Below are 53,656 nucleotides of genomic sequence, written 5' to 3'. Positions count from 1 at the left end.
CAACCGCGTCCTCGGCACGCTCCTGGCCGGGCCGCTGAAGCTGATGGAACGGATCCGCCCGCCCGCAGCGCAGCGGCGCGACGATCTTCCGGGCGGCCGCCCCCTGGCCTGACGCGCCGCCGCCCCAGACGATCCAGCCCCCTGTGCTTCTTCTTGGTAAAAATACCCTCGGGGGTCCGGGGGCTGGCCCCCGGTCGCTGCCTTGCCACCGGCGCAGCAGCTGATAGCACTGAAAGAAACGGAGCCGATCCATGACAGATACCATGCGCGCCATAGAAATCACCGAAGCGGGCGGACCGGAGGTCCTGCGCCTGACCACGCGGCCCGTGCCGCGCCCCGCCGCCGGGCAGGTGGTGATCCGCACCGCCTACGCCGGGGTCAACCGACCGGATGCGCTGCAGCGCGCGGGCAGCTACGCCCCACCCCCCGGCGCCTCGGACCTGCCCGGGCTCGAGGCCTCTGGCGAGGTGGTGGCCGTGGGTGCGGGGGTGGACTGGCCGCAGGTCGGCATGCAGGTCTGCGCGCTGCTGCCCGGTGGCGGCTACGCGGAATACGTGGCCACGCCCGCCGCGCATTGCCTGCCGGTGCCCGAGGGCATGGACCTGAAACAGGCGGCCTGCCTGCCGGAAACCTTCTTCACCGTCTGGACCAATGTCTTCCAGCGCGGCGGATTGCGCGCCGGCGAACGCTTCCTCGTGCACGGCGGGTCCAGCGGCATCGGCACCACGGCGATCCAGCTCGCGGCGCATTTCGGCGCGCGGGTCTTCGCCACGGCGGGATCGGCGGATAAATGCGCGGCCTGTACCGGGCTCGGCGCCGAACGGGCGATCAACTACCGCGAGGAGGATTTCGTCGAGATCCTGCGTGCCGAGGGCGGCGCGGACCTGATCCTCGACATGGTCGGCGGCGATTACCTGCCCCGCAACGTGAAGGCCCTCGCCGACGACGGGCGGCTGGTGCAGATCGCCTTCCTGCAGGGCCCGAAGGTGGCGCTGAACTTCGCGCAGGTCATGACGCGCCGCCTGACGATCACCGGCTCGACCCTGCGGCCGCAGAGCGACCTGGCCAAGGCCCGCATCGCCGAGGCGTTGCGCGCCGAGGTCTGGCCGATCCTTTCGACCGGGCGGATCGCGCCGGTGATGGATTCCGAGTTCCCGCTGGACAAGGCCGCCGAGGCGCATGCGCGGATGGAAGGCTCCACCCATATCGGCAAGATTGTCCTGAAGGTGGCGTGACCGGCTCGGGTGGGTCTGTGACCCACCCATGCAGGGCGCAGGCGGGTCACCGACCCGCCCTGCGGGTTCAGCGCCAGTCGAAGAAGCCGGGTCCGGCCCGCTCCAGAAGCTCTGCGGCAAGGGCGCGGCCCATGGCGGCGCCCTCGGCTACGGGGCCGCTGCGTGTGCCGGCGTGGGCGACGGAACCGTCGGGCCGCAGGACCTGCCCGCGCAGGTGCAGCCTGTCGCCGTCAAGCTCTGCCAGCCCGGCAATCGGCGTCTCGCAGGACCCGTCCAGCGCGGCAAGGAAGGCGCGTTCCGCGGCAAGGCGCTGCGCCGTGGGGGTGTCGTGGATCGCGGCCAGCATCACCGCCACGCGGGCATCCTCGGCGCGGCGTTCGATCCCGATGGCGCCCTGCGCGATGGCGGGCAGCATGTCCTCGGGTGCGATCGGGGTGGCGGGCACCTCGGTCAGCCCCATGCGCTTCAGCCCGGCGCAGGCGAGGAAGGTTGCCTGTGCGACCCCGTCTTCCAGCTTCTTCAGGCGGGTCTGCAGGTTGCCGCGGAACTCGACCACTGTCAGGTCGGGCCGCCGGTGCAGCAGTTGCGCGCGGCGGCGCAGCGACGAGGTTCCTACCACCGCGCCCTGCGGCAGCCCCGCGATGCCGCCGCCCGCCGGGCTGATGAAGGCGTCGCGCACGTCCTCGCGCGGCAGGTAGCAGTCCAGCACAAGGCCCGGGGGCTGCTCGGTCGGCATGTCCTTCATGGAATGCACGGCGATGTCGATATCGCCCGCCGCCAGCTGTTCCTCGATCTCGCGGGTGAACAGACCCTTGTTGCCGATCTCTTTCAGCGGGCGGTCGGCCTCGATCATGGCGCGGTTGTCGCCGGTGGTCTTGATCACCACGATCTCGAAGGCCTCTTCCGTCAGGCCATGGGCCGTGGCGAGGCGTGCGCGGGTTTCATAGGCCTGGGCCAGCGCCAGCGGAGAGCCGCGGGTGCCGATGCGAAGCGGGGCGTCGAGGGTGGGCAGATCGGTCATGGGCCATGGCTTAGCGCGGGTCGCGGGGAAAGGGAACACGGGCTTTGCCCTGCGACACCTTGGCCCGGAGGAGGCCCGGGTTACCTTGCCCGGGGGCGCGCGGCTTGACACGCGCGCGGGCAGGGCCGAGACCCGTGGCCAAGAGAGAGGTACAGAGCATGACGAAAACCATCCTGCGGGCCCTCGCGGGCGAAACCCTTCCGGTGCCGCCGATCTGGATGATGCGGCAGGCCGGGCGTTACCTGCCCGAATACAAGGCCACCCGCGCCGAGGCCGGGGACTTCCTGTCGCTGTGCTACAACCCCGAGCTGGCCACCGAGGTCACCTTGCAGCCGCTGCGGCGCTACGGCTTTGACGCGGCGATCCTGTTTGCCGACATCCTGCTCTTGCCGCAGGCGCTGGGGGCCGACCTGTGGTTCGTCACCGGCGAGGGGCCGCGGCTGTCGACCGTGACCACGCAGGCGGATTTCGACAAGCTGGGCCGGGGCGAGATGATCCACGACAGGCTGTCGCCGATCTACCAGACGGTGCGCAACCTGTCGCAACGGCTGCCGGAGGACGTGACGCTGATCGGCTTCGCCGGGGCGCCCTGGACCGTGGCGACCTATATGATCGCCGGGCAGGGGACCAGGGACCAGGGGCCGGCGCATGCGCTGAAATCCGAGAACCGCCCGCTCTTCGAGGCGCTGATCGAGCGGCTGACCGAGAGCACCATCGACTACCTGTCGGAACAGGTGAAGGCGGGCGCCGAGGTGGTGAAGCTCTTCGACAGCTGGGCCGGATCGCTGAACGGCGAGGACTTCCGCCGCTACGCGCTGGAGCCCGCGCGGATCATCACGCAGGAGCTGAAATCGCGCTTCCCCGGCCTGCCGGTCATCGCCTTCCCGCGCGAGGCGGGCGAGGGCTATATCGGCTTCCACGAGGCGACGGGCGCCGATTGCGTGGCGCTGGACAACTCCGTGACGCCGGAATGGGCGGCGGAAAAGGTGCAGGTTTCGGGCTGCGTGCAGGGCAACCTTGCCAGTGCCCATATGGTCACCGGCGGCGAGGACCTGGTGCGCGAGACGCGCCGCGTGGTCGAGGCCTTCTCGGGCGGCCCGCATATCTTCAACCTGGGCCACGGGATCACGCCGGACGCGAAGCCGGAGAACGTGCAGCTGATGATCGATACGGTGCGCGGGACGTGAAGGCGGTGGGGGCTCTGCCCCCGCTTCGCTCCCCCGGGGATATTTGGGGACAGAAGAAACGGGGGCGCCTCGGGCGCCGGGTGGCCCTTCGCCTGGCCGTTCGGTTTCTACCGGCGGCCCCAGCGGACGCGGCGGCCGGGGGCGGGCGCGGATTTCTGCTGTTCGCGGATGAAGACGAAGAGGCCCGCGCCGACGATCAGGGCGCAGCCGGCCCATGTGGCGGCAGAGGGCCATTCGCCGAAGACGGACCAGCCCCAGAGGATGGCCAGCGGCAGGCCGATGTATTCGAAGGGCGCGATCACGGCGGCATTGGCCATGCGGTAGGCGGCGCTGAGGCAGTAGCCCACGACGCCCGAGCATAGCCCGAGGCCCAGGAAGACCGGCCAGTCGCCCGGCGCGGGCCATTGCCAGGCGCGCAGCAGGAAGGTCAGGCTTTCGTTTGTCGTGGCCTCGGCGAAGCGGCCGTCGCCCGCCACGAGGAAGAAGCCCGCCGAGACAATGAGGAAGGTGCCCTGCGTGTAGACCGCCATGGCCGAGGCCCGGGTCGTCACGCCAAGGCGGCGCGTCAGCACCTGCATCAGCGCGTAGAGCAGCGCCGCGATCACCGGCAGCAGCAGCACGAGGCGCGAGACCCCGGGGTCGGACGTCCACGGCTGTTGCATGAGGGCGACGCCGATCAGGCCGATCAGCACGGCGGTCAGGCGCGGCGCGCCGACCTTTTCGCCCAGCATCGGGATCGACAGCAGCGTGATAAACAGCGGCGCCACGAAGAACAGCGCCGTGGCCTGCGCCAGCGGCAGCACCGCGACGGCGGCGTAGAAGGTCATGTTGGCGCCGACCACCAGTGCGCCGCGCAGGGCGTGGATGGCGGGGGTCTTCGTGCGCAGGATGGAGGGCCCGCCTTCGGCCATGACGAAGCCCATGGTGAAGACCAGGCCGATGGCGGAGCGGAAGAACACCATCTGGTGCAGCGGGTATCCCGCCGACAGCACCTTGATCAGCAGGTCGTTCACAGAGATCACCGCGACGCCGAGGCAGATCAGCGCGATCCCCAGCGTCGGGCGGTCCGTGGCTTGGGTCATGCCCCCGGGCTACGCGCTGGCGCGGCGCCGCGCTATCCCGAAAGCGACAGAAACTGGCAGCTGCACAGATCCTGTGCCTTGCATGGCGAACCGATCCGTCTAGTTTTCGCCCACACTTGAGAACGGAGGCCCGAGGATGGCCATGGTCGATGTCCGCGATGTGCGGAAGGTTTACGACGGCGGGTTCGAGGCGCTGAAGGGCGCCTCTCTGCAGATCGAAGAGGGCGAGATCCTTGCCCTGCTCGGCCCCAACGGGGCGGGCAAGACAACGCTGATCTCGGCGATCTGCGGCATCACGGTGCCGAGTTCGGGGTCGATTTCCGTGGGTGGCCATGACGTGGTCACGGATTACCGCGCCGCGCGCAACCTGATCGGGCTGGTCCCGCAGGAGATCAACCTGGAACCCTTCGAGAAGGTCCACAACACGGTGCGGTTCTCGCGCGGGCTGTTCGGCAAGCGCCACGATGCGGAGTTGCAGGAAAGGCTGCTGCGGCAGCTGTCGCTGTGGGGCAAGCGCGATGCGCAGGTGAAGGAGCTGTCGGGCGGCATGAAGCGCCGGGTGCTGATCGCCAAGGCGCTGGCGCATGAGCCCCGGGTGCTGTTCCTCGACGAGCCGACCGCGGGCGTCGACGTGGAACTGCGGCGCGACATGTGGAACATCGTGGCCGAGCTGAAGGCGCAGGGCGTGACGATCATCCTGACCACCCATTACATCGAAGAGGCCGAGGCCATCGCCGACCGCATCGCTGTGATCAACAAGGGGCAGGTGCTGTTGGTCGAGGACAAGGCCAGCCTGATGACCCGCATGGGCCGCAAGGAGCTGCGGATCGACCTCTACGAGCCGATCGCGGAGATCCCCGGGACGCTGGCGGACCATGACCTGACCCTGTCGCAGGACGGGCAGGCGCTGACCTATGCTTATGACACGCAGGCCGACCGCACCGGCATCGGGCGGCTGATGGCAGCCCTGTCGGAGGCAGGGCTGGCGGTGCGCGACGTGTCGACCGCGCAGAATTCGCTGGAGGATATCTTCGTGAAACTCGTCGCCGAGCAGGCCTCCGGTCAGGAGGATGCGGCATGAACTGGACCGCCGTCCTGTCGATCTACCGCTTCGAGATGGCGCGGTTCTTCCGCACCATCCTGCAAAGCTTCATCTCTCCGGTGATCTCGACCTCGCTGTATTTCGTCGTTTTCGGCGCCGCCATCGGGTCGCGCATCGACGAGGTCGAGGGCGTCAGCTATGGCGCCTTCATCGTGCCGGGCCTGATCATGCTGAGCGTCATGAGCCAGGCGATCTCGAACGCCTCCTTCGCGATCTACTTCCCGAAATTCATCGGCACGATCTACGAATTGCTCTCGGCGCCGATCAACTTCCTGGAAATCGTGCTGGGCTATGTCGGCGCGGCGGCGACCAAGGCGCTGTTCATCGGGGTGGTGATCCTTGCGACCTCGGCGCTTTTCGTCGACCTGCAGATCCTGCACCCGGTGGCGATGCTGGCCTTCCTGGTGCTGACCTGCATCAGCTTCTCGCTTCTGGGCTTCATCATCGGCATCTGGGCAAAAAGCTTCGAGCAGCTGCAACTGGTGCCGCTTCTGGTGGTGACGCCGCTGGTCTTCCTTGGCGGGTCCTTCTATTCGATCTCGATGCTGCCGCCGGCATGGCAGACGGTGACGCTGTTCAACCCGGTGGTCTACCTCGTGTCCGGCTTCCGCTGGAGCTTCTTCGGCATGGCGGATGTGCCCGTGGGCCTGTCGCTGCTGGCAATCCTCGGCTTCACGGCGCTCTGTCTCGGGGTGATCTGGTGGATCTTCCGCACCGGCTGGCGAATCCGCAGCTGAGGGCGCCGTCCGGGGCGGGCGAGACCCGCCCCGTGGGGTGTCGTGGTGCCTGGCCCGGTCAGTCCAGAAGCATCGTTTCGACAGGGGCGGGGCGCGGCGCGGGGTCCGGCTGGGACAGGCTCTGCGACAGCAGCATTGCGCCGCCCAGCAGGGCGATGGAGGTCACGGGAAGGATAAGGACGAGGGGGTTCACGGCGGCTTTCTCCGGCGGGTGGCGTGTCAGGTGATACGCAGCGCCGCCGGGGATCCGTCGCCGGTTATGCCGTCGCGACCTGACCGCGTCCGCGCAGGGCCATGTCCGTGACGATGCCGCCCGCCCACATCGCGCAGAGCGCAACCCATGCCGTGCCCGCAAAGACCGAGGCCCCGGTGACGCCGTTGCCGATGGCGCAGCCGCCCGCCAGCATCCCGCCGAATCCCATCAGCGCCGCGCCGATCATGGCGTTGCGCATGGGGGTCGGGCCTTCGAACCCCTGGAACCGCAACTCTCCGGCCAGCAGGGCTGAGAGGAAAGAGCCCAGCACCACGCCGGGCACGAGGCCGATGTCGAATTCCAGTGCCGCATGGCGGTCGAGGAAGAACATCAGCGTATTGGCGGAGGGGCCGGTGAAGGTCAGGCTTTCGACGGCGACCGGCTCGAAGGCGGACAGCGACAGCGCGTAGGTCAGATACCACCCCAGTGCCACGGCAAAACCCACGCCCGAGGCGAAGACCAGCCGCCGCGCGCCGATCCGGTTGCGGCGCGACAGGACCAGTGCCAGCAGCGCCGTGGCCAGCCCAAGCACCAGCCCGGCGCCGTCGGGCAGGTGCAGGGCGGGCAACAGGTCGAGGTTGCGGCCGCCCGGCGTGATCCAGAGCGCGGCCAGCCGGTCGCGCAGCGGTGCCAGCCAGCCGGTCAGCGCCATCTGCGCCACCACCGCGAAGATCAGGCCCGACACGACCGAGCGCAGGTTTCCGGTTGCCGCCAGCACCAGCAGGCGGCCCGAACATCCGCGCGCCAGCACCATGCCGGCGCCGAACAGCAGCCCGCCGATCACCGCGCCGGACCAGCTGCCGGGGACGGCCAGCATCCGCGCGTCGCCGACCTCGAACAGGCCCAGCAGGCGCGCGCCCTGCACCCAGACCAGCGCGGTCGAGAAGGTCAGCAGCCAGACCGCCACCTTGTCGCCCAGCCCGCCGCGCGCGAATTCGACCACCGCCGCCCGCAGGCAAAAGCGCGAGCGCTGCGCCGCCACGCCGAAGACGACGCCGGTGATCAGTCCGAAAAGCGCCGCCGTGGGCGCCTCTCCGATCCGGTCGAGCAGCGGAACGATGTCCATGAGGGCCTCCTGTCCCGAGGGAATGCGGAGGATATGGCAGGGGCAGGGCGCCCGCGTCTTGATACAGATCAGGAAAGGCGAATGTTTTCCCGCTGTCCCGCTGTCCCGCTGTCCCGCTGTCCCGCTGTCCCGCTGTCCCGCTGTCCCGCTGTCCCGCTGCCGGGCTGGCGCTTCGGTGTCGCGCGATCCGGCAGGCGGGCCGCGCCCGGTCGCAAAGGCGGCGTTGCCTGGTCAGTCCAGCGGTTTCGCCAGATACAGCGCCTGTCCCCGGGGCAGCATGCGGTGGTCGCGCAGGGCCTGCCAGCCGCAGGCGCGGGCGATCTGCGCCACGTCGTGGGCCAGCACATGGTAGGGCGGGCGCAGGGCATGGGTCACCACCCCGTCGGGCTGGCGCACCGGACCGGCGGCGGCCTCGGCATCGGGGGCGAGGAAGACGGTGAAGAAGACCGTTTCCAGCGCGGGAAAGCGGCGCAGGTTCGTCAGCGCGCGCGGCAGGTAGCCCGGCGGCAGATGCGGGAAGACCGCGAAGGCGATGGCATGGGTGATCGTGTCCGGCAGGCCGGGGAAAGCGAATTCCGCATCCTCGATCAGGTGGCTTTCCGGCAGGCGTCCGGGGTCGTCCAGTTCCATGGCGTGCCCGGCCAGCAGCAGTGCCCGCGAGGCGTCGGTGGCGTGGTAGTGGCCGGGGTCGAGCCAGGGCACCGCCTTGCAGCCCAGCCGCAGGGCGCCTGCGCCGATATCCAGCAGGTGGTGATGCGGCTTCAGACCGTGATCGCGCAACAGGGCCATCTGCGCCCGGCCGGTTTCATCCCAGCGCCCGCCGACGATGGCGCGGTGACGGCCCTCTGCGATGGCCTTGGCGTGGAAATCCTGTGCGTCATACGGGTTGATCATGACGCGGCCTCTGCGCCCGCCGCATGCGCCCGTCAAGCGAAACCGCATGCAGGCCCGCCTTTGTGAGGCGCGCCCGACATGCACTGTCGCTTCCGGCGCAGACTCGCGGTGCCCGGCGGGCCTATCTGTAGGGCCGTGAGGGTCTGGCAGAGGTCTGGAGGCGCGGCGATGACGGAGGGAAGCGACGGGCTGCAGGGGGATGCCGCCGCGAACGGGCTGGCCGGTCTTGCGGGGGTGCTGGCGGCCATGCCGGTCGTGGCCAATGCGGACCACGCCCCGCTGGAAGGCGGAGAGGATCCGGCCTTCGGCACCCTGCGCTGGCGCACGCTGTTCAGCGCCGACCGCACCGCCACCAGCGGCATGACCATGGGCGTCGCCGAGTTCGGCCCCGGGGGCACGCTGCTGCCGCACCGCCACGGCCCGGCAGAGATCTACTACGGCCTCTCGGGGCGGGGCACCGTCACCGTGGACGGCGTCGCGCATGACCTGACGCCGGGCGTGGCGCTGTTCATTCCCGCCGAGGCCGAGCACGGCACCGTGGCGGGCGACGCGGGGCTGCGCTTTCTCTACGTCTTCCCGCGCGACAGTTTTGCCGAGGTCGAATACAGGTTCAGCGCGTCCACGGCCTGAGCCTTGTGCGCTGGCGCAGGCAAAAGCCTCTCGCCAGTGCCCGGTTCCCGGCGTAATGCAAAAGCCATGACACCGGTTCCCCTGCACGAGGCGCGGGCCCTGCCGATCTGGCGGCGCCCGCGCACGCTCCTTTTCATGATGGCCATTGCCATGCCGCTCAGCTTCGCCACCTGGTCGGCGCTGCTGAACAACTTTGTCATCGAGGTCGCGGATTTCGACGGTGGCGACATCGGCTGGCTGCACACGGTGCGCGAGATCCCGGGCTTCCTCGCCATCGGGGTGATTCTGGTGATCATGGTGATGCGCGAGCAGGTGCTGGCGCTGCTGTCCCTAGCCCTTCTGGGGGTGGCGACGGCGGTGACCGCGTGGTTCCCGACCATGGGCGGGATCCTCTTCATCACGCTCTTCAGTTCCATCGGGTTCCACTACTACGAGACGGTGAACCAGTCGCTGCAGCTGCAATGGCTGCGCAAGGAGGTGGCGCCGCAGGTGCTGGGCTGGCTGATCGCCGCCGGATCGGGCGCCACGCTGGTGGCCTACGGGCTGATCGTCATGACCTGGGAGGCCTTCGGCCTGTCCTACAACACGGTCTACATGGCCTCGGGCGGGGTGACGCTGCTGATCGTGGCCTATTGCGCGCTGGCCTTCCCGCAGTTCGAAAGCCCGAACCCGCAGGTCAAGAAGTTCATCCTGCGCAAGCGCTACTGGCTGTATTACGCGCTGCAGTTCATGTCGGGCGCGCGGCGGCAGATCTTCGTGGTCTTCGCGGGCTTCATGATGGTCGAGCGGTTCGGCTTCGAAGTCCACGAGGTGACAGCGCTCTACCTGATCAACCTCGTCGCCAACATGATGATCGGCCCGGTCTTCGGCCGCGCGGTCTTCAAGTTCGGCGAGCGCAACACGCTGACCTTCGAATACATCGGGCTGGTGGGGGTCTTCCTTCTGTATGGCGGGATCTACTGGTTCGGCTGGGGCGTGCTTCTGGCCTCGATCCTCTATGTCGTGGACCACATGTTCTTTGCCATGGCGCTGGCGCTGAAGACCTACTTCCAGAAGATCGCCGACCCGGGCGATATCGCGCCCACCGCCGCCGTGGCCTTCACCATCAACCATATCGCGGCGGTCTTCCTGCCTGCGGCGCTGGGGGTCCTCTGGCTGGTCTCGCCGGGCTCCGTGTTCCTTCTCGCGGCGGGGATGGCGGCCACCAGCCTGTGTCTGGCGCTGCTGATCCCGCGCCACCCCGAACCGGGCAACGAGACGATCTTCTGCCGGATGCAGGCGGCTCCGGCGGAATAGGCGACGGCAGCGGGGGCTCTGCCCCCCGGCCTGCGGCCGCCCCCCGGGATATTTGCGGACAGAAGAAGGGCGGGACGCGGTTCTCTGGAGGGCTGGGCCTTCTCGGCCTCCCGGCGCGGGATCAAGGCGATGTCGCGCATTCTGCCGGTGGCGCGGCGCATGGCCTGGGTCCAGGCTTCGCAGCGCTTGACCTTCGCCCCCGCTGCGCCTACCCGCTGACCAACCCCAGACGGAGTCCCGCCATGCCCACCTTCACCGCTTTCACCAAGCTTTCCGACAAGGACGCCGCCGAGGCCCTGGGCGAGGCGATGGAGGGCATGGACCCGGAACCCACCGGCGTCGGCGTCTTCGAGATCGAGGACGGCTCCGGCACCTGGGAAGTCGGCGGTTATTTTCTGGAAGAGCCGGACGGCGTGGAACTGGCGCTGCTGGCGGCGGGCTTTGCCGCGAAGCCCTTCGTGGTCTCCGAAGTGCCGGACACCGACTGGGTCGACAAGGTCCGGCGCGAGCTGACCCCGGTCGTGGCGGGGCGCTTCTTCGTCTACGGCAGCCATGACGCCGACAAGATCCCCGAAGGCTCGGAGCCGCTGCTGATCGAGGCCGCCATGGCCTTCGGCACCGGGCACCATGGCACCACGCAGGGCTGCCTCGAATCGCTGGACGCGCTGGCCGCAGAGGGCTTCACCGGGCGCAGCGTTGCGGATATCGGCTGCGGCACGGCGGTTCTGGCCATGGCGGCGGCGCGGATCTGGCCGGATCCGGTCATCGCCTCGGACATCGACGCGGTTGCCGTCGAGGTGGCCGAGGCCAACGTGCGGGCCAACGGGCTGGAGGGGCGCGTGACCTGTGTCGAGGCGGCAGGCTTCGACGTGCCGGCGCTGGCGGAGCGGGCGCCCTACGACCTGGTCTTCGCCAATATTCTCAAGCAGCCGCTGATCGATCTTGCGCCCGACATGGCGGCGTATCTTGCCGCCGGGGGTTATGCCATTCTCTCGGGTCTGCTGACGCGGCAGGCCGAAGAGGTCGTGGCCGCCTATGCAAGCCAGGGCATCCACGAGAAAACCCGCCGCGTGATCGGCGACTGGGTCACGCTGACCTTGCAGAAACCGGCGTGATGCAAGGCGCGCTTGCGTCGAAACTGCGTTAAATTGAAGGCGTCGCCCAAGTATCGCCACAATCAGGGGCTAATTCTCGACATATCCGGTGGGGGCCGGAGCATACGAGACTGCCATGAGCGACGCCCTTACCAATTTCCGCAAGCGTGACGCGGCGCTGCGCAAGAAACACCTGCGCATGGCGCGCGGGTATCGCAACAGGCTGAAGAGCGACGGCCTGATCGTTCAGGAACCCGACGACAAGCTGGGCGATATCGGCCTGCGCCTGCTGAGCTTTGCCCTGGTTGTCTTCATGGGCTTCAAGGTGATGGTGCTGACCGGGCTCGGCGCCGAGGCCTACAGCCTGCATCTGGCACATCTGGCAGAGGGCTCTGTCTACGAGCGCGCCGGTGCCTGGCTGATGCAGATCGACCCGGTCACCCGGGCGCTTGCCGCGCTGGTTGCACCGCTTTTCGCCTGATCCGCACAGCCTTGCCCGCGACAGTTGAAAAGGCCGCATCCTGCCCTCGGGCGATGCGGCCTTTTTCTGCGGGGCAGACGTGAAAAAGGGTCCGGTTCCGCCAACGAACTCGGCGGAACCGGACCCTGTCTGGCTGCCCGCTCAGCGGCGGGCGATGGTCTCGATGTCGCCGCGGGTCAGGCCGATGTCTTCCAGCTCGCGATCCGACAGCGCCATCAGCGTCTTGCGGGTCAGGCGCCGGTCGTTCCAGGCGGAAAAGGCGGCAAAGGCCGAGGCGAGCAGGCTGCGCTTGGGCTCGGTGGTCCCGTAGGTCCGCACTGCGGCGTTGAACAGGCCGCCGATGCCAGCGGCAGAGCCCGCGTTGGCAATGGGGCGATCAGAGTAATAGGCCATGGGGCTCTCCTTCATCAGGGGTGGCGTTCGTTTGCAAAGCGCACATAGATTGGGCGATTTGCTCCGGCAAGGCGCGCAAAATGCATAGGCGCCATGCAGTTCCGTCATGCCGTCGGAGGAGGTTAAGCCGCTGTTATGACTGGCAGAAATCCGCCTGAAAACATGTCGTTTGCGGACCATGAAGTGGCGCGAATGGACAAGGTCTGTCGCGAAGGGGTGACGGAGCGTCGCCTTTGACCTTTCACGCATTGGCCTTGGCGTTTGTTCTTCTTTCGTGCTAGTCGTGGCGCAATAACAACAAAGTGAGGCAGCGATGCGGATACTGGGCATCGATCCGGGGCTGCGGAACCTCGGCTGGGGGCTGATCGAGTCGCAGAACGGCAAGCTGAGGCATCTGGCGAACGGCACCTGCCGCACCGCCAAGGGCGATCTGGCACAGCGGCTCTTGTCGCTGCACCGGCAGCTGTCCGAGGTCTGCGCCCGTCTCGCGCCGGATACGGCGGCGGTCGAACAGACCTTCGTCAACAAGGACGCGGTGGCGACGCTGAAGCTGGGCCAGGCGCGGGCGATCGCGCTGCTGGTGCCGGCGCAGTTCGGCCTGGCGGTCGGGGAATACGCGCCCAATCAGGTCAAGAAGACGGTTGTGGGCGTGGGTCATGCGGACAAGGCGCAGATCCAGCACATGGTGAAGATGCAGCTGCCGGGCGCCAGTTTCGACAGCGCCGACGCGGCGGATGCGCTGGCCATCGCCATCTGCCATTCCTTCTACGGCGCCGGCACGGCGCTGCGGGTGAAGGCATGATCGGGCGCATCGCGGGGCAGGTCGTCTACAAGGGCGAGGATCACGCGCTGATCGACGTGCGCGGCGTGGGCTACGTGGTCTATTGCACCGACCGGGTGCTGGGGGGGCTGGCGCCGGGCGAGGCGGCGGCCTTGTTCACCGACCTGATGGTGCGCGAGGACCTGTTGCAGCTCTACGGCTTTCCGACGCTGGTGGAAAAGGAATGGTTCCGCCTGCTGATGACGGTGCAGGGGGTCGGCGCCAAGGCGGCGCTGGCGATGCTGGGCGCGCTTGGGCCGGACGGCGTCAGCCGCGCGCTGGCACTGGGCGACTGGACCGCCATCAAGGCGGCGAAGGGCATCGGCCCGAAGACCGCCCAGCGGGTGGTGAACGAGCTGAAGGACAAGGCGCCGATGGTCATGGCGATGGGGGCGGGCGCTGCCGTCGCCGCGCCGTCTGCGGCCCCGGACGCAGATGCGGTGATCGAGCCCGCCGCGCCTGTCGCGCCCGCCCCGATGCCTTCGGCCTCGGCCCAGGCCGAGGCATTGTCGGCGCTTGGCAACCTGGGCTATGGCCCGGGCGAGGCGGCGGGCGCCGTGGCACAGGCGGCGGGCGAGGCGCCAGAGGCGGACACCGCGGCGCTGATCCGCGCGGCGCTGAAGCTCTTGGCGCCGAAGGGCTGACGGCGGGGACGGTGGGTCGCGGACCCACCCTACGAAGTGAGGCGGGGACAGCGGGCCAAAGACCCGCGCCGCGCAGAGTGAGGCAAGGCCATGGAACCGGACCCGACACTGAGGCCCGAACCGATCCCCGAGGATCGCGACCGCGCGCTGCGCCCGCAGATGCTGACCGACTTCGTCGGCCAGGCCGAGGCGCGCGCCAACCTGCGGGTCTTCATCGACAGCGCCCGGCAGCGCGGCGAGGCGATGGACCACACACTGTTTCACGGCCCGCCGGGCCTTGGCAAGACGACGCTGGCGCAGATCATGGCGCGCGAGCTGGGGGTCGGCTTTCGCATGACCTCGGGCCCGGTGCTGGCCAAGGCGGGCGATCTTGCGGCGATCCTGACCAACCTCGACGCCCGCGACGTGCTGTTCATCGACGAGATCCACCGCATGAATGCCGCCGTCGAAGAGGTGCTTTACCCGGCGATGGAGGATTACGAGCTGGACCTCGTGATCGGAGAAGGACCGGCAGCGCGCACGGTCAGGATCGAGTTGCAGCCCTTCACGCTGGTCGGGGCTACGACCCGGCTGGGCCTGCTGACGACGCCCCTGCGCGACCGCTTCGGCATCCCGACGCGGCTGAATTTCTACACGGTGCCCGAGCTGGAGGTCATCGTGAACACCAACGCGGCCAAGCTGGGCGTGCAGATGCAGGGCGACGGTGCGCTGGAGATCGCGCGGCGTTCGCGCGGGACGCCCCGGATCGCCGGGCGGCTGCTGCGGCGGGTGGTGGATTTTGCCGTGGTCGAGGGCGGAGGTGTGGTGACGCAGGCGCTGGCCGACAATGCGCTGACGCGGCTGGGTGTGGATTCCATGGGGCTGGACGGTGCGGACCGGCGTTACCTGCGGCTGATCGCCGAGAACTACGGCGGCGGCCCGGTGGGGATCGAGACGCTGTCGGCGGCGCTCTCGGAAAGCCGCGATGCGCTGGAGGAAGTGGTCGAGCCCTACCTGCTGCAACAGGGGTTGATCCAGCGCACCCCGCGCGGTCGGATGCTGGCGGCCAAGGCCTGGACGCATCTTGGACTGGCCGCGCCGAGGCCGCCGGGGCAGGGCCAGTTGTTCGGGGACTAGCGCGCCGTTGCGCGCCCGGCGCCCCCCGGCTCAGCGATAGCCCGCGCGTTCGATGCGGCGGGTGCGGCGTTCCTCTCCGGACTGGTAGATCAGCACCCAGGCCAGCGCGATGAACATCGGGTGCGTCAGGCCGCCCGAGAGCAGGATCGCCGGGATCCAGATCAGGAAGACGATGATCGACAGGATGGGCCGCCCGGTCAGAAGGATCGACAGGGGCGGCAGGAAAAGGGCCAGGACATAGTTCATCTGTGCAGGCTCCGGACTTGGCGGCGGGCCAGGGGCGCGCCGAATGTTACGATTGTTTACATTAGATAGCGCGGAATCGCCGCCTGTGAAGGGGCGGCGTCCCGCAATGACCCGAAACCGGCCCCTGCGCGGCGCCCCCGGTGAGGGGCGGACAGGGGCGGAGGGCGGGCGCGATTGAAAGGGCATGCGCTATCCGCCCGGCCGCCGCTTGCCATCGCCATGCTCTGCCCCCACCTCGATGGCGTGGCGTGGCGTGGCGTGGCGTGGCGTGGCGTGGCGTGGCGTGGCGTGGCGTGGCGTGGCGACGGGCCGGGGCGTCGGGGGGGCGATCACATGGCCGGGCTTGATCGCAGCCGCGTATTGCGGTATATGCGCGCCCGTCGACAAGGCGCAAACGCCGCGAGCAGGGATCGGGCAGGGTCGGGTTTTCACCGGCCCTTCTTGTTTTTGTGTGTTGTCCCGTATCGTGGGCGCCTTCAGTGACCAAGCCAGACCGGCGGAGACAACCGCCCGGCCAGTAAAACCGTTGAAAAGGAACATGGAGCCACATGGCTAACGCAACCATGGAGGAATTCGAGGCCCTCCTTAATGAAAGCCTCGAAATGGACACGCCGGATGAAGGTTCGGTGGTCAAGGGCAAGGTCATCGCCGTCGAAGCGGGCCAGGCCATCATCGACGTCGGCTACAAGATGGAAGGCCGCGTCGATCTCAAGGAATTCGCAAACCCGGGCGAGAACGCCGACATCTCCGTCGGTGACGAAGTCGAGGTCTTCCTGCGCGCCGCGGAGAACGCCCGTGGCGAAGCCGTCATCTCGCGCGAGATGGCCCGCCGCGAAGAAGCCTGGGACCGTCTGGAAAAGGCCTATGCCGACGACGCCCGCGTCGAAGGCGCGATCTTCGGCCGCGTCAAGGGTGGCTTCACCGTCGACCTCGGCGGCGCCGTGGCCTTCCTGCCCGGTTCGCAGGTTGACGTGCGCCCCGTGCGCGACGCCGGCCCGCTGATGGGTCTCAAGCAGCCGTTCCAGATCCTCAAGATGGACCGTCGCCGTGGCAACATCGTTGTGTCGCGCCGCGCGATCCTCGAAGAAAGCCGCGCCGAGCAGCGCGCCGAAGTCATCGGCAAACTGCAGGAAGGCGATGCGGTTGACGGCGTGGTCAAGAACATCACCGAGTACGGCGCATTCGTCGACCTCGGCGGCGTTGACGGCCTGCTGCACGTGACCGACATGGCATGGCGCCGTGTGAACCACCCCTCCGAGATCCTGTCGATCGGCGAGACCGTGAAGGTCCAGGTCATCAAGATCAACAAGGAAACCCACCGTATCTCCCTCGGCATGAAGCAGCTGCAGGAAGATCCGTGGGATCTGGTGGCGGTCAAGTACCCGCTGGCCTCGGTCCACAAGGGCCGCGTGACCAACATCACCGATTACGGCGCATTCGTTGAGCTGGAAGCCGGTGTCGAAGGCCTCGTTCACGTCTCGGAAATGTCCTGGACCAAGAAGAACGTGCACCCCGGCAAGATCGTGTCGACCTCGCAGGAAGTCGACGTCATGGTGCTGGAAATCGACCCGACCAAGCGTCGCGTGTCGCTGGGCCTCAAGCAGACCATGCGCAACCCGTGGGAAGTCTTCTCCGAGACCCACCCCGAGGGCACGCAGGTCGAGGGCGAAGTCAAGAACATCACCGAATTCGGTCTGTTCATCGGCCTCGAAGGCGACATCGACGGCATGGTTCACCTCTCCGACCTCAGCTGGGACCAGCGTGGCGAAGAGGCGATCCAGGAATACCGCAAGGGCGACATCGTTCAGGCGGTCGTGTCCGAGACCGACATCGAGAAAGAGCGTATCTCGCTCTCGATCAAGGCTCTGGGCGGCGACAAGTTCGCCGAGGCGACCGGCGGCGTGCGTCGCGGTTCCATCGTGACCGTCGAAGTGACGGCCATCGAGGACGGCGGCATCGAGGTGGAATACGAAGGCATGAAGTCCTTCATCCGCCGCTCCGACCTGTCGCGGGATCGTGCCGAACAGCGCCCCGAGCGTTTCTCGGTCGGTGACAAGATCGACGTCCGCGTCACCAACATCGACATGAAGACCCGCCGTCTGGGCCTGTCGATCAAGGCACGCGAGATCGCCGAAGAGAAAGAGGCCGTGGAACAGTTCGGCTCCTCCGACTCCGGTGCGTCGCTGGGCGACATCCTCGGCGCGGCTCTGAAGCGCGACGAGTAAGCGACCCCGCTTCTCTGGAACACGGAAAAGGCCCCCGCGCGGGGGCCTTTTTCTTTGGTTCCGCCCTGTGCGGTGCCGCGCAGGCTGGCCATCCCGCGCCGCGGCAGGAGGCGGGGATCTGCGATTCCCTCTCGCCAAGGCCTGCCGATTTTGCTTTCCTCCAGAGCGGATTTTGCGGGAGGACATCATGTCGAGATTTCTGGCACTTGGTCTGGCACTCGGTCTTGCGGCGCCCCTTGCGGCGCAGGAGCAGATCGTCATTCCCGATGACAGCACCGAATACCGGCAAGAGCGCGCGCCCGCCGGCGGCACCGGGCTGACCATGAAGGCGGTTACGGTCAAGGGCCAGAACCAGCTGCGCGGGCGCTACGGCTCTGCCTGGCAGGCGGCCGAGGTGCAGCAGCGCGCGGCCATGACCTGCGACGAGGCCGGGATGCGGATGATCTACTTCAAGCCGGGCAAGACGGATGAGCAGGGCCGCACGGAATTCGCGGCGGTCTGCCAGTAGCGCGGGGCAAATTCCTTCGAAGGAATTTGCAAATCCCGTCCACGGGATTTCGCCCCGCCCCGTGCGGGCGTTCTATTCTATCAGCATGCGGACAGGGACTGATTCTGGCGCGCCGCCCTGATCGCCGGCCCCGGTCCGCATCGGGCGCCAGCCCGGGCTTCGGAGGCTGCGGTGGACCGGCATCGGTGCCTCGCGGCACCGCATGTCCTTTGCCGCTCTGAATGCGGCGCCACCTGGCGGCGGCCCGGGCCCTCGCAAAGGGGGGGCAGGGGCCTCGACGGCCCCTGCCCGGGACTGGTCAGTGGGCCAGCTGGTCGTGCAGAATGTCCGTGCCGCTCCAGTCTGCGGGATAGTAGGTCGGCCAGTTGGTCAGTTCCTTGAGCACTTCGGCCCGATCGTCGCCGGTATAGATGTGGTAGTGCGACACCTTCTCGGGCGCGATGCGGTGATCGCTGAACTGGATGAAGCCCGGCGCCTCGGCGTCGCCACCGGCCTTGCGGAAGATGTAGCGCACGCCGCGGCTGCCGCTGTCGTAGGTCAGGATCTCGTATCCGTCCGAGACGTAGTCCGCGCCATAGCTGCCCTCCGGGCTGGAGAAGGTCACGCGGCCGTTTTCGATGTCGATGGCGTTGACCTCGGTTGCGTAGCCGACCTCGTAGTACGCGCGGTAGGCCTCGGCGGTCTTCTCGCCGGACTCGGCCTTCTTCGCCATCGCCGGGTCGAGCGTGCCGTCCAGCAGGTAGGGCAGCACGGACTGCCAGGCGCCCTCCCAGTCGGAAAGGGCGCGCGGGGCGACCTGTGAATCCTCGAATTGGCCGGCGTGAACCCGCTCGGCGGCTTCGTCCGCGTGGTCGTGCCCATGGTCGTGTCCGTGATCGTGGCCGTGGTCGTGACCGGCGTGGTCATGGGCCTTGTCCGTCGTTTCTGCCATCAGCGTCAGGGGCAGGGCGGCGAGGGCGGCAGCGGCCATCAATCGCGTGAAATGGGGGGTCATGTCGGTCTCTCCGATATGTTATGAAATAACATTGCACTGAGTAGCCCGAGAAGGCCCGCTCTGCAAGCCGCATTCGTCGCGGCCTGGCCGCCCGGCCGTCCCTCCCGCGCCCGAATCGCCCGCCGGAAGGCATCGCCCGGGTGCTTTACGGCGCGCGCCGATTGCGGGCGCAGAGGGCGTCAACCCTGCCAATCGCGGGCGACGAGGCCCCAAACCGCTGCAAGACCTTGCTTTTCCGCCCTTTATGACTGTTTCCGTTTCGCATGTCGCTGCGTATAGTTCGCCAAAGCTGCGGGAGAACCCGCGCCGCCTCAGGGGGAATGTGCCAAGATGATCCGCTCCGAACTTATCCAGAAGATTGCGGACGAGAACCCGCACCTGTATCAGCGGGATGTCGAGAGGATCGTGAACACGATCTTCGAGGAAATCACCAATGCCATGGCCCGGGGCGACCGGGTCGAGCTGCGGGGCTTCGGGGCCTTTTCGGTCAAGAAGCGGGATGCCCGGACCGGCCGCAACCCTCGCACCGGCGAGGCCGTGGAGGTCGAGGAAAAGCATGTCCCCTTCTTCAAGACCGGCAAGCTTCTTCGGGACCGCCTGAACGGAAAGTGACGCATGCGCTATATCCGCTATGCCATCTACGCCATCCTCCTGATCGTCCTGACGGTTGTCTGCGTGGCGAACCTGGAGCCGGTGACGCTGAGCACCCTGCCCGAGGGTCTGGCCGCGATTCCCCAGATCGGCTGGCTTGGCGTGTCGGTGCAGCTGCCGCTTTTCGCGGTGGTGCTGGGCGGGCTGCTGCTGGGCTTCGCGCTGGGTGAGCTTTTCGAGTGGCTGCGGGAATACAAGTACCGCTCGGAAGCCAGCCGCAAGGGCAGCGAGGTCCGCAAGCTGGAGCGCGAGCTGAAGAAGACCCAGGCCGAGCGTGACAAGGACAAGGACGAGGTCCTGGCGATTCTGGACCAGTCGCGCTGAGCTTGCGGCGGGTGGGGTGACCCCCCGCCCTGCGCCCGATCGTCCTGTCTGACGGCGCGGGCTGACGAGGCTTGCGTTGAAAGGGGGTCGGGGGCTCTGCCCCCGCGCGTGCGCGCTCCCCCGAGGTATTTTGAGACCAAAGAAGCAGGGGACTGCATGGCGGATGTGCGCGTCAAGATCTGCGGCCTGAAGACGTCTGACGACGTGGCGGTGGCGGCAGAGGTCGGGGCGGCCTATGGCGGCTTCGTATTCTTTCCGAAAAGCCCGCGGCATCTGGAGATCGCCGAGGCGCGGGCCCTGGCGCAGGCGGCGCCGGTCGGGCTGGCGAAGGTGGCGCTGGTCGTCGATGCGGATGACGCCCTGCTGGATGCGCTGTGCGCAGCGGTGCCGCTGGACATGCTGCAGCTGCACGGGCGCGAGACGCCGGAGCGGGTGTCCGAGGTGCGGGCGCGCTACGGCCTGCCGGTGATGAAGGCGGTGGGGGTCGGTGGCGCGGCGGATCTTCCGGCGCTGGATCGCTATTCCGCCGTCGCGGATCAGATCCTTGTCGATGCCAAGCCGCCGAAGGGGGCCGAACTGCCCGGCGGCAATGGGCTTGCCTTCGACTGGCGGTTGCTGGCCGGGCGGCGCTGGACGCGGCCCTGGATGCTGGCGGGGGGTTTGACGCCCGAGGTGGTCGGGCGGGCCGTCGAGCTGACCGGGGCGCCGCAGGTGGATGTCTCTTCGGGGGTGGAGGTTGCGCGGGGCGTCAAGGACCACGGTCTGATCCGCGCTTTCGTGAAGGCCGCGCAGGCCGTGCCGGTGCCGCGCCTGTAAGCCGCCTTGCCGGTTGCGGGGGCTGCGGGCGGATTATTGCGGCATCAGCGGGCCTGCCGCGGGATCCGGGCGCCGGTTATGTGGGACCAGAGGTGCGGAGACGTCCTCTGTCGGGGGCCGCGCAGGGGACCCGGGTCCGGGGCGTCACAGGATGTCGAGCACGCGCTCTGGCGGGCGGCCGATCACGGCGCCCTTTTCGGCAAAGGCGAGGGGGCGTTCGATCAGCTTCGGCTCTTCCGCCATGGCCGCCAGCAACGTCGCTTCGTCGCTGTCGGGGGACAGGCCGCGCGCCTTGAAGGCCGGTTCCTTGATCCGCATCATTTCCATCGCCGTCAGCCCCAGCCGGGCCTGCGCCGCGCGCAGCTCTGCCAGGGTGGGCACGTCCTCGAGGTAGCGGCGTTCGGTCACCGCGACGCCGCGGGCCTGCAGCAGCGCCAGCGCCTCGCGCGATTTCGAGCAGCGCGGGTTGTGCCAGAGGATCACAGCCATTCCGACCGCCCTGTTCCGACCGCCTGCGCCACCGAGGCAAAGCCGTCCCGCGCCAGAAGCGCGTCGAGGCCCTGCGCGATCTCCTGCACGAGGCTCAGCCCGCCGTAGACCAGCGCTGTGTAGAGTTGCACCGCCGAGGCCCCGGCGCGGATCTTGGCATAGGCCTGCTCTGCCGAGCTGACGCCGCCCACGCCGACCAGCGGCAGGGTGCCGCCGGTCAGCTCTGACAGCCGCGCCAGCACCCGGGTCGAGCGTTCGAAGAGCGGCGCGCCGGACAGGCCGCCCGCTTCCGAGGCGAAGGCCGAGTGCAGGCCGTCGCGCGCCAGCGTAGTATTTGTGGCGATGATGCCGGAAATGCCGGTCTCTGTCGCGACTTCGGCCACATCCGACAGCCCGGCCTCGTCGAGGTCGGGGGCGATCTTCAGGAAGACCGGAATCGGGCGTTCCAGCCCGGCGCGGGCCGCCATGACGCCCTCCAGCAGCGCCACCAGCGCCTCGCGGCCCTGCAGGTCGCGCAGCTTCTCGGTGTTCGGAGAGCTCACGTTGACGGTCGCGAAATCGAGATTGGGCCCGCAGCGTTCCAGCACCCGGGCGAAATCGGCGGCGCGGTCGGCGCTGTCCTTGTTGGCGCCGAGGTTCAGCCCCAGCACCATGTCGCGCGGACGGGTCATCAGGCGCCCGGCGATGGCCTCCATCCCGTCGTTGTTGAAGCCGAAGCGGTTGATCGCCGCGCGGTCCTCGGTCAGGCGGAAGAGGCGCGGTTTCGGATTGCCGGGCTGCGGGCGCGGCGTCGCGGCGCCGACCTCGATAAAGCCGAAGCCCGCGCGCGACAGGCCCTGAAGCGCGGTTGCATTCTTGTCGAAGCCCGCCGCCAGGCCGATGGGGTTCGGCAGCGCCAGGCCCGCCAGCGCGCAGCGCAGCCGGTCCGAGGTCACAAGCCCGGGCGCGGGGGCGGCGCCGATCTGCAAGGCGCGGATCGCGAGGCCATGGGCCGTTTCCGGGTCCATGCGGCGCAGGAAGGCCAGCCCGGCCTGTTCGACGATCTTCATGCGAAGCCCTCCGGGAACCTGTGGGCGCCCGCCTCCAGCGGCAGGGGCTGGCACCAGACCACATCCTCCAGCCTGAGCGGCCCGTAGAGATGCGGGAATTCCGCCCCCCCGCGCGAGACTTCCCACGTCAGCGCGGCGCCCAGGCGGTCACTGTCCAGCGCGGCGAGGAACAGCCCCTCGGCCCCGGCGAAGTGCTTGGCCGCCGTTTCGCGCGCCTGTTCGGCGGTGGAGAAATGGATGAAGCCGTCGGCGACGTCGACGGGCGCGCCGGGGGTCTCTTTGTCAGAGCGCAGGGCGGCCCATTCCTCGGCCCGGAGAATCTTGTAGATCAGCATGGCCCGCTTTTGGCCCGGACCGTGCCGGGGGGTCAAGCGGGCCGTCGCGCCGGATCGCAGGCCCTGTGCCGGGGGCGTCCGGCAGCAGGGGCGGGGCGTGGCGGTGGGGCCGCTTGTCGCGTCGTGGACCCCGAGGCCCGGGCGGCCATCTGCCATCCGTGCCCAAAGCGCGCCGAGGAGGCCGGGCGTCCGGCCGCGACGGCGGCCAGCGCCGAGGCGCGGCCGCCGCAGGTGGTGGCAGCGCCTGGGCCGTCGGGGTCAGGCCGTTGTCGAGGGCGGCACCCTGCGGGGTGAACCGCAGGCCACCCTCCGGCGGTCCTTCTTCCCGACGGCAGGGGCGCGCGGGATGCCGCCCCGGCGCCCCAAGGGGCAGGGCGGTCATGCCGCTGTCACCTGCCGCAGCGATACCGCGCATCATCCTTTGACTCTTTGGTCCAACCGGGGTCTGCTGTTTCACATTACACAACCCAACGGAGAGGTTCCCATGATCCGTCTTATGTCCGGCGCTGCCGCACTGGCCCTGATGGCCGGAGCCGCACAGGCCGACTATTCCTTGACCATCCTGCATACCAACGACTTTCACGCGCGCTTCGAGCCGATCTCGAAATACGACTCGGGCTGTTCGTCCGAGGATAACGACGCGGGCGAGTGCTTTGGCGGCTCGGCTCGCCTGATGACCGCGATTTCCGAGGCCAAGGCGCGGACCAACAACCACATCCTCGTGGACGGCGGCGACCAGTTCCAGGGCACACTGTTTTACACCTACTACAAGGGCAAGCTCGCCGCCGAGATGATGAACCAGATGGGCTACGACGCGATGACCGTGGGCAACCACGAATTCGACGACGGCCCCGAGGTGCTGCGCGGTTTCATGGATGCCGTCGATTTCCCGGTGCTGATGTCGAACGCCGATGTCTCGGGCGAGGAACTGCTGGCCGACGTTCTGATGAAGTCCACGGTGATCGAGCGGGGCGGCGAAAAGCTGGGGCTGATCGGTCTGACCCCGCAGGACACCGACGAACTGGCCTCGCCCGGTCCGAACATCATCTTCACCGATCCCTCGGACGCGGTGCAAGGTGAGGTCGACAAGCTGACCGAGCAGGGCGTGAACAAGATCATCGTGCTGTCGCACTCGGGGTATGGCGTCGACCAGCGCGTGGCCCAGAACACCACTGGCGTCGATGTGATCGTGGGGGGCCACTCCAACACGCTTCTGGGGACCATGGACGGTGCGGCGGGCGCCTATCCGACCGTGGTGAACGGGGTGCAGATCGTGCAGGCCTACGCCTACGGCAAGTATCTGGGCGAGCTGAACGTGACCTTCGACGACGAGGGTGTGGTGACCGAAGCCTCTGGCGGCCCGCTGCTGATGGATGCCTCGGTGACCGAGGACGAGGCGGTCAAGGCGCGCATCGGCGAGGCCGCGGCTCCGCTGGACGAGATCCGCAACGAGGTCGTGGCCGAGACCTCCGAGGCCGTCGAGGGCAACCGCGACGTCTGCCGCGCGATGGAATGCTCGATGGGCAACCTGGTGGCCGATGCCATGCTGGACCGCGTCAAGGATCAGGGCGTCGAGATCGCCATTGCCAACAGCGGCGGTCTGCGCGCCTCGATCGACGCGGGCGAGGTGACCATGGGCGAGGTCCTGACGGTGCTGCCGTTCCAGAACACCTTGTCGACCTTCCAGGTGACCGGCTCGACCGTGGTCGAGGCGCTGGAAAACGGGGTCAGCCAGATCGAAGAGGGCGGCGGCCGCTTCCCGCAGGTGGCGGGCCTGACCTTCACCGTCGATCCTTCGGCAGAGCCGGGCAGCCGGATCTCCGAGGTCATGGTGGGCGGCGCGCCCATCGACCCCGAAAAGATGTACGGCGCGGTCTCCAACAACTACGTGCGCAACGGCGGCGACGGTTACGCGATGTTCGTGCAGGCCGAGAATGCCTATGACTTCGGCCCCGACCTTGCCGATGTGACGGCGGAGTACCTCGCCGAGAATGCGCCCTACACGCCCTATACGGACGGTCGCATCAAGATCATGGAGTAAGCGTCCTTCGGGAGTGCTGATTTCGGAACGCCCCCGCAGGCTGCTGCGGGGGCGTTTTTCTATGGGGCGGTGGATTGCGCTACAGAGCCTTCCGCGCGTTCGCTGCGGGCATCCCCGCCAGACTGCCGCAACATGTCCCTGATCTCCAACGACCTGATCCCCCACCCAGCGCGGAATCAAGGCCGCAGGCCGCCGCGCATCGCCGGGCCTCCCCCCGGCCCGGCGATTTGTCCGATGATGGTGCTCCGTTCGTAGGGTCTACGGACTTGGCTGGGATAAAGTGCGAGGCTCAGCCGTTGGATCGCCGATCCGAGGCCCGGCGATGCGCGGCTCGGCACCCGCGGCAGAGCGACGCCCAAAGCGCTTTTCAGAGCCGTTTACGAAATTATGCAAACCGGCCGGTAAAGCGCTTTGAACCGGCCGGTTTACCCCATAACGAAAGGTTAATTCAGGCCACGGCCTTCTCTTCGGCCCACTCCCAGGGCCGCACGAAATCGCCGAGCACCTTGCCGACCTCGGCCTCGGTCGCGCCATTGGCCTCGACCTGCGCCACCAGACCACGGGTCTTGTCGTCGATTACCGAAGCGACCCGCGCCGCACAGCCCGTCTTTTCCAGAGCGCCGTTGTAGATACGCGTGATCGCCAGCTTGCGCAGGTCGGGCTTGAAGATCTTGCCGACCGCCGTCTTGGGGAGTTCCGGCAGGATCGTCAGGTGCTTGGGATGCGCCGCCCGCTCGTGGACATGCACCTTCGCATGCTCCAGAAGCTCTGCCTCCGTGACCTCGGCGCCCTCCACCAGCTCCACATAGGCGCAGGGCAATTCGCCGGAATGCGCGTCCGGCTGGCCGATGGCGCCGGCAAAGGCGACGGCGGGGTGGGCCAGCAGCGCCTCCTCGATCTCGGCGGGGTCGATATTGTGGCCGCCCCGGATGATCAGGTCCTTGGCGCGCCCGGTGATCCAGAGATAGCCGTCCGCGTCGATCCGCCCGAGGTCCCCGGTGCGCAGGTATTTGTCGAAATGGAAGAGCTCGGCGTTCTTGGCGACCTCGGTATAGGTCCTGCCGGGATAGACGCCGGGGTTCGACACGCAGATCTCGCCGATCTCGTCGGTGCCGCATTCGACCGGCGCGCCATCCGCCAGCTTCAGGATCTTCACGTCCGTATGCGGCAGGGGAATGCCGACGGAGCCGACCTTCTTCACCCCGTCGGGCGGGTTCACCGCCACAAGGCAGGTGGCTTCGGTCAGGCCGTAGCCTTCGCAGATGGTCACCCCGCAGGAGGATTCGAAGCGCTTGAACAGCTCCAGCGGCATCGGGGCAGAGCCAGAGAACGCCGTCCTCACCGAAGAGATATCCGCATCGACCTTGCGCTGCATCAGCGCCGAGACGGCGGTGGGCACGGTGATGACGAAGGTCGTCTTCCAGCGCTCGCAGAGCTTCCAGAAGTTGTCGAAGACGCCTTCTCCGCGATAGCCGGCGGGCGTCGGGAAGACCACATGCGCGCCGGAACAGAGCATTGCCATCAGGATCACGTGGCAGGCGAAGACATGGAACAGCGGCAGCGGGCACATCACGCTGTCCTCTTCCGAGAACAGCAGCGTGGCGCCCAGCCAGCCGTTGTACAGCATCCCCGAATAGAGGTGCTGCGCGACCTTGGGCATGCCGGTGGTGCCGCCGGTGTGGAAATAGGCGGCGACGCGGTCGCCGGCGCTGTCGGCGAAGTCGAGCGTCTTCGACTGCCGGGCGGCCTCGCGGTTGAAGTCGAGGTAATCGGCGTGACGCGCGCCCTCCAGCCTGGGTCGGACCAGCGGCACGATCCAGCTTTTGGGCGGGGTGAGATAGCGGTTCAGGTCGACCTGCAGCACGGTCTGCACGCCGGGCGCGTGGCGCACCGCCTCGTGGACCTTCTGCGGCACGTCGGTCTTCGGGAAGGGCTTCAGCGTGACGACGACCTTGGCGCCGGTCTCGCGCAGGATGGCGGCGATCTGTTCCGGCTCCAGCAGGGGGTTGATCGGGTTGACGATGCCCGCGACCATCCCGCCCAGCAGCGTGGTGGCCGTCTCGTTGCAGTTGGGCAGCACGAAGGCCACCACGTCCTCTTCGCCGATGCCGAGGCTGCGGAACAGGTTGGCCGCCTGCGCGGTGCGGTCCCGAAGCGTGGCCCATGTCATGGTTTCGGCCTTGTCGGTCGGTCCCGACAGCAACTGGTAACTGACCGCGGGCCGTTGCGGAAAGCGATCCGAGACACGGGTCAGCTGGCCCCAGAGCGTCTTTGGCATGTCGCGGTTTTCCCACGGCATTTCCGCTTCTATGGCATTGCGGTCATCCATTCCCGCGTAAGACATGGCCAGATCTCCTCCCCGCGTTTTTGTCGCAGTGTGCGGTTGATCGGCCCCCTGCGCAAGGGCAGGCGATGCCGCGGCAGGGTGTCCTGACGCAGCGTTGCGGCGCGCGGGCGGGCGTGGCAGGATGCCTGCGCATGGACCATCCGCTGATCGACCTGATTTCCGCGAGGATCGCCGCCGCCGAGGCCGAGGGCGCCTTCGACAACCTGCCCGGGGCGGGCAGGCCGCTGCCGCCCTGCGACGATCCGGAGAACGCGGTCCTGCACCGGATCATGGCGGAGAACGGCGCGGTGCCCGAAGTGGTGTCGCTGTCGCGCGAACTGGAGCGGCTGCGTGCCGAGCTGCGGGATGCGTCCGACCGGACCGAGCGGCGCCGCCTGATCACCGAGATGTCGCTGCTGGAGGCCCGCATCGAGATCGCGAAGCGGCGCTGAGCCGCGGTGTGGCAGCCGGGGAGGGGGCGCTGCCCCGCTGCTGCGCAGCCCCCCGGGATATTTGCGGACAGAAGAAGACGGGGGAGCGCCGGGGTGGCAGGGCCTTGTGCCTCGGCGGCAATCGGGGGCAAATGGGCGCGGTGCAAGAGAGGGAGCGCGCATGGTCTCGGTCAAGGAACAATACGAAGCCTATCCCTATCCCGACCGTGACCCGGCGGATGAGGCGAAGCGGCTGGTCATGGGTTCGCCCTCGCATCCCTTCGAGATGGATCACTGGCTGTGGCGCGGGCAGCGCGACTGGTCGCAGCCGCTGCGCGTGCTGGTGGCCGGGGGCGGCACCGGGGACGCGCTGATCCAGCTGGCGCAGGTCATGACCAGCGCGGGGGCGCCCTACGAGATCACCTATATCGACCTCTCCAAGGCCTCGCGCGCGATTGCCGAGGCACGGGCAGAGGCGCGCGGGCTGACCGGCATCACCTTCGTCACCGGCAGCCTGCTGGATGCCGCCGACCATGGCCCCTTCGACTATATCGATTGCTGCGGGGTGCTGCACCATCTGCCCGATCCGACCGCCGGCTTTGCCGCGCTGCGGGCCGCCGTGGCGCCGGGCGGCGGCATGGGTTTCATGGTCTATGCGCCTTACGGACGCTCCGGGGTCTATCCCCTGCAACAGGCCTTTGCCGCGCTTTTCGAGGGGCTGGACCCGCAGGTGCGGCTGCATCGCGCGAAGGAGATCGTGAAGGGCCTGCCCGAGGGCCATCCCTTCCGCGCCAACCTGAACGTCAACGATCACAGGGTCTCGGACGCGGGGTTCTACGATCTGCTTCTGCACGGGCAGGACACGCCCTTCGACGTGGCGAAGGTCTTCGAGACCTGCGCCGCCTCGGGCTGGCGGCTGCAGAGCTTCTGCGTGCCCGCCCAGTATGACCTGTCTCGGATCGTGTCGCGGCCTGCGGGCATGGACGACGTGACCGCCATGGCCACGGCCGAGAAGCTGCGCGGGACGATGAAGAAACATTTCGGCTACCTCGTGCCGGACGATGAGGACCGGCCCCTGCCGGGCGGCGAATCGCATCTGGTGCCGCGCATCGCCATCCGCGACATGCGCCCGCTGGCGAAGATGGTGGCGCAGGGCCGCGTGCTGCCGCTGACCATCGTCGAGCAGAAGGTGCAGCTGAAGCTGCCGCGCGAGACGGCGCCGCTGGTGGCGGCCATCGACAGCCGCCGTTCGCTGGGAGAGATCGCCAGGGTCGCCGGGATGGACCCCCTGCGGTTCAACATGGTCTGGCCCAAGCTGGCGCGGGAGTTCATCGCGCATGGCATCCTGCATTATTCCTCGCTGGGATTGCCGCGCTGATGTGCGGGCGGTTCGCGGTGACGCTGCCGCCCGATGCCATGGCGCAGCTGTTCAACGCCGCGCCCGCCAACGATCTGCCGCCGGTTCCGAACCACAATGTCTGTCCGACCAACGACATCGCTGTCGTCATGGCCGGGGCGGGGCGGCGGCTGGTCCCGATGCGCTGGGGGTTCCTGCCGCATTGGTACAAGGCGACCAATGACGGGCCGCTTCTGATCAACGCGCGCGCCGAGACCATCGCCGAGAAGCCCGCCTTCCGGGAGGCCTGTCGCGCACGGCGCTGCCTGATCCCGGTCACGGGCTTCTACGAATGGACCAAGGACGCCGAGGGCAACCGCCTGCCCTGGTACATCGCCCCGGTCGAGGGCGCGGTGCTGGTCCTTGCCGGGGTCTGGCAGGACTGGGAGCAGGGCGAAGAGCGGTATCGCAGCTGCGCCATCGTCACCACCGCCGCCAATGACCAGATGGCGGCGATCCACCACCGGATGCCGGTGATCCTTGCGCCGGACGACTGGGGCAAATGGCTGGGAGAGCAGGGCACCGGCGCCGCGACGCTGATGCAGCCCGCCCCCGAGGGGGCGCTGACCATGCACCGGGTGTCGCGGGCGGTGAATTCGAACCGGGCCAGCGGGCCCGAGCTGATCGAGCCCTTCGAGGACTGATCCCTCCGGCCCCCGGGCAGAGACCTGCGCTGCCTCCGCCCGGTCTCGGTCCGGCAGGGTGGCGCAGGGGCGAGCCGGCAAGGGGGGGCGGTGCCGGTCCTTTCCGGATACCCTGCCCTGAAGGGCGCACCGCCGGGTCGTGCGGACAGGCAGACCCGCATGGCGCAGGGCCGTGGCAGGGCCGCCGCGAGATCAGCCTTGACCCTCAAAACCACATGCCCTAACACGCGACGTGATCGAGCGGGCGTTGTGTAATGGTAAGACCCTTGCCTTCCAAGCAAGAGATACGGGTTCGATTCCCGTCGCCCGCTCCAGGATCGCCCTTCCGACAGATCCCCTGAAAAGCCGCGCCCGAAGGCGGGACGCCGCGGTTTTGCCGCGGTGACGGCAGTGCGGTGATCCCCTGAGGCCCAGGCAGGCGATCCCGGGGCGTTGCCCGGCGTCGCGCCCCCGCGCCTTGGCGCCCTGGACATCACCACCGCCGGGCCGGGGCCGCCCCCGGCGCGTCCGGGCCGGGGCGGGGCCAGCGCTGCCGCCCGCGCCCGCCCCCGTGCCCGCGTCAATGCAGACCTTGACCTTCGGGGATGGGCGGGCAAAACCCGTCGGGCACAAGCGGAACGAAGGGGGGCGCCATGGCGCGCGGCGGACTGTCGGTCGAGGCGGAAGAACGCGAGAAGTCGAAGCGGCTTGGATCGCTGCGGGCGCTCTGGCCCTTCCTGCGCCCCTATCGCTTGCTCATGCTTGCGGCGGTTGCCGCGCTGGTGCTGACGGCAAGCGTCTCGCTGATCCTGCCGATGGCCGTGCGCCGCGTGGTCGACAATTTCAACAATGCCGACGGGGCGCTGCTGGACAAGTATTTCGGCGCGGCGCTGGCCATTGCCGCGCTGCTGGCGCTGGGCACGGCGCTGCGCTACGCGCTGGTCACGCGGCTGGGCGAGCGGGTGGTGGCAGACATCCGCAAGGCGGTCTTCGACAAGGTCATCGGCCTGTCGCCCGCCTTCTACGAACGCACCATGACCGGCGAGGTCCTGAGCCGCATCACCACCGACACCACGCTGATCCTTTCGGTCATCGGCTCGTCGATCTCGATCGCGCTGCGCAATATCCTGCTGTTCTCGGGCGGGCTGGTGCTGATGCTCTTCACCTCGCCCAAGCTGACCGGGCTGGTGCTGCTGATCGTGCCGGTGGTGATCGTGCCGATCCTGACGCTGGGCCGCCGCCTGCGGGTGCTGAGCCGCGAGAACCAGGACTGGATCGCCGCCTCCTCGGGCAATGCGTCCGAGGCGCTGACAAGCGTGCAGACCGTGCAGGCCTATACCCACGAGGCGCTGTCGCGGGCGGCCTTCTCCGAGGTGACCGAGAAAAGCTTCGATGCCGCCCGGCGCCGCATCTGGACCCGCGCGGCGATGACGATGATCGTCATCTTCCTCGTGTTCACCGGCATCGTCGGCGTGCTCTGGGTCGGGGCCTGGGATGTGCGCGCGGGCGGTCTGACGGCGGGCACGCTGATCCAGTTCGTGATCTACTCGGTCATGGTGGCGGGGGCCGTGGGCGCCCTGTCCGAGGTCTTCGGAGAGCTTCAGCGCGCCGCCGGCGCAACCGAACGGCTGGTCGAACTGCTGCATGTCGAGGACAGCGTGCGCGATCCTGTGTCGCCGGTTGCCGTGCCGCAGCCGGTGCGCGGAGAGATCACCTTCGAGGACGTGCGCTTCTCTTACCCGACGCGGCCCGATGTCTCGGCGCTGGAAGGGGTCACCCTGCGCATCGCGCCGGGGGAGACGGTGGCGCTGGTCGGCCCCTCGGGGGCGGGCAAGACGACGGTGGTGCAGCTTCTGCAACGCTTCTACGACCCGGCGGCGGGGCGGATCGCGCTGGATGGCGTGGCGCTGGACGCGATGGACCGCGACGCCTTCCGCGCGCATATGGCGCTGGTGCCGCAGGACCCGGTGATCTTCGCCGCCTCGGCGCGGGACAATATCCGCTTCGGGCGTCCCGATGCCTCGGAGGAAGAGGTCGAGGCGGCGGCCCGCGCGGCGGCGGCGCATGACTTCCTGACGGCGCTGCCGCAGGGCTACGACACATGGCTGGGCGAGCGCGGCGTGATGCTGTCGGGCGGGCAGAAGCAGCGCGTGGCCATTGCCCGCGCGATCCTGCGCGACGCGCCGGTTCTGCTGCTGGACGAGGCGACAAGCGCGCTGGACGCCGAGAGCGAGCGCGCGGTGCAGGCCGCCGTCGACAGGCTGGCCGAGGGCCGGACCACGGTGATCGTGGCGCACCGTCTCGCGACGGTGAAGAAGGCGGACCGGATCGTGGTCATGGATCAGGGGCGGATCGTCGCCACCGGGTCCCATGATGCGCTGGTCGCGGAGGGCGGTCTTTATGCGCGCCTCGCCCGGCTGCAATTTACCGATGGCGTGGCGGCCGAATAGGCGCCTGCCGCGGGCGATGGAAATCCCGTGGACGGGATTTGTAAACTCCTTCGAAGGAATTTGCGGCGCCTGAGGCAGGCGGCGGGTTTCCCACCGGGGTGGGGCGTTGAGCCTGTCACGGCCCCCCTCGGCGACGGGAACGGCGCTGTGTTCGGGACCGCTTCGGGCGGCCCGCAGCGTGGCTAGGCCGACCCGTTCACGCGCAGGGCGGGCCTAAGCCTCGGGGCCGTGCCGGACAACCGGATCGATGGGCCGCGACGGCAGGTCAAGCCGCTCTTCGAGATGGCGGGCGATCTGCAGAAGCCGGGCCTCGCCGCGCGGCTTGCCGATCAGTTGCAGGCCGACGGGCAGGCCGTTCGGCAGATGGCCGATGGGCAGCGAGAGCGCGGGCAGGCCGCAGAGCGTGGCGAGGAAGGCAAAGCGCAGCCAGTCGAGGTAATCGGTGGAGGCCACGCCTGCGACTGCGGGCGGGAACTCGATTTCCGCCTTCAGGGGGCCGATGCCGTTGACCGGGCAGGCCAGCACATCGCAGGTTTCGAACAGGGCGCGCATGCGGTCGTACAGCCGCGAGCGGGTGGTCATGGCCTCGGCAATGGCGTCCACGCCCAATGTGCCGCCCTGCAGGATGTTATCGCGCAGGGTGGGCTTGTACTGGTCGCTGATGCGCTTGGGCGTCTGTCGATAGCCCGCCCACATGGCAAGCGCCCGGTGGGTGCGGAAGCATGTCTCGATGCCCGGCAGGTCCGGGTGGATCTCTTCCACGCCCACCTGCGGAGAGGCGAGCCGCGCCAGTGCGCCGGCGAGCGCCTGCGCCACCTCGGGCTCGACCGGGGCGAGGCCGCCGAGATCGGGGGCAAAGGCGATGCGCAGCGGGCCGGGGTCCGCGAGGCAGGTGTCGAGGTAAGCGGTTGCGGGCGGCGGGAAAGAGATCGGCCAGCGCGGATCCCAGCCCGCCATGGCGTCGAGGAACAGCGCCACGTCGGCCACCGTGCGGGCCATCGGCCCTTCGACACCGAAGGGGCTGAAGCCATCGTGCCCGCCCGAGGCTCCGGCGATGCCGGGCGAGGGCCGCAGGCCGACCACACCGCAGAAGCTGGCGGGGGTGCGCAGCGAACCGCCGAGGTCCGAGCCGTGGCTGAGCCATGTCTCGCCCGCGGCCAGCCCGGCGGCGGCGCCGCCCGAAGAGCCGCCCGGGTTCATGCGGGTGTCCCACGGGTTGCGGGTGCGGCCGAAGACCGGGTTGAAGGTATTGGCGCCTGCGGCCATTTCCGGCGTGTTGGTCTTGCCCAGCACCACCGCGCCGCGCTGTTCCAGCCGCAGCACAAGCGGGTCCGAGGTTTCGGGCACGAAATCGGCCAGACCCGGCGTGCCCCAGGTCGTGCGCACCCCGGCCACCGGGGTCAGATCCTTGATCCCGACGGGCAGGCCCGCCAGCAGCGTGTCGCCATCGGCCTGCGCCGCCGCCGCGCCGGCCCGGTCGGGGCAGGGGGTGACCATGGCGTTGATCGCGGGGGCGGTCTGCGCGACGCGCGACAGGGCGGCCTCGACCAGTTCGTTTGCCGAGACCTTGCGGGCCTTCAGCAGGGCGATGGCCTCGCGCGCCGTCAGGCTGCAGAGGTCGGGTCCGGTAAAGGGGGGCCTAGTGGTCATTGGCGCAGAACAGCTTGTACAGCAGACCGATCACCTGGTTGGTGCGGTCGTCCGCGAGCCTGTACCAGATGGTCTTGCCCTCGCGCCGGGTGGTGACCAGCCCCTCTTCCCGCAGGCGGGCCAGCATCTGGCTGACCGCCGCCTGCCGGATCCCGAGCAGAGACTCGAGCTCGCCCACCGATTTCTCCTCGCTGCCGAGGTGGCACAGGATCATCAGCCGGCCCTCGTGGGCCAGGGTCTTGAGGTAGGTCGCCGCCTCTCGGGCGTTCGCCTCCATCTGTTGCGGTGGGGCGGGTGGCTTGATCGTCGTCATGTCGGTCTCGGGGGGTCGATCGAGTGTCGGCAGGACCATAGACCATCCTTCCGGCAAGGGAAAGGTGAGGGCGGGATGCAGGTATTCCGTGTCCAGGGTGCCTTCTGCGGGGCTGTCGCGTACCGCGAGCGGGGGCGGCCTGCCGCGGCGCCCCGGGGCATGGGCCGGGCGCGCGGGGCCGCTGGGCGGGTTCGGTGCGTCGCCTGACCGGCGAGGGTCGGGCGCCGGTTCCCGGCCCGGGGCGGGCCTGCGGGGGAGGGGGCTGGGCAGGGCTCAGCGCTCGGGGATTGGGGCGGGGGCGCCGCCCTCGAAGAGGTTGCCCCCGGCGTAGTTGCAGGGGGCGTCCTGCATCTGAAGGTGCAACCCCTCGCCGGTATAGGGATGGGCGCGGGCCAGCGCCTCGTCGACCTCTATCCCCAGGCCGGGCCCCTGCGGCGCCGGGACAAAGCCCTCCTCGACGCGGATGCTGCCGCCGATCAGCGCGTCGTGGAAGGGGGTCTCGATGGTTTCCGCCATGAGCAGGTTGGGGATCGCGGCGGCCAGATGCAGGTTCGCCGCCCATTCCACCGGCCCGGCATAGAGATGTGGTGCCATCTCGGCATTGAAGCTTTCCGCCAGGGCGGCGATCTTGCGGGCCTCCCAGATCCCGCCCGCGCGCCCCAGCGCCGGTTGCAGGATCTTCGCGCCGCCGGTCCGCAGCAGGGTGGCGAATTCGGCGCGGGTGCTCAGGCGTTCCCCGGTGGCGACGGGGACACGGAGGGCCGCTGCGACCGTCGCGAATTCAAGCGGGTTGTCGGGAGGGACCGGCTCTTCGAACCAGAGCGGGTTGTAGGGTTCGATGGCCTGCCCCAGCCGGATCGCCCCGGCGGTGGTGAACTGCCCGTGGGTGCCGAAGAGCAGGTCGGCGCCATCGCCCACCGCCGCGCGGATCGCCTTGCAGAAGGCGGTCGAGAGGCTGATGTCCGACATCGCGGGTTGGTGGCCGCCGCGCATGGTATAGGGGCCGGCGGGGTCGAACTTCACCGCCGTATAGCCGCGCGCGACGCAGTCGGCGGCGGCCTCGGCGGCCTGATCGGGGTCGATCCAGAAGCCGGGCAGGGCGTGGTGATCCAGCGGGTAGAGATAGGTATAGGCGCGGATGCGTTCGTTCATCATGCCGCCGATCAGCGCCCAGACGGGCCGGTCGCGCGCCTTGCCGAGAATGTCCCAGCAGGCGATTTCGAGCCCCGAGAAGGCGCCCATGACCGTGAGGTCGGGCCGCTGGGTGAAGCCCGAGGAATAGCAGCGGCGGAAGAGGCGCTCGATGTTCTCGGGGGGTTCGCCCTCGAAGTAGCGCTGGAAGACGTCCTCGATCACCGCGGTCATGGCCCTGGGACCGACCGAGGCGGCGTAGCATTCGCCCCAGCCGGTGATGCCGCAGGCGGTGGTCAGCTTGACGAGGATCCAGTAGCGCCCGCCCCAACCCGGGGCGGGGGGCGCTGTGACGATGACGTCGAGGTGGGCGAGGCGCATGGGGTGGTTTCCTTTGGTGGCTTCGCCCCGCTGTCGCGGGGCGCCCGGCCGGGGGCTCTGCCCCCGGACCCCCGAGGTATTTGGAAGACCAAAGAAGAGGGGGCGCTGGACGGGGGCGGCGCGGGCGGCGAGAGGGTCAGGTGTCGAAGAGGATGACGTTGCGGCGGGCGCCGCCGGTCCTGGTGTCGGCGATGGCTTCGTTGATCTGGTCGAGCGACCAGCGGCCCGAGACCAGCTCGTCGAGTTTCAGGCGGCCCTGCGCGTAGAGGTCGGCCATCCAGGGGATGTCGCGCGAGATCACCGCGTCGCCCATCTTGGAGCCGATCATGTGCTGGCCCATGAAGGCGGGGACCACCGGTTCGTATTGCGCCATGGCGCCGGAGTGCGGCATGCCGATCATCACCATGCGCCCGCCCCAGCCCATGTAGCGCAGCGCCTGTTCGTAGGCGGGAATGGCGCCGACGGTGACGGCGACCACGTCGGCGCCGCGCCCGAGCGCCTTCATGGCCTTGCGCCAGGGGGATTTCTCGGTGCCGAGCACGCCATGAGTGGCGCCGAAGGCCCGGGCGGTGTCCAGCTTGGCCTCTGACATGTCGACGGCGACGATGCGGCGAGCCCCGGCGATGCGGGCGCCCTGTATCGCGTTCAGGCCGACGCCGCCGGCGCCGATCACCACCACGTCCTCGCCCGGTTTCAGCCGTCCCGCGTTGATCATGCCGCCGATGCCCGTGATCACGCCGCAGGCCAGCAGGCAGAGGCTTTCGGGCGGCAGGTTGTCCGGCACGGCGACGATCTGGCTTTGATCCACGACCACGCGCTCGGCGAAGGCGCCGCAGTGCATGGACTGGATCACCTCGGTGCCGTCGGGGCGGGTCAGCGGGGCCGGGCGCGGCGCCTGGTTCTCGCAGATCGTCGGGTGGCCGGTGGCGCAGTTGATACAAGCGTTGCAGGCCTTGATCAGCGTCACCACGACGCGCTGTCCCTGCGTGAAGGCGGTGACGCCCGGGCCGGTGGAGCTGATGCGGCCCGCGGCCTCGTGGCCGTAGACGGCGGGCAGGTCGCCGCCCCACGCGCCCTCGGCGTAGGAGATGTCGGAATGGCAGATCGCCACGGCCTCGAGGGTGACCTCGACCTCTCCGGCAAGGGGGGCGCGGAGGTCGAGCGCCTCGATGGCGAGGGGCTGGTTGAAGGCGGTGCAGACCGCGGCACGGATGCGGGGCAAGGGCGTCCTCCTGTCGTCTGGGTCGAGCCTGCGACAGGCGGATGGTCGGGGGCTAGTCCGAAAGCGACCGGGCCTTGCGGGGTGACGTTACGGAAAGGCCTGCGGGTGGGCAGAGTGGCAGGCGGGCGCGCGGGTGTGGCTGCGGGTTGGCTGAGGCCGTTGGCGAGAGGCGGCAGGCGGCGCCGCGCCTTGCGATGACAGGGTCCGGCGGCGGTCGGGGCGGGGCGGGCATGGTTCCCGCCGGAGCGGTGCGGGATGTTCCGGGGCAGAACAGGGGCCAGAACAGGGGGCAGACAGGGGGCGGGCCGGTGCGGCGCCGCCCGCGTTCAGGCCCGGGCGATGGCGTCCAGCAGGGCGGCGAGGCGGTCGGGCATGGCGAAGAAGGGCGAGTGGCCGCAGGGCAGGCGGTGCCGGTCCCCGGGGGCGAAGCGCTCGGCCATGGTCTGCTGGAACTCGGGCGGAATGGCGCGATCCTCTTCGCAGAGGATGTAGCTGCGCGGCAGGGCCGGGCTGTGTTCCAGCGCGATCGCCGTGCCATTGGGGGCCACCGGCTGCGGGGTCAGGCGGGGCAGGGCATAGTCCGCCGTGCCCTCGGGGCAGTCGTGGTAGAAGATCCCGGGCGCGCGCGCAGGATCAAAGGTGAAGGTCTTCTCGTCCGCCGCCAGCCGGATCGCGGGCAGGAGCGGCTGCGAGGGCGCCTCGAAGCGCATCCGGGCCAGCGACATCCCCGGCCAGGGCGTATAGGCGCAGAGGTAGGCGAGGCGCGCCACCCGCGTGGCATCGATCTCTGCCGCGCGGGTGATCGGGTAGCCGCCCATGGAATGGCCGACGAGGATGGTATCGGGCTCCAGCGCGGCGAGGATCGCCTGCGCGTAATCCTCCAGCGTGACCCCTTCGGGCGGGGTATCGTCCTGCCCGTGCGAGGGCAGGTCGATGGCCCTTGCCTCGTGACCCAGCGCCCGAAGCGCCGGGAGCAGGTCGCGCCAGCACCAGGCCCCGTGCGCCGCGCCGTGGACCAGCAGGAAGCGGGCCATCAGGCGCCCTGGGCCTTCAGGAAGCCGGTCAGGATGCGGGCGTAGTCCTCGGGCTTCTCGACGCAGGGCAGGTGGCCCGCGCCCCTGATCAGCGCGGTCTGCGCGCCGGGGATCAGGCCCGCCGTCTCGAAGACGAGGTCCGGCGGGGTGGAGCCGTCCTTGTCGCCGGCGATCGCCAGCGTCGGCAGGCGCAGCCCGCTGGTCGAGGAGATGAAGTCGGTGCCCGCGATGGCGGCGGCGCAGCCGGTCCAGCCCTGCGGCGGGGTGCGCAGGAACATGTTGCGCCAGCCGGGGAAGTCGGGGTGATCGTGGAAGGGCTGCGAGAACCAGCGCTGCATGGTGCCGTCGAGGATGGCCTCGGGGCCGCCCGCCTCGACCATGGCGATGCGCTCGGCCCACATCTCGCGCGTGCCGATCCTGGCGGCGGTGTTGGACAGGACCATGGCGCGGACGAGGTCGAGCCGCTTGGCCGCCAGCCCCTGCGCGATCATGCCGCCGATCGAGAGGCCGACGAAGATCGCGTCGCGCAACCCGAGGTGATCCATCAGGCGCTCGATGTCGGTGATCAGCGCGCCCATGGAATAGGGCGCCCTGGGTGCGTCCGACAGCCCGTGGCCGCGCTTGTCGAAGCGCAGGATGCGCAGCCCCTCGGGCAGCAGCGGCAGCACCGGATCCCAGAGCCGCAGGTCGGTGCCCAGCGAGTTGGCGAAGACCACGGGGGTGCCGTCCTCGGGGCCGGTGAGGGTGTAGTGGATCTGCAGGTCATTGACCCTGGCCATGTGCATGGGCGGCGCCTTTCCTTTGGTGGCTTGGGTGTAGCGGTTGGGGCGAGCCCGGGAAAGGGGGCTCTGCCCCCCGGCCTTCGGCCTCCCCCCGGGATATTTGGGGACAGAAGAAACCCTTGGGGGCAGGCGCGGCCGGCCGGGGACAGGGGCGGATTGCGGGGGTCGGCGGGCCTAGCCGAGGTAGATCTGGCCCGCCGGGTAGCGCACCCGCGGGGTGCCATGGGTGGCGAGGAAGAAGCCCAGCGTCAGCGGGCCGACCCGGCCCACGAACATCACCGCGATGATCACCGCCTGCCCGAAGCCGTCGAGGTCGCCGGTGGCGCCGCGCGACAGGCCGACGGTGCCGAAGGCGGAGACCGCTTCGAAGGCGAGGTCGAGGAACTCTCCGTCGTGGCTGATCGAGACCAGGAAGATCGCGCTCATCAGCAGCAGCACCGAGACCATCGAGAGCGCCAGCACCTTCATGACCTCGTTCAGCCCCAGCGAGCGGCCGAAGGCATGCAGGCTGGAGCGGCGGCGGAAGAAGGCGATGGTGGCCAGCAGCAGCACGCAGAGCGTCGTCACCTTGATGCCGCCCGCCGTCGAGGTGCTGCCGCCGCCCACCAGCATCAGCGTCATGGTCAGGAGCGTCGTGCTGTCGTGCATGCCGCCGATGTCGACGGTGTTGAAGCCCGCGGTGCGCGGGGTGACGCCCTGGAACCAGCTGGCCCAGAGCTTCGTGCCGGTTTCCAGCGGGCCGAGGGTGGCGGGGTTGGTCCATTCCAGCGCCGCGAAACCCAGCGCACCCCAGAGGATCAGCACCGCCGTTCCCGTGATCATCAGCTTGGAATGCAGCGTCAGCGTGCGCCAGCGGCGCTTCTGGTAGAGGTCGCCCACCACGATGAAGCCGATGCCGCCGAGGATGAACAGCGCCGGGATCACGAGGTTCACCAGCGGGTTGCCCACCCATTGCGACAGCGAGTCCGGGTGCAGGGCGAAGCCCGCGTTGTTGAAGGCCGAGACCGCGTGGAAGACCGCCTGCCAGACGCCGTTCCAGCCGTATTCGGGGACGAAGACAAAGCCCAGCAGCAGCGCCCCCAGCGCCTCGCAGGTCAGGGCCACGATCAGGATGATGCGCACCAGCACCGTCAGGTTCGAGACCGAGGTCTGGTTCAGGTCCTCGCGCAGGATCAGCCGTTGCGGCAGGCCCACCGGGATTCCCAGCGCCGAGAGCACCAGCACCGCGAAGGTCATCAGCCCGAGCCCGCCCAGCTGGATCAGCAGGGCAATCACCGCCTGCCCGAAGCCGGTGAAGGTGGCGCCGGTATCCGAGAGGATCAGCCCGGTCACCGTGACCGCCGAGGTCGCGGTGAAGACCGCCTCGTTCAGCGTCACCGAGCCGTGGTGCGAGACCGGCAGCCACAAAAGCACCGCGCCCGCGACGATGAAGCCGAGGTAGGCCAGCGCCAGCACCAGCGGCGGCGGCAGATCGAGGCGTCGGGTGCGGCGCAGCAGCTTGCGGATGCGGGGCGGCATGGCGCTGTCAGAGACTGGACGCGAAGTCGCGCAGGTCGCCGCGCCGGCCCAGCAGAAGCAGCAGGTCGTCGCATTGCAAGGTGCAGGACTGCATGTCCGAGCCGATGAACTCTGTCCCGCGCATCACGCCGATGCAGCGCAGGTCGAATTTCTCGCCGTGGTTGAGGTCGGCCAGCGTGCGGCCTTCCAGCGTCTCGGGGATGCGGAAGTTCACCACGTGGAAGCCATTGCCGAGGCTGACGTAGTCGCGCACCAGCGGATTGTGCAGCACCTGCGCGATGTGCTGGCCCATCTCGACCTCGGGATGCACCACCCGGTCGACGCCGAGGCGGCTGAGGATGCGGTGGTGGGTCTTGGTCCGGGCCTTGGCCCAGATCACCGGCACACCGATCAGCTTGAGGTTCATCGCCGAGAGGATGCTGGATTCCAGATCCGATCCCAGCGCCACCACCGCCACGTCGCAATCGCCGAAGCCCGCCTCGCGCAGGGCCGCATCGTCGCGGGCGTCGGCGATCATCGCCTGCGTCAGCACCTCTGCCATGTCAGAGACCCGGGTCTCGTTCAGATCGACGCCGATCACCGTGTTGCCGAAGCGCCGAAGCTCGCGTGCGACGGTGGAGCCGAAGTTGCCCAGGCCGATGATGCCGAAGGTCCGGTGTTTCGAGGCCATGCAAGCCCCCCTTTGCCAGCGACCCCATCAGGGCCTGCGCGCGCAACCTAGGCGCGGGCGCTGCGGGGTCAAGGGGGTGTGACCTGCGTCAGGCCTCTTGCCGGGCGAGGGTCACCTGCATCCACAGCTGGTCCGGCTTGTCGTCGGTGTCGCGATACCATTGCCCCGACAGCGTTTCGAAGCCCGCATCGAACTTGCCGCGAAAGCGCATGCCGTCGCCGTCGATGTGCCAGTCGTGGCCGTCGAGTTTCGCGCAAGAGTGGCTGGTCGTGCCGTCGCGGTCGTAGGTGTCGCACTCGTATCCGTCGCCGCTGTCGCGGATCACCGCGACAAAACTCGTCTCTGTCCCGGTCCGCCTGCCTTCCGAGCGGTGCAGCATGACCTTGCCGCCGGGCATCATCTCGAAGGTATCGGTCGCGGTGAAGTGCGTCGGCGTATCCTCTGCGCGATCGAAGACAAGGCCCGTGGTGGTCCAGGTCCCGACAAAGATCTCCAGGCCCTCGGGTATGCTGCCGCTCATTTCATGCTCCTTGATGCAAAATCCTTGGAATGAAGGTAGCGCACCGGGCGCGGACGGAAAGCGAAATCGGTCGTTCGAGGGAGGGAGAGTGGCGCAGCTTCGCGCCCGGGCGACAGGGCCGGATCTGCCACCCGCACCGGGGGCAGGCGCGCCGTCCGGTCGGGCCGGCGGGATGTGGCGCGGTTTCGGGCCTCTGGCGGGGCGGGCGGCCGTTCAGAGCGGCCCCAGGGCCTGCCGGTGGGGCGCCTTGCGCGCCGCAAAGCGCCAAAGGCAAAAAGGCCCGGTCTGGGCGACCGGGCCTTTGCTGTTTCGGGGGACGCGCGCTCAGGCGATCTCGACAAGCTCGATGTCGAAGGTCAGGTCCTTGCCCGCCAGCGGGTGGTTGGCGTCCAGCGTGACCTCCTGCTCCGTCACCTGCACCACGGTCACCTGCATGGCCTGCCCGTCGGGCGTCTGCACCTGCAGCTGCGTGCCGAGGTCGAGCGGGATGTGGTCCGGGATTTCGGCGCGGGGCACGGCCTGCTGGGCCGCCGGGTTGGGCTGGCCATAGGCCTCGTCCGCGGGCACGGTCACCTGCTTCTTCTCGCCGACGGTCATGCCGGGCATGGCCTTGTCGAGTCCGGGGATGATCTGGCCCGAGCCGACGGTGAATTCCAGCGGGTCGCGGCCCGCGCTCGAATCGAAGGTGCTGCCGTCGGTCAGCGTTCCGGTGTAATGAATGCGAACGGTGTCGCCGGATTTGACCTGCGTCATGAGGATCCTGTCCTTTCGGAAAATGTCTGGAAAAGTCGCGATTTGGCGAGGCCGGGGCGCCCCGGGTGCTCGCATGGCTGGGCCGGAATGTAAGGATTTTCGCCAGAATTGCAAACGCAGTGGTCAAGGCCGGGGCACGGCCCTAGTCTTTGCCGCAACGGACGAAGGAGAGCATCATGCATCCCGCACTCGCGCAGGGCAAGGTGGCGGTGGTCACCGGAGGCGCCTCTGGCATCGGGCTGGAGATCGTCAGGCGGCTGGTGGCCGCTGGCCTGAAGGTCGCCGTGGCCGACCTGCCGGGTGTGGCGCTGGAACTGGTGGCGCAGGAGTTGGGGGTTCTGGCGGTCGAAACCGACGTGGCAGAGCGTGCCTCGCTGAAGGCCCTGAAGGACCGGGTGGAGCAGGCGCTTGGCCCGGTCTCGGCGCTTTTCGCCAATGCCGGCATCCAGCCCGGCAGCAGCATCTTCGACAGCGAGGGTCACTGGGACCGGATCATCGCGGTGAACCTGATGGGGATCGTGCATGCGTGTCATGTCTTCGGGCCCGATATGGCGGCCTCTGGCCAGCCCGGGCTGATCGTCAACACCGGGTCCAAGCAGGGCATCACCACGCCGCCGGGCGATCCCGCCTACAACCTGTCCAAGGCCGGGGTGAAGGCCTTTACCGAGGCCCTGCAGCACGAGCTGCGGGGGCGCGAGGGCTGCGCTGTCGAGGCGCGGCTTTTCATCCCCGGCTTCGTCTTCACGCCGCTGGCCGCGCGGGGCCGGTCGGAAAAGCCCGCAGGCGCCTGGACGCCGGAACAGGCGGTCGATTTCCTCTTCGACAAGCTGGAGGGCGGCGATTTCTACATCCTCTGCCCCGACAACGACGTCGACCGCGCCACGGATGAAAAGCGCATCGCATGGGCGGCGGGCGACATCACCCAGAACCGCCCGCCGCTGTCGCGCTGGCATCCCGATTACGAGGCGGCCTTTCAGGCCTGGCTGAGCGCATGATCCGGGTCTGCATCTTCGACGCCTACGGCACGCTCTTCGACGTGGCCGCCGCCGCCCGTGTCGCGGCCGGGGAACCGGGCCGCGCGGCGCTGGCGGCGGTCTGGCCGCAGCTGGCCGAGGACTGGCGGCGCAAGCAGCTGGAGTATTCCTGGCTGCGGGCGGTGACCGGTGACTATGTGCCCTTCTGGGAGGTCACCAAGGACGGGCTGGACTGGGCGATGGACCGCGCGGGTCTGGATGACATGGAGCTGCGCGAAAGGCTGCTGGCGCTCTACTGGGAGCTGCCCGCCTACCGCGAGGTGCCTTTCGTGCTGGCGCAACTGAAGGCCAAGGGCAAGGCCTGCGCCATCCTGTCGAACGGCAGCCCGGACATGCTGGAGGGCGCGGTGGAGTCGGCCGGGCTGGGCGAGTTCCTTCAGGCCAGCCTGTCGGTCGAGGCGGTGGGCACCTTCAAGCCTGCCCGCGCGGTCTATGACCTCGTGGGCGCGCGCTTCGGCTGCACGCCGCAAGAGGTGCTCTTCGTCTCCTCGAACGGCTGGGACGCGGCGGGGGCCTCGGCCTATGGGTTCGAAACCGCCTGGGTGAACCGCGCGGGCCTGCCGATGGACCGCCTTCAGGCTGCGCCCGCGCATGTGCTGACGGACCTGTCGACGATACCGGAACTGGTGTGACGCGCGGTCCCGGCCCTGTCGCGCTGCCTTGGCCGGGACAGGGCCGTCGGCCCCGCGATACATTGCCCCAAACGACCCTATATACCTGAGGTTCTGCCATGCCCCATTTCACCACATCCGACGGCGTGTCCCTGCACTATCTCGACGAGGGGCAGGGGTTGCCGCTTCTGTGCCTTGCCGGGCTGACGCGCGACACCCATGACTTCGACTATGTCGCCCCGCATCTGGAAGGGGTGCGGCTGATCCGCATGGATTACCGCGGGCGCGGGAAATCCGGCTGGGCCCCGCATGAGACCTATCAGATCCCGGTCGAGGGGCGCGATGCGCTGGAACTGCTGGATCACCTCGGGCTGGCGCAGGCGGCGGTGCTGGGCACCTCGCGCGGCGGGCTGATCGCCATGGTGCTGGCGGCCACGGCGAAGGACCGGCTGCTGGGCGTTGCGCTGAACGACATCGGCCCCGAGATCGCCGAGACCGGGCTGAAGGTGATCGAGGGCTACCTGGGCAGGAACCCGCCTTTCAAGACCTTCGAGGAGGCGGCAGAGAAGCGGGCCGCGGCGATGACTGCCTTTGCCAACGTGCCGCCAGAGCGCTGGCTGACCGAGGCGAAGGTGCTGTACCGCGAGGGGCCGGAGGGGCTGGTGATCCCCTACGATCCGGCGCTGCGCGAGGCGGTGCTGGGCGGCGGGGCGCAGCCCGCGCCCGACCTCTGGCCGCTGTTCGACGCGCTCAAGGGCCTGCCGCTGGCGGCGATCCGGGGGGCGAACTCTGACCTGCTGTCCGCCGCGACCTTCGCCGAGATGAAGGCGCGGCGCCCCGACATGATTGCCGTCGAGGTCCCGGACCGGGGCCATATCCCCTTTCTCGACGAGGCCGAATCGCTGGACGCCCTGCGGCGCTGGCTGCGCATGCTCTCTGCCTGAGGGCCTGGCCGGAGGGCGCCCCGTGCCGCTCTCCATCCGGAGCGCGCCACCGGCCCGCCCGCCAGCCACGCCCTATGCCAGCGCCGACCGGTCGATGGCGCGGTAGGCGGGCTGGCCCATCAGCGCGAGGGCATTGTCCAGCTCCTCGGCCAGAAGCGTGATGGCCTTGCTGACGCCGGGCTGTCCCGCTGCCGCCAGCCCCCAGAGGAAGGCGCGCCCCACCATCACCGCCTCGGCGCCGAGCGCCTTCGCCTTGACGATGTCGGTGCCGCGCCGCACGCCGCCGTCGAGGATCACCTGCGTGCGACCGCCCACCGCCTCGGCAATCGCGGGCAGGGCGGCGATGGGGGAGGGCACGCTGTCGAGCTGCCGCCCGCCGTGGTTCGAGACGATCACCGCCTGCGCGCCGAGGTCGGCGGCCCGGCGCGCGTCGTCCGGGTGCAGCAGGCCCTTGATCACGAAGGGGCCGCCCCATTCCTGCGCGACCCGCGCGACCGTCTCCCAGTTGGCGCTGGCGTCGCCGAGGCTGGCCACCCGTGTCGCGATGGAGGCGAAACCGCCGTCCGAACTGCCGCTTTCGAAGTTCCCGAACGAGACGCCGTGGCGCAGGTAGCCCTGCAGCCAGTGCGGGCGGCGCAGCGCGTCGAGCACCGTGGCGGCGGTGAGGCGCGGCGGCACGGTAATGCTGTTGCGCAGGTCGTGGTGCCGTTTGCCCTGCTGGGCCAGATCCAGCGTCAGGCACAGTACGCGGTAGCCGTTGCCGCGGGCGCGTTCCAGCATCCGGCTGGTGAGGCCGGGATCCTTGAGGAAGTAGAACTGGAACCAGCGCTCGGCCTCGGGGGCGGCGCTGGCGACCTCTTCGATGGAGGCGACCGAGTTCGCGGACAGGCAGAAGGGGATCCCCGCCGCATGGGCGGCGCGGACCGCGGCCTGCTCTCCTTCGGGCCAGAAGAGCCCGGCCAGGCCGGTCGGGGCGAGGATCAGCGGCAGGGGTGTGCGGCGCCCGAGGATCGTCGCACCGGTGTCGCAGGCCGAGACGTCGACCCCCATGCGCGGCATCAGGCTGAGCCTTTCGAAATCGGCCATATTGGCGGCGCGGGTGATCCCGGCCCCGGCGCCGCCGTCGATGAACTCGAAGATGGCGCGGGGCAGGCGCTTGCGGGCCATGCGGCGGAGGTCGGCGATTTCGGCGGCGCGGGAAAGGTCTGTCATGGGCGCAGACTGGCGGTGGCAGGGTGAAATGTCACGCGGCTTTTCGGGGGGCGGCTGGGGGCGCTGCCCCCCGGCCTGCGGCCTCCCCCCGAGGTATTTGCGAGACCGAAGAAGATGGGGGGCAACATCCCGGCGCCGGGTCCGGGATGTTGCCCTGGCCGGGGCCGGCGCGGGGTCAGTCGAGGTTGAAGACGCGGCTGGGGTGCAGCTCGCCGGCCTTGAAGCGGCCCACCGCGAGGGGGCGGCCCTCGAAGCTGGCCCAGGCCTCGTCGCCGTATTCGACCTCTCCGCCCAGCACCATGCCGGGGTTGCCGTTCCTCAGGCGGGTTGCGCCCTCGGGGGTGCAGCGCAGTTCCGGCAGGTCGGTGAGGCCGGTTTCCAGCGGCAGCAGGCGGCTGTCGAGTTCCGGTGTCCGGGCCAGCGCGTCGATCTCCTGGATCGTCACCGCGTCGTCGAGGCCGAAGGGGCCGGACCAGAGGCGGCGGAGCGTCAGGACGTGGCCATGGCAGCCCAGGGCGGCACCGAGATCGCGCGCGATCGAGCGCACGTAGCCGCCCTTGCCGCAGGTCATTTCCAGCATGGCGGTGTCGGCGTCGGGGCGGTCGGTCAGTAGCAGTTCCTCGACCCAGAGCGGGCGGGCGGCGAGGTCCATGTCCTCGCCGTCGCGGGCGCGTTTGTAGGCGCGTTCGCCGTCCACCTTCACGGCGGAGAATTGCGGCGGCACCTGCTGGATCTCTCCGACGAAGGCGCCGAGGGCCGCCTTGATCTCGTCGTCGGTGGGGCGCAGGTCCGAGGTGGCGATGACCTCGCCCTCGGTGTCGTCGGTGTTGGTGGCCTGACCCAGCCGCACGGTGAAGGCATAGGCCTTGAGCGCGTCGGTGATATAGGGAACGGTTTTCGTCGCCTCGCCCAGGGCCACGGCCAGCAGGCCGGTGGCTTCGGGGTCGAGCGTCCCGGCGTGGCCGGCCTTCTTCGCCTCCAGCGCCCAGCGGACCTTGTTGACCACGGCGGTCGAGGTCATGCCCGCGGGCTTGTCGACGATCAGCCAGCCGGAAATGTCGCGGCCCTTGCGTTTGCGTGCCATGCCTTGCCTTCTTGTCATCAGAAGCGCGCGGGGTAGCAAGGCGGGCCGCGGCTTGTCAATCGCCTGGGGGGCCCGCCGCGCCCGGCGCCGGGCGCGGTCAGTCCCGGGTGCCGGCGAAGCGTTCTGCCCAGTCCTCGCGCTCTGCGTCGGTGATCTTGCGGAAGGTCACCTCGGGCACCGTGAAGGCGTGGCCCGGCGGCAGCATCGTCAGGGCCGCCGCCACATCCGTGGGCCAGCTGTCGTCGCCGGTCTGCATCGCCGCCAGCAGGTCGGCGCAGGCGTCGGGGATGAAGGGCGCCGAGATCACCGCGTAGAGGCGGATCATGTTCAGCGCCAGACGGATCTGCATGGCCGCCTGTTCCGGGTCGGTCTTGAAGGTCGACCAGGGCGCCACCTCTTGCAGGTACTCGTTGCCCAGCACCCAGGCGCCGCGCAGCGCCGCCGCCGCCTTGCGGATCTCCAGCGCCTCCATATTGGCCTCGTAGTCGCGCAGCTTTGCCGTCAGATCGGCGATCAGCTGCAGCTCGCGGGGGCCCTGGGTGCCGCCCTCGGGCACCGCCTCGGAGAACTTGGAGCGGCAGAACTTCGTCACCCGGCTGGCGAAGTTGCCCAGCACGTCGGCGAGATCCTTGTTCACGCCGGACTGGAAGGCCTCCCAGGTGAATTCGGCGTCCGAGGTCTCGGGGACGTGGGACAGCAGCCACCAGCGCCAGTAGTCCGCCGGCAGGATCTCCAGCGCCTGATCCATGAAGACGCCGCGCCCGCGCGAGGTGGAGAACTGGCCGCCGTCGTAGTTCAGGTAGTTGAAGGATTTGATGTAATCGACCAGCTTCCAGGGCTCGCCCGAGCCGAGGATCGTGACCGGGAAGCCCAGCGTGTGGAAGGGCACGTTGTCCTTGCCCATGAACTGGGTGTAGCGCACGTCCTGGGCGCCTGCGTCGGTGCGCCACCAGCGCGCCCAGTCGTCGCCCTTGCCCGCCTCGACCCATTCCTGCGCGCAGGCGATGTATTCGATCGGCGCGTCGAACCAGACGTAGAAGACCTTGCCCTCCATCCCCGGCCAGGGGTCATCGCCGCGCTGCACCGGGATGCCCCAGTCGAGGTCGCGGGTGATGCCGCGATCCTGCAGCCCGTCGCCGTCGTTCAGCCATTTCTTGGCGATCGAGGTGGTCAGAACCGGCCAGCCCTCGCGGGTGTCGATCCATTTCTCCAGCTCGTCCTTCATCTTGCTTTGCGCAAGATACAGGTGCTTGGTCTCGCGCATCTCGAGATCGGTCGAGCCGGAAATCGTCGAATGCGGGTTGATCAGGTCGACCGGGTCGAGCTGCTTGGTGCAGTTGTCGCACTGGTCGCCGCGCGCCGAGTCGAAACCGCAGTTCGGGCAAGTGCCCTCGATGTAGCGATCCGGCAGGAAGCGCCCGTCGGCGTTGGAATACATCTGCGTTTCAGACACTTCGCGGATCAGCCCGGCCTCGTCCAGCACCTTGGCGAAATGCTGCGTCAGCCGGTGGTTCTGCGGCGAGGAAGAGCGCCCGAAGTGGTCGAAGGACAGGCGGAAGCCCTCGGCCAGCCTGGCCTGAACCGCCCACATCTCGGCGCAGTAGTCGGCCACCGGCTTGCCCGCCTTGGCGGCGGCCAGTTCGGCGGGGGTGCCGTGTTCGTCGGTGGCGCAGAGGAACAGCACCTCGTGCCCCCGGGCACGCAGGTAGCGGGCATAGAGGTCGGCGGGCAGCTGGCTGCCCACGAGGTTGCCCAGATGCTTGATCCCGTTGATGTAGGGAATGGCGGAGGTGATGAGATGGCGGGCCATGGCTGTCGGTCCTTTGCGGATTTGGCCAGCGGTGTACCGCAGGCTTGGGTCAAGTGCCAGCGCCGCTGGCTATCTGTCGCGACCGGGGTCGCGCAACCGGCCCAGCAGGCGCCCGACCGTGAAGGAGGTGCGCGGCGCGTAGACGTAGGGCGTGCGTGTCGTGGCCAGGGGCCGCGCCCGCATCCGCACCAGGCCGAAGACCACCAGCGCAAGATGCCCCAGCGCGATCATGATGAACAGCGCCGGGGGGCCGTAGGCCTCTATCAGCGCGGCGGCGATGTAGGGCGCGCCGATGGCGCCGGTCGCGTACCAGAACATCAGCGCCGCCGAAAGCTCGACCCTTTCGTGGCTTTCGGCGAAGTCATGGGCATGCGCCGCCGCGACCGAGTAGATCGGGTAGGTGGTCAGCCCGAAGAAGGCCGCCAGGCCGAGGATCGCCCAGGGGTGCGCGCCCGGCATGGCGGCGGTCAGCGCGCAGCTGACAACCGCCGCGACCGACAGCCAGATCAGCACGCTGCGCCGGTCGTAACGGTCCGCCAGCCAGCCCACGGGGTACTGGGCCAGCGCGCCACCGGCCACGAAGCTGGCGAGGAAGATGGCGATCATCGAGGCTTCCAGCCCGACGGCGGTGCCGTAGACTGGCCCGACCATGCGGAACGAGGCCCCCGACAGCGCCGAGACCAGCACCCCCGCCACCGCCAGCGGCGACCGCGTCCAGGCAAGGCGCGGTTGCAGGCGCGGGGCGTCCGGGATTTCCGGCTGGGGCAGGCGGGTCAGCGACATCGGCAGCAGGGCGGCGCAGCAGACCATGGCCAGCAGCGTGTAGCTGGCGTAATGCGCCGGCGGCAGGACAGAGATCACCAGCTGCGCGCAAAGCTGCGCGCCGAGGTCGGTCAGGCGATAGGCGCCCATGGCGCGGCCCCGGGTCTCATTGGTGACCTTGGCCTGCAACCATGCCTCTATGACGGTGTAGCAGCCCGCGATGCAGACCCCCTGCGCACTGCGCAGCGCCGCCCAGGCATAGGCATTGTCGGTCAGCACATGGCCGAGGATGCCGATGGTTCCCAGCGCGGCAAAGGCGGCGAAGGCGCGCGCGTGCCCGACCGATCCCATCAGGCGCGGCGCCCACCAGCAGCCCAGGAAGAACCCCGCGAAATGCGCCGAGCCCAGCAGGCCGATCTGGGTGGTCGTGAAGCCCAGGACGACCCCGGACAGGGCATCCAGAGGCCCGACGCCGCCCGAGGACAGCTGCAACAGGACCACAGAGGCGAAGAGGGCGGCGAAAGAGACGACAAGGCGCATGCCTTGTCTTTAGGCACGGGGCGCGGGCCAAGTCACGCGCTCTTGCGACCCGGCGCGTCGTTTTCCGGGCCGCGTGCCTGCGCGGATGGTGGCCTAACGGAAAAGGCCCCCGCATCGCTGCAGGGGCCTTCTTGATCAGTGCAGGGTGGGGTGGACCCGGGGGCCCACCGTCCGCTTACAACCCGGTCGAGACGTCGATCGTGTTGCCTTCTTCCAGCGTGACGTAGGCTTTCTTGACATCCTTGCGGGTGCCCTTGATGCCACGGAACCGCTTGTTCTTGCCCTTGGTGATGGTGGTGTTGACCGCCTTCACCTTGACGCTGAACAGCGCTTCGACCGCTTCCTTGATCTGCGGTTTCGCCGCGTCGATCGCCACTTCGAAGACCACCGCGCCGGCCTCGGAGGCCATGGTGGATTTCTCGGTGATGATCGGCTTGCGGATCACGTCGTAGTGTTCTGCCTTCGCGCTCATTTCAGTCGAGCCTCCAGTGCTTCGACACCCGCCTTCGTGATCACCAGGGTGTCACGCTTGAGGATGTCATAGACGTTGGCGCCGATCGAGGGCAGCACGTCCAGACCGTCGATGTTCGCGGCGGCCTTGACGAAGCCTTCGTTCAGCTCTGCGCCGTCGATGATCAGCGCGCGCTTCCAGCCCAGCGAAGAGATCTGCTTGGCCAGTGCGGCGGTCTTGCCGTCGCTGTCCAGCGCATCCAGGATCACCAGGTTGCCGGCTTTCGCCTTGGCAGAGAGCGCGTGCATCAGGCCCAGACGACGCACCTTCTTGGGCAGGTCATGGGCGTGGCTGCGCGGGGTCGGACCCTTGTAGATGCCACCCTTGCGGAAGATCGGCGCCTTGCGCGAGCCGTGGCGTGCGCCGCCCGTGCCCTTCTGGCGATAGATCTTCTTGGTCGAGTAGGACACTTCCGAGCGGGTCTTGACCTTGTGGGTGCCAGCCTGCGCCTTGTTGCGCTGCCAGCGCACCACGCGGTGCAGGATGTCGGCGCGCGGATCCAGCCCGAACAGGGCCTCGTCCAGCTCGACCGACCCGGCGTTGCCGCCGTCCAGTTTGATCACGTCGAGTTTCATTCGTCGCCTTCCTTCTTCTCGGGCTCGGCACCGTCTTCAGCCTTGTCGGCCTCGATCGACTGCTCGGCGTCCTTCAGCGCGGCTGCCTCTGCGGCGGCCTGCTCTTCGGCCAGACGCTTGGCTTCGGCCTCGGCTTCGGCTGCGGCGGCTGCCGCGGCTTCCTCGGCGGCCTTCATGGCTTCACGCTTGGCGCTCATGAGAGCGGCGGGCAGGATCACGTTCTCGGGAACCGGCTTCTTGACGGCGTCCTTGACGGTCACCCAGGAACCCTTGGGGCCGGGAACGGCGCCCTTGATCATGATCAGGCCGCGGTCGCTGTCGGTCTTGACGACCTGCAGGTTCTGCGTGGTCACGCGGACGGCGCCCATGTGGCCAGCCATCTTCTTGCCCTTGAACACCTTGCCGGGGTCCTGACACTGACCGGTGGAGCCGTGCGAACGGTGGCTGATCGACACGCCGTGCGAGGCGCGCAGACCACCGAAGTTGTGCCGCTTCATGGCACCCGCAAAACCCTTACCGATGGTCGTGCCCGCCACGTCGACGAACTGACCTTCGAAGTAATGGTCGGCGATGATTTCCTCGCCCACTTCGATCAGGTTGTCGGCAGAGACGCGGAACTCGGCGACCTTGCGCTTGGGTTCCACGTTCGCCTTGGCGAAGTGGCCACGCATGGCCTGCGAGGTGCGCTTGGCCTTGGCGGTGCCGGCGCCCAGCTGGACGGCGGTGTAGCCATGGGCTTCTTCGGTGCGCTGTGCAACGATCTGGAGGTTGTCCAGTTGCAGCACGGTCACCGGGATCTGCTTGCCGTCTTCCATGAACAGACGGGTCATGCCGATTTTCTTGGCGATGATACCAGTACGCATGGGACCCCCTTAAACCTTGATCTCGACGTCCACGCCGGCGGCGAGGTCGAGCTTCATCAGGGCGTCAACGGTCTGCGGGGTCGGGTCGACGATGTCGAGCAGACGCTTGTGCGTACGGATCTCGAACTGGTCGCGCGACTTCTTGTTCACGTGGGGACCACGCAGAACGGTGTATTTCTCGATCTTGTTCGGCAGCGGGATCGGACCACGGACGGTGGCGCCGGTGCGCTTTGCGGTGTTCACGATTTCCTGGGTGCTTGCGTCGAGCACGCGGTAATCGAACGCCTTCAGCCGGATACGGATGTTCTGGTTCATCGAACAGTCCTGTCTTGGCATTGAGGTTGAGAGGAGGAGCGCCGCTCATTCGGAACCCCTCGTCGAACCTTAAAGGGCGGAGAATCACCCCGCCCTTCCCGACCCGTGGGCCGTTGCGCGCGTATAGGCGGTTTGAGGGCGTGGGGCAAGGGGGAGCCACTTCCCTATCAGGAGAACAGGGCAAGAACTGGAGTCTTTCCTTTACACAAGATTTGGGACATGTAAAGAAAAGATGGATTTCTTTACATGAGCGGATTGATGTTGCAAGAGACTTACAAGGTCCCAGCCCTTCCACTACCCCGAGATCTCGAGACCAAACGGGTCCTGAAAGCCCTAACGGTCGCCACAAGAAGTTTGGCTGAGGTGAAGGGAAGCGCCCTGGTGATCCCGAACCAGGGCATCTTGATAGATACTTTGGCTCTTCAGGAAGCCAAAGACAGCTCTGAAATTGAGAACATCGTCACCACACAGGACGAGCTGTTTAAAAGAAGCGCTGACACCGAACACAGTCTGACCGGCCCGGCGAAGGAGGTTGAAGTCTACCGTGACGCCCTCCGACTAGGGCACCAGCGCGTCCTTGAAACAGGTTTGATCACGAACAAAACTCTCATAGAGATGTATCAACTTTTGAAGGGGCGAACGGATGGATTCCGGATGCTACCGGGAACGGCACTGTCAAACAACGCTGGCAAAGTTGTTCACGTGCCAACCCAGGATTCCAACCAAGTAAGAGAACAAATGAGTTCTTTGGAGAACTACATCAATACATCCGACGATTTAGACCCCCTGATCAAGATGGCCATAATTCACCACCAATTCGAAAGCATTCATCCGTTTTACGACGGGAACGGCAGGATAGGCCGGATACTCAATGTCCTCTACCTTACGAAAGAAGGCCTGCTCGGAATCCCGATCCTTTATATGAGCCGGGGCATCAACCAAACCAAGTCAGATTATTACCGTTTACTCCAAGCCGTTCGTGACGATGACGCTTGGGAGGATTGGATTGTTTACATCCTAAACGTTGTGACAAACACATCTGGCGTCACATTGCAGCTTATAGAAGGCATAAGACGTGAAATGGCTCAGTTAAAAAAGACGCTGCGCCAAAATCATCGTAAGATCTACTCTCAGGACTTAATCAATAATCTGTTCCGCCATCCCTACACACGTATAGAATTCGTCATGCACGATTTGCAGGTGTCACGACCCACAGCGACAAGTTACTTGGAAAAGCTCAACGCAGACCCAGACATACCGATTTCCAAGATCGTTGAGGGGCGAAACAATTACTACGTAAATATCGCGTTGATGAAGCTTTTCGTAACGATCTAAAAAGGGCGCCCCGTGGGGCGCCCTTTCGTAATCTTCACCGAGTGGCTCTCGTGACCTTCGGCCAGGGCCGAAGGCACTGTCGCCACCATCACAGCAAAGCTGTGATTACTCGACGATTTTCGACACGACGC

55 protein-coding genes, 1 tRNA gene and 1 pseudogene (1 of these 57 cut by a window edge) are annotated in these 53,656 nt (G+C 68.3%); 27 read left to right on the top strand and 30 right to left on the bottom strand.

The window, feature by feature from the left end:
• Nucleotides 1-112, top strand: partial view of a COQ9 family protein gene (locus ACN5KJ_RS13245; protein ID WP_418594529.1) — the 3' portion only. Its footprint begins 569 nt before the window's first position; only the last 112 of its 681 coding nucleotides appear in the window; its start codon lies beyond the left edge, outside the window; it ends in the stop codon at nt 110-112.
• A gap of 139 nt (nt 113-251) precedes the next feature.
• A complete protein-coding gene (locus ACN5KJ_RS13240; RefSeq protein WP_418594527.1) occupies nt 252-1,235 on the top strand; it encodes an NAD(P)H-quinone oxidoreductase in 984 nt (327 codons plus the stop codon).
• 67 nt (nt 1,236-1,302) lie between these two features.
• Here the strand turns inward: ACN5KJ_RS13240 and hemC are convergent, their stop codons facing one another.
• On the bottom strand, nt 1,303-2,256 hold the full coding sequence (gene hemC / locus ACN5KJ_RS13235) for a hydroxymethylbilane synthase (RefSeq protein WP_418594526.1): 954 nt from the start codon (nt 2,254-2,256) through the stop codon (nt 1,303-1,305).
• A 158-nt stretch (nt 2,257-2,414) separates the two neighbouring features.
• On the opposite strand from hemC, the gene hemE reads away from it, so the two are divergent.
• On the top strand, nt 2,415-3,443 hold the full coding sequence (gene hemE / locus ACN5KJ_RS13230) for a uroporphyrinogen decarboxylase (RefSeq protein WP_418594524.1): 1,029 nt from the start codon (nt 2,415-2,417) through the stop codon (nt 3,441-3,443).
• A gap of 107 nt (nt 3,444-3,550) precedes the next feature.
• On the opposite strand, the gene ACN5KJ_RS13225 is transcribed toward hemE, so the two are convergent.
• Complete coding sequence (locus ACN5KJ_RS13225) at nt 3,551-4,525, bottom strand: DMT family transporter (protein ID WP_418594523.1); 975 nt, start codon at nt 4,523-4,525, stop codon at nt 3,551-3,553.
• Nucleotides 4,526-4,661: 136 nt separating this feature from the next.
• Here ACN5KJ_RS13225 and ACN5KJ_RS13220 point away from each other — a divergent pair, with 136 nt between their 5' ends.
• Together ACN5KJ_RS13220 and ACN5KJ_RS13215 are read left to right on the top strand one after the other, a co-directional pair.
• Nucleotides 4,662-5,606 (top strand): ABC transporter ATP-binding protein, encoded by a 945-nt coding sequence (locus tag ACN5KJ_RS13220; protein WP_347166616.1) that lies wholly within the window; start codon nt 4,662-4,664, stop codon nt 5,604-5,606.
• A complete protein-coding gene (locus ACN5KJ_RS13215) occupies nt 5,603-6,364 on the top strand; it encodes an ABC transporter permease (RefSeq protein WP_206563188.1) in 762 nt (253 codons plus the stop codon). Before ACN5KJ_RS13220 ends, ACN5KJ_RS13215 begins: the two co-directional genes overlap by 4 nt.
• A gap of 58 nt (nt 6,365-6,422) precedes the next feature.
• Here ACN5KJ_RS13215 and ACN5KJ_RS13210 read toward each other — a convergent pair whose 3' ends face one another.
• The 3 genes from ACN5KJ_RS13210 to ACN5KJ_RS13200 form a co-directional block, all read right to left on the bottom strand.
• Nucleotides 6,423-6,557 (bottom strand): hypothetical protein, encoded by a 135-nt coding sequence (locus ACN5KJ_RS13210; protein ID WP_418594522.1) that lies wholly within the window; start codon nt 6,555-6,557, stop codon nt 6,423-6,425.
• Between the two features lie 64 nt (nt 6,558-6,621).
• Complete coding sequence (locus ACN5KJ_RS13205) at nt 6,622-7,683, bottom strand: YeeE/YedE family protein (protein ID WP_418594520.1); 1,062 nt, start codon at nt 7,681-7,683, stop codon at nt 6,622-6,624.
• Between the two features lie 231 nt (nt 7,684-7,914).
• Nucleotides 7,915-8,577: a class I SAM-dependent methyltransferase gene (locus ACN5KJ_RS13200; RefSeq protein WP_418594519.1), complete on the bottom strand. Its 663-nt coding sequence runs from the start codon at nt 8,575-8,577 to the stop codon at nt 7,915-7,917.
• Nucleotides 8,578-8,745: 168 nt separating this feature from the next.
• Between ACN5KJ_RS13200 and ACN5KJ_RS13195 the strand changes: the two genes are divergently transcribed.
• From ACN5KJ_RS13195 to ACN5KJ_RS13180, 4 genes are all read left to right on the top strand, one after another.
• Nucleotides 8,746-9,207 (top strand): cupin domain-containing protein, encoded by a 462-nt coding sequence (locus ACN5KJ_RS13195; protein WP_418594517.1) that lies wholly within the window; start codon nt 8,746-8,748, stop codon nt 9,205-9,207.
• 66 nt (nt 9,208-9,273) lie between these two features.
• Nucleotides 9,274-10,503 carry an MFS transporter gene (locus tag ACN5KJ_RS13190; protein WP_418594515.1) on the top strand — a complete coding sequence of 410 codons (1,230 nt, stop codon included), beginning with the start codon at nt 9,274-9,276 and terminating at the stop codon, nt 10,501-10,503.
• 242 nt (nt 10,504-10,745) lie between these two features.
• Entirely contained in the window at nt 10,746-11,618 is an 873-nt protein-coding gene (locus ACN5KJ_RS13185) for a 50S ribosomal protein L11 methyltransferase (protein WP_418594513.1), read from the top strand.
• Nucleotides 11,619-11,733: 115 nt separating this feature from the next.
• On the top strand, nt 11,734-12,078 hold the full coding sequence (locus tag ACN5KJ_RS13180) for a hypothetical protein (RefSeq protein WP_347166623.1): 345 nt from the start codon (nt 11,734-11,736) through the stop codon (nt 12,076-12,078).
• Nucleotides 12,079-12,219: 141 nt separating this feature from the next.
• Here the strand turns inward: ACN5KJ_RS13180 and ACN5KJ_RS13175 are convergent, their stop codons facing one another.
• A complete protein-coding gene (locus tag ACN5KJ_RS13175; protein WP_347166624.1) occupies nt 12,220-12,471 on the bottom strand; it encodes a DUF1127 domain-containing protein in 252 nt (83 codons plus the stop codon).
• A gap of 313 nt (nt 12,472-12,784) precedes the next feature.
• On the opposite strand from ACN5KJ_RS13175, the gene ruvC reads away from it, so the two are divergent.
• The 3 genes from ruvC to ruvB all read left to right on the top strand — a co-directional run bounded on the left by ruvC (nt 12,785) and on the right by ruvB (nt 15,051).
• Nucleotides 12,785-13,273, top strand: a complete 489-nt coding sequence (ruvC, locus tag ACN5KJ_RS13170) for a crossover junction endodeoxyribonuclease RuvC (protein ID WP_347166626.1) — start codon at nt 12,785-12,787, stop codon at nt 13,271-13,273.
• The gene (ruvA, locus tag ACN5KJ_RS13165) at nt 13,270-13,935 is read left to right on the top strand and encodes a Holliday junction branch migration protein RuvA (RefSeq protein WP_418594512.1); all 666 of its coding nucleotides are present in this window, start codon (nt 13,270-13,272) and stop codon (nt 13,933-13,935) included. Before ruvC ends, ruvA begins: the two co-directional genes overlap by 4 nt.
• A 90-nt stretch (nt 13,936-14,025) precedes the next feature.
• Nucleotides 14,026-15,051, top strand: coding sequence for a Holliday junction branch migration DNA helicase RuvB (ruvB, locus tag ACN5KJ_RS13160; protein WP_418594510.1), 1,026 nt, complete (start codon nt 14,026-14,028; stop codon nt 15,049-15,051).
• 30 nt (nt 15,052-15,081) lie between these two features.
• On the opposite strand, the gene ACN5KJ_RS13155 is transcribed toward ruvB, so the two are convergent.
• Nucleotides 15,082-15,297, bottom strand: coding sequence for a hypothetical protein (locus ACN5KJ_RS13155; protein ID WP_418594508.1), 216 nt, complete (start codon nt 15,295-15,297; stop codon nt 15,082-15,084).
• A gap of 548 nt (nt 15,298-15,845) precedes the next feature.
• Between ACN5KJ_RS13155 and rpsA the strand changes: the two genes are divergently transcribed.
• Nucleotides 15,846-17,522, top strand: coding sequence for a 30S ribosomal protein S1 (rpsA, locus tag ACN5KJ_RS13150; protein ID WP_206563197.1), 1,677 nt, complete (start codon nt 15,846-15,848; stop codon nt 17,520-17,522).
• A 187-nt stretch (nt 17,523-17,709) separates the two neighbouring features.
• A complete protein-coding gene (locus ACN5KJ_RS13145; protein ID WP_206563198.1) occupies nt 17,710-18,030 on the top strand; it encodes a hypothetical protein in 321 nt (106 codons plus the stop codon).
• 298 nt (nt 18,031-18,328) lie between these two features.
• Here the strand turns inward: ACN5KJ_RS13145 and ACN5KJ_RS13140 are convergent, their stop codons facing one another.
• Entirely contained in the window at nt 18,329-19,024 is a 696-nt protein-coding gene (locus tag ACN5KJ_RS13140) for a ZinT family metal-binding protein (RefSeq protein WP_418594506.1), read from the bottom strand.
• Nucleotides 19,025-19,354: 330 nt separating this feature from the next.
• Between ACN5KJ_RS13140 and ihfB the strand changes: the two genes are divergently transcribed.
• The 3 genes from ihfB to ACN5KJ_RS13125 all read left to right on the top strand — a co-directional run bounded on the left by ihfB (nt 19,355) and on the right by ACN5KJ_RS13125 (nt 20,815).
• Nucleotides 19,355-19,636 carry an integration host factor subunit beta gene (gene ihfB / locus ACN5KJ_RS13135; protein WP_023849055.1) on the top strand — a complete coding sequence of 94 codons (282 nt, stop codon included), beginning with the start codon at nt 19,355-19,357 and terminating at the stop codon, nt 19,634-19,636.
• Between the two features lie 3 nt (nt 19,637-19,639).
• Nucleotides 19,640-19,999, top strand: coding sequence for a lipopolysaccharide assembly protein LapA domain-containing protein (locus ACN5KJ_RS13130; RefSeq protein WP_418594504.1), 360 nt, complete (start codon nt 19,640-19,642; stop codon nt 19,997-19,999).
• A 156-nt stretch (nt 20,000-20,155) separates the two neighbouring features.
• Nucleotides 20,156-20,815, top strand: coding sequence for a phosphoribosylanthranilate isomerase (locus ACN5KJ_RS13125; protein WP_418594502.1), 660 nt, complete (start codon nt 20,156-20,158; stop codon nt 20,813-20,815).
• Nucleotides 20,816-20,959: 144 nt separating this feature from the next.
• Here the strand turns inward: ACN5KJ_RS13125 and arsC are convergent, their stop codons facing one another.
• The 3 genes from arsC to ACN5KJ_RS13110 are packed head-to-tail and all read right to left on the bottom strand — an operon-like array spanning nt 20,960 to nt 22,688.
• Entirely contained in the window at nt 20,960-21,304 is a 345-nt protein-coding gene (arsC, locus tag ACN5KJ_RS13120; RefSeq protein WP_418594500.1) for an arsenate reductase (glutaredoxin), read from the bottom strand.
• Complete coding sequence (locus tag ACN5KJ_RS13115; protein WP_347166634.1) at nt 21,295-22,353, bottom strand: quinone-dependent dihydroorotate dehydrogenase; 1,059 nt, start codon at nt 22,351-22,353, stop codon at nt 21,295-21,297. Before ACN5KJ_RS13115 ends, arsC begins: the two co-directional genes overlap by 10 nt.
• A complete protein-coding gene (locus ACN5KJ_RS13110; RefSeq protein WP_418594498.1) occupies nt 22,350-22,688 on the bottom strand; it encodes a DUF952 domain-containing protein in 339 nt (112 codons plus the stop codon). The genes ACN5KJ_RS13115 and ACN5KJ_RS13110 overlap by 4 nt, the downstream gene beginning before the upstream one ends.
• 484 nt (nt 22,689-23,172) lie before the next feature.
• Here ACN5KJ_RS13110 and ACN5KJ_RS13105 point away from each other — a divergent pair, with 484 nt between their 5' ends.
• Nucleotides 23,173-24,729, top strand: a complete 1,557-nt coding sequence (locus ACN5KJ_RS13105) for a bifunctional metallophosphatase/5'-nucleotidase (protein WP_418594497.1) — start codon at nt 23,173-23,175, stop codon at nt 24,727-24,729.
• 448 nt (nt 24,730-25,177) lie between these two features.
• On the opposite strand, the gene ACN5KJ_RS13100 is transcribed toward ACN5KJ_RS13105, so the two are convergent.
• Nucleotides 25,178-27,073 (bottom strand): acyl-CoA synthetase, encoded by a 1,896-nt coding sequence (locus tag ACN5KJ_RS13100; protein ID WP_418594495.1) that lies wholly within the window; start codon nt 27,071-27,073, stop codon nt 25,178-25,180.
• Nucleotides 27,074-27,207: 134 nt separating this feature from the next.
• Between ACN5KJ_RS13100 and ACN5KJ_RS13095 the strand changes: the two genes are divergently transcribed.
• From ACN5KJ_RS13095 to ACN5KJ_RS13075, 5 genes are all read left to right on the top strand, one after another.
• Nucleotides 27,208-27,507, top strand: a complete 300-nt coding sequence (locus ACN5KJ_RS13095; RefSeq protein ID WP_418594494.1) for a DUF1992 domain-containing protein — start codon at nt 27,208-27,210, stop codon at nt 27,505-27,507.
• Nucleotides 27,508-27,667: 160 nt separating this feature from the next.
• Complete coding sequence (locus tag ACN5KJ_RS13090; protein ID WP_418594492.1) at nt 27,668-28,864, top strand: class I SAM-dependent methyltransferase; 1,197 nt, start codon at nt 27,668-27,670, stop codon at nt 28,862-28,864.
• Nucleotides 28,864-29,526, top strand: coding sequence for an SOS response-associated peptidase (locus ACN5KJ_RS13085; protein ID WP_347166637.1), 663 nt, complete (start codon nt 28,864-28,866; stop codon nt 29,524-29,526). Before ACN5KJ_RS13090 ends, ACN5KJ_RS13085 begins: the two co-directional genes overlap by 1 nt.
• 240 nt (nt 29,527-29,766) lie before the next feature.
• Nucleotides 29,767-29,840 (top strand) — tRNA-Gly (locus ACN5KJ_RS13080).
• Nucleotides 29,841-30,158: 318 nt separating this feature from the next.
• Nucleotides 30,159-31,955, top strand: a complete 1,797-nt coding sequence (locus tag ACN5KJ_RS13075; RefSeq protein WP_418594490.1) for an ABC transporter transmembrane domain-containing protein — start codon at nt 30,159-30,161, stop codon at nt 31,953-31,955.
• 213 nt (nt 31,956-32,168) lie between these two features.
• On the opposite strand, the gene ACN5KJ_RS13070 is transcribed toward ACN5KJ_RS13075, so the two are convergent.
• From ACN5KJ_RS13070 to ACN5KJ_RS13025, 10 genes and pseudogenes are all read right to left on the bottom strand, one after another.
• Nucleotides 32,169-33,605: an amidase gene (locus ACN5KJ_RS13070; RefSeq protein ID WP_418594488.1), complete on the bottom strand. Its 1,437-nt coding sequence runs from the start codon at nt 33,603-33,605 to the stop codon at nt 32,169-32,171.
• Nucleotides 33,595-33,882, bottom strand: a complete 288-nt coding sequence (locus ACN5KJ_RS13065) for a metalloregulator ArsR/SmtB family transcription factor (RefSeq protein WP_418594660.1) — start codon at nt 33,880-33,882, stop codon at nt 33,595-33,597. The genes ACN5KJ_RS13070 and ACN5KJ_RS13065 overlap by 11 nt, the downstream gene beginning before the upstream one ends.
• 309 nt (nt 33,883-34,191) lie before the next feature.
• On the bottom strand, nt 34,192-35,430 hold the full coding sequence (locus ACN5KJ_RS13060; RefSeq protein WP_418594487.1) for a mandelate racemase/muconate lactonizing enzyme family protein: 1,239 nt from the start codon (nt 35,428-35,430) through the stop codon (nt 34,192-34,194).
• A gap of 136 nt (nt 35,431-35,566) precedes the next feature.
• Nucleotides 35,567-36,652 carry a zinc-binding dehydrogenase gene (locus tag ACN5KJ_RS13055; protein ID WP_418594485.1) on the bottom strand — a complete coding sequence of 362 codons (1,086 nt, stop codon included), beginning with the start codon at nt 36,650-36,652 and terminating at the stop codon, nt 35,567-35,569.
• 326 nt (nt 36,653-36,978) lie between these two features.
• Complete coding sequence (locus ACN5KJ_RS13050) at nt 36,979-37,686, bottom strand: alpha/beta fold hydrolase (protein ID WP_347166642.1); 708 nt, start codon at nt 37,684-37,686, stop codon at nt 36,979-36,981.
• A complete protein-coding gene (pcaD, locus tag ACN5KJ_RS13045) occupies nt 37,686-38,471 on the bottom strand; it encodes a 3-oxoadipate enol-lactonase (protein ID WP_418594483.1) in 786 nt (261 codons plus the stop codon). Before pcaD ends, ACN5KJ_RS13050 begins: the two co-directional genes overlap by 1 nt.
• Nucleotides 38,472-38,642: 171 nt before the next feature.
• Nucleotides 38,643-39,986 (bottom strand): TrkH family potassium uptake protein, encoded by a 1,344-nt coding sequence (locus ACN5KJ_RS13040; protein WP_418594481.1) that lies wholly within the window; start codon nt 39,984-39,986, stop codon nt 38,643-38,645.
• A 7-nt stretch (nt 39,987-39,993) separates the two neighbouring features.
• Nucleotides 39,994-40,665, bottom strand: a pseudogene (locus tag ACN5KJ_RS13035) (potassium channel family protein); the annotation flags it as partial.
• 79 nt (nt 40,666-40,744) lie between these two features.
• Nucleotides 40,745-41,176, bottom strand: coding sequence for a hypothetical protein (locus ACN5KJ_RS13030; protein ID WP_418594479.1), 432 nt, complete (start codon nt 41,174-41,176; stop codon nt 40,745-40,747).
• Between the two features lie 324 nt (nt 41,177-41,500).
• The gene (locus ACN5KJ_RS13025) at nt 41,501-41,929 is read right to left on the bottom strand and encodes a peptidylprolyl isomerase (protein WP_347166648.1); all 429 of its coding nucleotides are present in this window, start codon (nt 41,927-41,929) and stop codon (nt 41,501-41,503) included.
• A 176-nt stretch (nt 41,930-42,105) separates the two neighbouring features.
• Between ACN5KJ_RS13025 and ACN5KJ_RS13020 the strand changes: the two genes are divergently transcribed.
• The 3 genes from ACN5KJ_RS13020 to ACN5KJ_RS13010 all read left to right on the top strand — a co-directional run bounded on the left by ACN5KJ_RS13020 (nt 42,106) and on the right by ACN5KJ_RS13010 (nt 44,518).
• Nucleotides 42,106-42,924 (top strand): SDR family oxidoreductase, encoded by an 819-nt coding sequence (locus tag ACN5KJ_RS13020; protein ID WP_418594477.1) that lies wholly within the window; start codon nt 42,106-42,108, stop codon nt 42,922-42,924.
• The gene (locus ACN5KJ_RS13015; protein ID WP_418594475.1) at nt 42,921-43,595 is read left to right on the top strand and encodes a haloacid dehalogenase type II; all 675 of its coding nucleotides are present in this window, start codon (nt 42,921-42,923) and stop codon (nt 43,593-43,595) included. The genes ACN5KJ_RS13020 and ACN5KJ_RS13015 overlap by 4 nt, the downstream gene beginning before the upstream one ends.
• Nucleotides 43,596-43,693: 98 nt before the next feature.
• The gene (locus ACN5KJ_RS13010) at nt 43,694-44,518 is read left to right on the top strand and encodes an alpha/beta fold hydrolase (RefSeq protein ID WP_418594473.1); all 825 of its coding nucleotides are present in this window, start codon (nt 43,694-43,696) and stop codon (nt 44,516-44,518) included.
• 72 nt (nt 44,519-44,590) lie between these two features.
• Here ACN5KJ_RS13010 and ACN5KJ_RS13005 read toward each other — a convergent pair whose 3' ends face one another.
• From ACN5KJ_RS13005 to rpsJ, 8 genes are all read right to left on the bottom strand, one after another.
• Nucleotides 44,591-45,730 (bottom strand): alpha-hydroxy acid oxidase, encoded by a 1,140-nt coding sequence (locus tag ACN5KJ_RS13005; RefSeq protein WP_418594471.1) that lies wholly within the window; start codon nt 45,728-45,730, stop codon nt 44,591-44,593.
• A 175-nt stretch (nt 45,731-45,905) separates the two neighbouring features.
• Nucleotides 45,906-46,814 carry a tRNA pseudouridine(55) synthase TruB gene (gene truB, locus ACN5KJ_RS13000; protein WP_418594470.1) on the bottom strand — a complete coding sequence of 303 codons (909 nt, stop codon included), beginning with the start codon at nt 46,812-46,814 and terminating at the stop codon, nt 45,906-45,908.
• Between the two features lie 97 nt (nt 46,815-46,911).
• Nucleotides 46,912-48,624, bottom strand: a complete 1,713-nt coding sequence (gene metG, locus ACN5KJ_RS12995) for a methionine--tRNA ligase (protein WP_418594468.1) — start codon at nt 48,622-48,624, stop codon at nt 46,912-46,914.
• 69 nt (nt 48,625-48,693) lie between these two features.
• Entirely contained in the window at nt 48,694-49,926 is a 1,233-nt protein-coding gene (locus tag ACN5KJ_RS12990) for an MFS transporter (RefSeq protein WP_418594466.1), read from the bottom strand.
• Nucleotides 49,927-50,101: 175 nt separating this feature from the next.
• On the bottom strand, nt 50,102-50,398 hold the full coding sequence (locus ACN5KJ_RS12985) for a 50S ribosomal protein L23 (protein ID WP_023849089.1): 297 nt from the start codon (nt 50,396-50,398) through the stop codon (nt 50,102-50,104).
• Nucleotides 50,395-51,012: a 50S ribosomal protein L4 gene (rplD, locus tag ACN5KJ_RS12980; RefSeq protein ID WP_023849090.1), complete on the bottom strand. Its 618-nt coding sequence runs from the start codon at nt 51,010-51,012 to the stop codon at nt 50,395-50,397. The genes ACN5KJ_RS12985 and rplD overlap by 4 nt, the downstream gene beginning before the upstream one ends.
• The gene (gene rplC / locus ACN5KJ_RS12975; RefSeq protein ID WP_418594464.1) at nt 51,009-51,875 is read right to left on the bottom strand and encodes a 50S ribosomal protein L3; all 867 of its coding nucleotides are present in this window, start codon (nt 51,873-51,875) and stop codon (nt 51,009-51,011) included. Before rplC ends, rplD begins: the two co-directional genes overlap by 4 nt.
• 9 nt (nt 51,876-51,884) lie before the next feature.
• Nucleotides 51,885-52,190: a 30S ribosomal protein S10 gene (rpsJ, locus tag ACN5KJ_RS12970; RefSeq protein ID WP_023849092.1), complete on the bottom strand. Its 306-nt coding sequence runs from the start codon at nt 52,188-52,190 to the stop codon at nt 51,885-51,887.
• A 246-nt stretch (nt 52,191-52,436) separates the two neighbouring features.
• On the opposite strand from rpsJ, the gene ACN5KJ_RS12965 reads away from it, so the two are divergent.
• The gene (locus ACN5KJ_RS12965; RefSeq protein ID WP_418594461.1) at nt 52,437-53,525 is read left to right on the top strand and encodes a Fic family protein; all 1,089 of its coding nucleotides are present in this window, start codon (nt 52,437-52,439) and stop codon (nt 53,523-53,525) included.
• Nucleotides 53,526-53,656: the final 131 nt, after the last annotated feature.

Source organism: Ponticoccus sp. (in: a-proteobacteria) (genome assembly GCF_048381735.1).
This window is presented reverse-complemented; position numbering and strand designations above follow the sequence as displayed.

Coding starts and splice junctions, on each gene's coding strand:
- ACN5KJ_RS13220 (WP_347166616.1), top strand. CDS start 4,662: ATGGCCATGGTCGATGTCCGCGATGTGCGGAAGGTTTACGACGGCGGG.
- ACN5KJ_RS13240 (WP_418594527.1), top strand. CDS start 252: ATGACAGATACCATGCGCGCCATAGAAATCACCGAAGCGGGCGGACCG.
- ruvB (WP_418594510.1), top strand. CDS start 14,026: ATGGAACCGGACCCGACACTGAGGCCCGAACCGATCCCCGAGGATCGC.
- ACN5KJ_RS13030 (WP_418594479.1), bottom strand. CDS start 41,176: ATGAGCGGCAGCATACCCGAGGGCCTGGAGATCTTTGTCGGGACCTGG.
- ACN5KJ_RS13050 (WP_347166642.1), bottom strand. CDS start 37,686: ATGGCCCGCTTCCTGCTGGTCCACGGCGCGGCGCACGGGGCCTGGTGC.
- pcaD (WP_418594483.1), bottom strand. CDS start 38,471: ATGCACATGGCCAGGGTCAATGACCTGCAGATCCACTACACCCTCACC.
- ACN5KJ_RS13100 (WP_418594495.1), bottom strand. CDS start 27,073: ATGTCTTACGCGGGAATGGATGACCGCAATGCCATAGAAGCGGAAATG.
- ACN5KJ_RS12985 (WP_023849089.1), bottom strand. CDS start 50,398: ATGAGCGCGAAGGCAGAACACTACGACGTGATCCGCAAGCCGATCATC.
- rplC (WP_418594464.1), bottom strand. CDS start 51,875: ATGCGTACTGGTATCATCGCCAAGAAAATCGGCATGACCCGTCTGTTC.
- ACN5KJ_RS13155 (WP_418594508.1), bottom strand. CDS start 15,297: ATGAACTATGTCCTGGCCCTTTTCCTGCCGCCCCTGTCGATCCTTCTG.
- ACN5KJ_RS13225 (WP_418594523.1), bottom strand. CDS start 4,525: ATGACCCAAGCCACGGACCGCCCGACGCTGGGGATCGCGCTGATCTGC.
- ACN5KJ_RS13130 (WP_418594504.1), top strand. CDS start 19,640: ATGCGCTATATCCGCTATGCCATCTACGCCATCCTCCTGATCGTCCTG.
- rpsJ (WP_023849092.1), bottom strand. CDS start 52,190: ATGAACCAGAACATCCGTATCCGGCTGAAGGCGTTCGATTACCGCGTG.
- truB (WP_418594470.1), bottom strand. CDS start 46,814: ATGGCACGCAAACGCAAGGGCCGCGACATTTCCGGCTGGCTGATCGTC.
- rplD (WP_023849090.1), bottom strand. CDS start 51,012: ATGAAACTCGACGTGATCAAACTGGACGGCGGCAACGCCGGGTCGGTC.
- rpsA (WP_206563197.1), top strand. CDS start 15,846: ATGGCTAACGCAACCATGGAGGAATTCGAGGCCCTCCTTAATGAAAGC.
- ACN5KJ_RS13145 (WP_206563198.1), top strand. CDS start 17,710: ATGTCGAGATTTCTGGCACTTGGTCTGGCACTCGGTCTTGCGGCGCCC.
- ACN5KJ_RS13110 (WP_418594498.1), bottom strand. CDS start 22,688: ATGCTGATCTACAAGATTCTCCGGGCCGAGGAATGGGCCGCCCTGCGC.
- ACN5KJ_RS13190 (WP_418594515.1), top strand. CDS start 9,274: ATGACACCGGTTCCCCTGCACGAGGCGCGGGCCCTGCCGATCTGGCGG.
- ACN5KJ_RS13085 (WP_347166637.1), top strand. CDS start 28,864: ATGTGCGGGCGGTTCGCGGTGACGCTGCCGCCCGATGCCATGGCGCAG.
- hemC (WP_418594526.1), bottom strand. CDS start 2,256: ATGACCGATCTGCCCACCCTCGACGCCCCGCTTCGCATCGGCACCCGC.
- arsC (WP_418594500.1), bottom strand. CDS start 21,304: ATGGCTGTGATCCTCTGGCACAACCCGCGCTGCTCGAAATCGCGCGAG.
- metG (WP_418594468.1), bottom strand. CDS start 48,624: ATGGCCCGCCATCTCATCACCTCCGCCATTCCCTACATCAACGGGATC.
- ACN5KJ_RS13195 (WP_418594517.1), top strand. CDS start 8,746: ATGACGGAGGGAAGCGACGGGCTGCAGGGGGATGCCGCCGCGAACGGG.
- ACN5KJ_RS13175 (WP_347166624.1), bottom strand. CDS start 12,471: ATGGCCTATTACTCTGATCGCCCCATTGCCAACGCGGGCTCTGCCGCT.
- ACN5KJ_RS13200 (WP_418594519.1), bottom strand. CDS start 8,577: ATGATCAACCCGTATGACGCACAGGATTTCCACGCCAAGGCCATCGCA.
- ACN5KJ_RS13090 (WP_418594492.1), top strand. CDS start 27,668: ATGGTCTCGGTCAAGGAACAATACGAAGCCTATCCCTATCCCGACCGT.
- ACN5KJ_RS13020 (WP_418594477.1), top strand. CDS start 42,106: ATGCATCCCGCACTCGCGCAGGGCAAGGTGGCGGTGGTCACCGGAGGC.
- ACN5KJ_RS13185 (WP_418594513.1), top strand. CDS start 10,746: ATGCCCACCTTCACCGCTTTCACCAAGCTTTCCGACAAGGACGCCGCC.
- ACN5KJ_RS13010 (WP_418594473.1), top strand. CDS start 43,694: ATGCCCCATTTCACCACATCCGACGGCGTGTCCCTGCACTATCTCGAC.
- ACN5KJ_RS13115 (WP_347166634.1), bottom strand. CDS start 22,353: ATGAAGATCGTCGAACAGGCCGGGCTGGCCTTCCTGCGCCGCATGGAC.
- ACN5KJ_RS13215 (WP_206563188.1), top strand. CDS start 5,603: ATGAACTGGACCGCCGTCCTGTCGATCTACCGCTTCGAGATGGCGCGG.
- ACN5KJ_RS13065 (WP_418594660.1), bottom strand. CDS start 33,882: ATGGAGGCGAACGCCCGAGAGGCGGCGACCTACCTCAAGACCCTGGCC.
- ACN5KJ_RS13205 (WP_418594520.1), bottom strand. CDS start 7,683: ATGGACATCGTTCCGCTGCTCGACCGGATCGGAGAGGCGCCCACGGCG.
- ACN5KJ_RS13040 (WP_418594481.1), bottom strand. CDS start 39,986: ATGCCGCCCCGCATCCGCAAGCTGCTGCGCCGCACCCGACGCCTCGAT.
- ACN5KJ_RS13025 (WP_347166648.1), bottom strand. CDS start 41,929: ATGACGCAGGTCAAATCCGGCGACACCGTTCGCATTCATTACACCGGA.
- ACN5KJ_RS13060 (WP_418594487.1), bottom strand. CDS start 35,430: ATGCGCCTCGCCCACCTCGACGTCATCGTCACAGCGCCCCCCGCCCCG.
- ACN5KJ_RS12990 (WP_418594466.1), bottom strand. CDS start 49,926: ATGCGCCTTGTCGTCTCTTTCGCCGCCCTCTTCGCCTCTGTGGTCCTG.
- ACN5KJ_RS13125 (WP_418594502.1), top strand. CDS start 20,156: ATGGCGGATGTGCGCGTCAAGATCTGCGGCCTGAAGACGTCTGACGAC.
- ruvC (WP_347166626.1), top strand. CDS start 12,785: ATGCGGATACTGGGCATCGATCCGGGGCTGCGGAACCTCGGCTGGGGG.
- hemE (WP_418594524.1), top strand. CDS start 2,415: ATGACGAAAACCATCCTGCGGGCCCTCGCGGGCGAAACCCTTCCGGTG.
- ruvA (WP_418594512.1), top strand. CDS start 13,270: ATGATCGGGCGCATCGCGGGGCAGGTCGTCTACAAGGGCGAGGATCAC.
- ACN5KJ_RS13180 (WP_347166623.1), top strand. CDS start 11,734: ATGAGCGACGCCCTTACCAATTTCCGCAAGCGTGACGCGGCGCTGCGC.
- ihfB (WP_023849055.1), top strand. CDS start 19,355: ATGATCCGCTCCGAACTTATCCAGAAGATTGCGGACGAGAACCCGCAC.
- ACN5KJ_RS13015 (WP_418594475.1), top strand. CDS start 42,921: ATGATCCGGGTCTGCATCTTCGACGCCTACGGCACGCTCTTCGACGTG.
- ACN5KJ_RS13105 (WP_418594497.1), top strand. CDS start 23,173: ATGATCCGTCTTATGTCCGGCGCTGCCGCACTGGCCCTGATGGCCGGA.
- ACN5KJ_RS13070 (WP_418594488.1), bottom strand. CDS start 33,605: ATGACCACTAGGCCCCCCTTTACCGGACCCGACCTCTGCAGCCTGACG.
- ACN5KJ_RS13075 (WP_418594490.1), top strand. CDS start 30,159: ATGGCGCGCGGCGGACTGTCGGTCGAGGCGGAAGAACGCGAGAAGTCG.
- ACN5KJ_RS12965 (WP_418594461.1), top strand. CDS start 52,437: ATGAGCGGATTGATGTTGCAAGAGACTTACAAGGTCCCAGCCCTTCCA.
- ACN5KJ_RS13095 (WP_418594494.1), top strand. CDS start 27,208: ATGGACCATCCGCTGATCGACCTGATTTCCGCGAGGATCGCCGCCGCC.
- ACN5KJ_RS13005 (WP_418594471.1), bottom strand. CDS start 45,730: ATGACAGACCTTTCCCGCGCCGCCGAAATCGCCGACCTCCGCCGCATG.
- ACN5KJ_RS13140 (WP_418594506.1), bottom strand. CDS start 19,024: ATGACCCCCCATTTCACGCGATTGATGGCCGCTGCCGCCCTCGCCGCC.